A 57,671-nucleotide genomic window follows, 5' to 3' on the forward strand; every position below is an offset into this window, starting at 1 on the left:
ATATAAAAGACAATCAAGGTAAAGATGTAAAAGTTATAAATGCTGATAAAAAAGGTATTTTTAAAGATTCTTTTGAAGTTAAAGACGGTTTTTACCAAATGTTTGATGGTGTAGAATATGCACAATTATACCTAAAAGATGGTTTTGATTTAAAAATGACGATGGACGCAAAAATGTTTGACGAATCGATTGTTTTTAAAGGTAAAGGTGAAGCGGAAAATAATTTGCTTGCGCAAAACACAATAGGTTTGGAAACTTTTGAAGCTGCAAATTTTGAAAAATCTAAAGAAGATTTTTATGCAGCATTTGAAGCAATGAAAAAAAGTGAGTTTGAAAAGTTAGAAAAAGGCAACTTTGATGAAACTTTTAAAACTCAAATTAAGAAAAACATGACACAAGACTTTTTTGGATTGCAAGTTGCCTATAAAAACGCACAAGTAACCAAAGGTATTACAGGAAAAGCTTCTAAAGGTTTTGAATATGAAAATCATGCTGGTGGAAAAACAAAATTAGAAGATTTGCGTGGAAAGTATGTGTACATTGATGTTTGGGCTACTTGGTGCGGACCATGTCGTGCCGAAATTCCGTTTTTGAAAAAAGTAGAAGAAAGATACCACGGAAAGAAAATTGAATTTGTAAGTATTTCTGTTGATGTAGATAAAGATCATGAAAAATGGAAAAAATTCGTAACCGATAAACAACTTGGAGGAATTCAATTATTTGCTGATAAAAATTGGATGAGTGAATTTATCACTTCATTTGGTATCAATTCTATCCCGAGATTTATACTTCTTGATCCAGAAGGAAAAGTTGTGAATGCCAATGCAGAAAGACCTTCTGATGCTAATCTAGTTGCGACTTTAGACAAATTATTGAATTAAAGATCATACAATTCAACTTACATAAACCAGTTTCTACAGGTGTAGAAACTGGTTTTTTTATGCTTTAATGTTAAATTTTCATCCAATGTTACCAAATTGTTAAGTAAAAGTTTGCGTATTGTAAATTAATTATTACATTTGTTATGTAATTATTAATATTTAAAACCTACAACTATGAAAAAAATTGTTATGATGGCAGCGTTGTTAGTATCTTGCTTAACATTTGCACAAAATAAATCTCCTGAATTAGAAGAAGTAAACGGAATGGTAAAAGCTACTTACTACTATGAAAATGGTAAAGTACAACAAGAAGGTTTCTTTAAAGATGGAAAATTAGAAGGAAAATGGGTTTCTTATGATACCAACGGAAATAAAAAAGCTATTGCAGAATACAGTAATGGTGAAAAAACTGGAAAATGGTTTTTTTGGAACGATAATTCATTATCAGAAGTTGATTATTCCAACAGTGCTATTGCCTCTGTAAAAACTTGGAATAGTAGCGCTATAGCTGATAAAAATTAATTTATTTTTTACTTGATTTAAAAAGGTTCATTTCACGATGAACCTTTTTTTATTTAGCAACTTTACTCTTTTTTCTTCTTCCATACCAAATAACAAAACCCGTAACAGGTAATGCTGCAGCTATTAAACTAGCGCAAAAAGCAAGAATTTTTCCGGGTAAATTCAAAATTTGACCTGTATGAATACCGTAATCCATTTCAACGATTTTTAATCCTAACGATTTTGACTCAAACGATTGCTCTTTCAAAAGTGCTCCAGTAATTGGATGAAAATAAAAATTGTCCTGATGATCATATCGTAACGAATAGGGATATGCACCAGTTGTTATTGGTTCTTTTTTATCTTCTGGAGTAGTTATAAAATACATTTCTGATTCGGGATTATTCAAAAAAGTAGTTTTCATCGCCTTATCGATAGCTATAGTAGTTTCAGATTTATTGTAAGTAGTATCAACAACAGGCTTTCTTTGTTCAACTTCACGATTTCCACCTAGATTTGCAGTATAATAAATGCCATCGCCTACCCAATCGTAGGTAAAAACTAATCCTGTTATTGCCAAAATAATACCAGCAAATGCCACGTATATTCCGGTAACGCTATGCCAATCATAATTGACTCTTCTCCATTTTGCAGACCACTTTATTTTAAGTTTGTTTTTTAAATCTTTTTTCTTTTTTGGCCACCATTGTATAATTCCGCTAATTAATAATAGTACAAATACTATTGTAGCACCACCAATAATGTGCTTACCGATATAATCTGGAAGCAGTAAATACAAGTGAATGTATTCTACAATTATGAAAAAGTCTTCTGCTGGATTTTCCGTTTGAAGGTGTTTTCCGTTATATGGATTGAAGTAAACATAAAAATTTCCTTCTTTATTAAAAGTGTAAACAACGGCCGATCGATTTTTACCATGATAAGCGACCATTCCTGATTTGCTGTTAGGTATAATTTTCTTTGCTTTTTCTTGCAAAACCGAAGGCAATAGGAAAGGTTTGTTTTCTTGAGTAACAAAACGCCATTCCTTTCGGGTAAAATCCTTTATTTCGTCATGAAAACAAAAAATACAACCTGTACTACTTATAATAAATACAATTAGCCCAGAAATTAATCCGAGCCATTTGTGTAAAAAACGCATTTTCTTTCTAAAATCCATAACGTTACAAGTGATTTATCTACTCAAGAATAATTGGATATGTAGCACTATGAAAAATAAATTGATACTCTTTTCCGTTGTAGGTTCCGGGAACTTCTTCTTTAGTTGTTGCTTCTACAATATATTTTGTTACAAATGGTAAAGTAAATTTTACCAACCCATTTTCATCAGTTTTTAGCTTTTGATTGAACTGATTTTTAAGAAAAACAACTACTTCATTATCCTTTAATGGTTTGTTTTTGTAAAGCACTTTCAATACAACCTCAGCATTAATCTTCCAATTTTTCTTTGAAAGGTCAACAATTGAAATTCCTTCTGGATTAATTGAAGCCGTTTCGTTGTAAGCTGCTCCAACTTCAACTTTGGCTGTGGCGTGATAATGTGTTTTGAAAATTCCGAAATCATATTGCGTGTAATCAATCACATCAATTTCATTGTTATTCAGAACAATTGTATACGTGCCGTTAACTTTAGGTGTAAATGTTGTTTTGTAAAATGTGGCTTCTGGAGTAATAGCTAATTTGATTTTGTCACCATTCGGACTGATTGCCCAAAGCGTGAAGTTTTTAACTTTTTCAAATCCTTCTTCACCTACTTTGTCAATTGCGCCATAACTGTATTCTCCAAAGAATACTTTAACCTCTTGTTTCTGATTGATTTTCCCATTAGAATTAGTTTCAATCCATAAAAAATGAGCAAAGCTATTCATCGAAAAAAGTAAAAATAAAGCGATAAAATAAATAGTGTTTTTCATAACATAATGATTTAAAAATTCCGCTTGAAAAAGTAATCCAACGGAATTTGTTTTTTTATTAAAATTTATAAGCAAAACTTGCTGCTACACTTCTTGGTGTTTTTGGATGTATGGTCGACCAACCGTCGTAAGCTTCTTCGTTAAAAAGATTGTCTAATTTTAGAGTTACTGTATACTTTTCGGCACCATAAAATAAAGATGAGTTGACAATTGTATATTCAGGAATTCTAAATTGTCCCGAAACGGCACGATTCATAATTTTGTTTTCGCTTGCGTAATTTCCGCCAAAACCAATTCCGAAACCGTTTAATTTTCCTTGTGAAAATTTATAGCTCGCCCAAAGATTGGCTAAATTTTGTGGTCCAGCACTTTCTGGTCTGAATCCAACAAAATCTTGATCGCCTGCCAAAAGTTGGCTATCATTATAACTGTAACCCAACACAATGTTTAAACCTTTTATTGGATTGGCAGTAAATTCGGCTTCAAATCCTCTATTCTTTTGTGCACCATCTTGAAAATTGGTTTGTGTATTGGCAGTAAAGACGGTGTAAACAGCATTAGAAACTTCGATATTATAGTAACTTAACGTTGCGAATAATTTGTCTTTAAATAAATTTAGCTTAGTCCCGAATTCCAATTGATTGGCTTTCTCGGCAGAAAAAGTTCTTGGTCTAGAAGTTCCGTCGGCAAGCAAATCTCTACCAGGAGCAACATTTGAAAACCCGTTCATATAATTGGCAAAAATCGAAACCTTTTCTAAAATTGGCTGATAAACCAATCCAAATTTTGGTGAAAAGGCCGTTTGATTGTAATTATCAGCATTGGTTGTTACATCACCTTCATTCATAAATCGGTCCACGCGCAAACTTGCCATTGCGGAAAGTGCTGGATTAAAATTGATTACATCAGAAACATAGGCACTGTACACTTCTTGTTTGTTTTTGGTATTGTTATAGGCTGCATTTGCCAAAAGAGCATTAGAACCTGCAACGGTAAGATTTCCGCTATCGCTATCGGTAATATATGCATTTGGATCAGTAATTCCGAACACATTTTCATTGACGTTTTGCACACTTGCATTTCCAATATACACGACACCATTTCCAACATAAGCCGAACCATTATCGGTCACATTTCTGTTAAAATAATCCAGTCCTGCGACAATTCTATTTCTTAATCCAGCAATTTTAAAATCGCCAATGAAATTTTGTTGAATATCAGTAGTCAACGTACTAGAATTTTGATAGTTGAAAAAACGTCCTAGAACAATTCCTTCTGACAATGCAGCAGGATAAAACTGTGTTGTTTCGTACAAATAGGAATAAAATCCTTTAGATTTAGACGAGCTTCTAGAAACCACAGTTTGGGAAGTCCATTGGTCTGATAATTTATAGAACATTTGACCTTGTAAACTGTAGGATGGCGTTTCAATGCTTAACTGGTTGCTGGTGTACGAACGCTTGTTATTGTAATTCAATTCGTCAATATTGGTAACACGTAAAGGCGCACCACGATCTAAAAAAAGCATCGTTGGGTTCGTAGATTCAGAACTCATAATTTCGGTGTTAAACAAAAATGATAATTTATCAGATGCTTTTACAGATAATGACGGTGCGAAAAACAATGACTTTCTAAAACCAGCATCTTGAAAACTATCTTCGGTATGAAAGGCAGAATTTAATCGAAAATTGATTGATTTATCCTCATTTAATGGTGTGTTTACATCGGCAGTTATTCGATTTACACCGTAACTTGCAGTTGTGTAGGCGATTTCTCCACCAAAAGTTTCATAAGGTTTTTTAGTATTGATGTTGATCAATCCGCCATAGGAAATTAAACTACTTCCAAAAAGAGTTCCAGACGGACCTTTTATTACTTCAATTCGTTCAATGTTTGCTGGATCTAAACTTCCGTTGGTCAAACCCGGTAAACCATTTACCATAGTTGGCTGAACTGGAAATCCTCTTAACGAAAAATAGCCTGCGCCATCGCCACCACGACCTGTTGATGCCCAAAGTTGCGTTAATCCTGGTGCATTTTTTAATGCATCATCGAGATTTGTAACTACTTGCTCTTTTAACAATTCGGCCGAAATTGTTGTGTACACTTGAGGATTTTCAATATTTTTTAGAGGCATTCTTGAAACCGTTTGCGTTTCTTTTCGAGCAAAAACATTGGTCTTATTTCCGTTTACTATTACTTCTTTTAATTGTTCTGATGATTGCGTCATCAAAAAGTCTTCAACCAATTGACTTCCTTCGGTTAAGTTTACTGCTTTCTCTTTAGTAGCAAAGCCGACCGCTGAAACTTTAATGATGTAACTTCCTGGCTTGATATTGGTAATTTCGTAAACACCATTTGAATTCGTTATTGTTCCGATTTTAGTGTTTTTTAAAACTACAGATACAATATCAAGGCTATCGTTTGAAATCGTCTTGATTTTTCCAGAAATAGAACCAGTCTGTTGCGACCATGACCAACTTGAGAATAAAATTGTCAGCAATAAAAATAATTTTGTATTTGGATTCATTATTATTTAGAATTATTATTAATAGTGCAAATATAAAGTTCAAAACCTTACAATCCAAATTATTTTTATTAATTCTAAATAAAAACAACAAAGCCCGCTCAAATTAATGAACAGGCTTTGTTATTTAATGATGTGTAACTTTTAGTGTTTCGGTGTAAATCCGTCTTCACTTAGTTCTCTATGATCGTAATCGGCAATCATTTCAGCTTCATAATCTACTTTTTCACCTTTAGAAACTCGGTTGATGATTTTCTCCATAATTTGGTAAATCACAGGAACAACTACTAAAGTTAAGAATAAAGATGATAGTAGTCCGCCAATAATTACCCAAGCCAAACCATTTTTCCATTCTGCTCCAGCTCCAGAAGCTAGTGCAATTGGGAACATACCAAATACCATCGCAATTGTGGTCATCAAAATTGGACGTAACCTTGCATGATTTGCCTGAATTAACGCGGTACGAACAGTTTCACCAGCTTTACGTCTTTGATTGGTGTAATCTACAAGCATAATCGCGTTTTTACAAACCAAACCAATAAGCATGATGATACCCAAAATGGTAAATATATTCAGCGTATTATTTGTTAAAGCTAAGGCTAACATTGCTCCGATAAACGAAAGCGGAATAGCAAACAATACCACAAATGGATGCACAAAACTGTCGTATAACGAAACCATTACAAGGTAAACCAAGATAATTGCAGCTAATAATGCAACACCAAGAGTTCCAAATCCTTCCGATTGATTTTCTTGATCGCCACCCCAAATGTAATTTACACCCGTTGGTTTCTTCAATTTATCAATTTTTTCTTGCCATTGCGTTACAATAGTTCCAGAAGCAACACCCACATTTTGACCTTTTACAGTTACCGATGCCGATTTATCTCTACGTTCCAATTCACTTGGCCCAGAACCTTCGGTTACCGTTGCAAATTGATTTAGTTTTATTTGCTGACCTGCATCGTTTATAAAGATTAAGTTACTTACATCTGCTATACTTTTTCTATCAAATGCATTGTATTTAATATTGATGTCGTATTCGTATTCACCAGCTCTAAATCTTCCGTCGGTATTTCCGCTGAAAGCCGTTTGCATTGTAAGTCCAACAGTTTGCAAGCTTAATCCAAGAGCCGCCATTTTATCTCTATCTACTTTTACATTCACTTCTGGATTACCATCTTCTACCGATAATTCAATTTCGGTTGCACCTGGAATAGTACGTAATTCTTTTTCGGCTGCTTTCGCAAATTCCATCGCACTTTCCACATTTGGACCAGTTACAATTAATCCTAAAGTAGCATCTTCTGCTGTTCCTAAAATACCAACCGGAACCGTTTTCACTTTGGCACCAACCAATATTTTTTCTAATTTACGTTTGGTTTTTGCAGCGTAAACATTTGCCGGTTCATCACGCTCGTCCAAACCAACCATTTTAACATTTATTTCCGACTTGTAAGCGGTTGCTTGAGAAGCACCTAGACCTTCACTCGTTTGACCAATAGTTGTAATTTGACTAAAAACATAATCTTCTTTTTCTAAAAATGCTTCTGCTTTTTGAGTCATGAAATTGGTTTGTTCCAACGAAGCATCTTTTGGCATTTCTATTTGAACCAAGAACTCACCACTATCAGATGCTGCGAAGAATTCTCCACCAATAAATCCTCCTCCAAATAAGCTAAACATCGATCCAAAAAAGATTACCAATACTATTAAAAGTGTTTTAACATAATGATCCAAACACCATTCTAACAATCTTGAAACCCAATTTGTAAAACGAGTTAAATAACTTTCAAATCCAAGAATAACTTTTCCGAAAAGGTTTTTACCTTCAATGTGTTCTAGTTTTCCATATCTTGAAGACAACCACGGAATGATCGTAAACGATGCAACTAATGATAATAAAGTTGAGATAATTACGGTAACACAGAATTGTGTAATAATGTTAGAAACCAAACCGGTACTCATTGCAATCGGTAAAAATACGACTACAATTACTAAGGTAATCGATACTACGGTTCCACCAATTTCGGCAGTTCCATCATAGGCTGCACGAACCTTGTTTTTACCCATTTCCATGTGCCTGTAAATATTCTCAAGAACCACAATGGCATCATCCACAAGAATACCTACAACAAGCGATAATCCTAATAAACTCATTAAATTTAAGGTATAACCCATCAAATAAATTCCGATAAACGTTGCAATTAATGATGCAGGAATCGAAACCATTACAATTAATGAGTTTCTAATACTATGCAAGAAAAACAACATTACAAGTGCCACCAATAATACTGCAATAAGTAAATCGTGTACAACAGCATCGGCAGCTTCTAGTGTAAAAATGGTACTGTCTTTTGCAATTTGTAATTCTAAACCATTTGCTTTATAGTCGGTTTCCAACTTGGCAATTGTTTTTACTAATTCTTCGCTTACCGCAACCGCATTGGCATCCGATTGTTTTATAATTTGTAAAATGATCGCACTTTTTTGATTTACACGCGCTATTTTTTCAGTGATTTTTTGAGTATCTTGAACATCAGCAATATCACCCAAACGAACTTGAATTCCACCTCTTGACGATACAATAAGGTTTCTTAATTCGTCTACATTTTTATATTTTCCAGCTAAACGTATAAGTATTTTTTGTTCACGAGTTTGAATGTTTCCTGTTGGGAAATCCAAATTAGATGAGAGAATATTCTGCTGAACTTGAGGAATAGAAAGTCCGTAAGCTTGCATTTTTACAGCGTCAAGATTCACCTGAATTTCTCTTTCTTGTCCACCAATAATATTTACTTGCGCAACACCTTCTACACGAGAAATAACTGGCGCTAATTTTTTATCAATTAAATCGTAAAAAGCAACTTCATCCATTTTTCCGTTGGCACCAATAGTCATAATTGGCAAATCGCTCAAAGAGAATTTGGTTAATGACGGCGTCTCAACATCATCTGGTAAATCGCTAAGTACAGCATTTATTTTACGTTGCGCATCGTTCATCGAAACATTAACATCGGCCGAAGAAGTTAATGTAATAGAAACTGTCGAAAGACTTTCATACGATTTTGAGTCTATTTTTTTAATGTTTTCTAAGGATGCAATTGCGTCTTCAATTTTCTTGGTCACCGTGTTTTCAACCTCACTTGGCGAAGCACCAGGATAAATTGTAGCAATTGTAATTACGTTGGTTTCAAATTTCGGAATCAATTCGTAACCCAAATTGCTGTAACTGAACAGTCCACCAAGTGTTAGAATTGTAAACAATACAATCACTAACGACGGACGTTTTATGGATATTTCTGCTAATTTCATATGTAAATATTATTTGTTTTTTGGTGCATATGTATCGCTATTTTCATTGGTATTTGCATTCGCAAACTCGTGTATATGGCGATTTCATATGTTTTTTCTATATGACTTTAAGACTTTCGACTTTAAGACTTATTTAATAACTTCTACTTTGCTACCGTCTTGAAGATTGATTTGACCTGTAACAATTACAGTTTCACCATCGTTTAATCCGTTTAGAATTTCAACTTTATCACCAAGAATTCTTCCAGCGGTTACAGTTTTAAGTTTAGCAGTTCCGTTTTCAATTACAAAAATCTGGTTGCTGCTTACACTTCCAACGAAAGCATTTCTAGGAACAATTTTAAGTGATTGTTTTTGTTGGTTCGATGCAAATTCTGCAGTTCCATACATACCCGCTTTTAAATCTTTGGAAGCGTTGTTGGTAATTTCAATTTCTACTGGAAAGTTTAAAGATTCATCTGCCTTTGATGCTATAAAAGTAATTTTTCCTGAAAAAGTTTTATCTGGATAAACGCTTGCAGTAACTTTAATTGCACTTCCAACTTTCAAGCTTGCTACTTGACTTTCGTTAACAGTAACTTTTAATTTTAATTTAGAAACGTTTACGATGTCAAACAATTCTGTAGCAGGCATTCCAGTTATAATCGACCCAACTTCAATATATTTTTTATTAATAAATCCGCTTATTGGCGCTTTAATTCTGGTATCACCAACATTGATATTTGCTTGTGTTAACTGTGATTTAGCATTTACCATTGCTAGTTTTGCTTGATCCACTTGTTGTTTTGTAACACCGCCCGTTTTGTATGCATTTTCAAATCGGTTATAATCTGATACAGCATTTTGATACACTGCATTTGCATTTTGAGCATTTACATTTATAACATCGCTTCTAACGATAGCAAGTGTTTGTCCCACAGAAACAAAATCACCTTCTTTTACTAGAACACTTGTAATTTTTCCTGACTTTTCAGCAGCAAATTTTAATTCTTGAACTGGTTCGAAGTTTCCGTTTGAAATGAAATCTAACGATACATCTTCAGTTTTTACGGTATCAATTCTAACAGAAACTGTAGCATTTTTCTCGGCTACGATAGCCGTTTTAGCTTCATTTTTTTTCTTGTTATTGGTAAGTATATAAGCAATTACCCCAAGTGAAGCTGCAATTACTACTATTGTTATAATAATTTTTTTCATGATGATTATTTATTGGTTAATGTTTTAAGTTCTCCTTTTGATTTTATTAATTGAATTTCTGCTAATTTGTAATCTAATAATGCTGTTGTATAGTTATTTTGTGCTGCTACCAATTCGTTTTCTGCTTCAAGTAAATCGGTTAAGGATGCCAAACCTTGAATGTAATTGTTATTGGTATTGGTTAAAACTTCTTGTGCCAACTGCGCATTTTCTTTTTGATTGTTTATCGATATAATGCTGTTGTCTATTTGAGTTCTTGCATTTTCGTATTCTAAATCCAATGCTAATTTAGTTTCAGCTAAATCTACTTTTATAGATTCTAATTTGTTTTCTGCTTGACGAACTTTAGCACGAGTTCCAAATCCTGTGAAAATTGGAATGTTTAAGTTTAATCCAATAGCAGCAAAATCTGACCAATAAACACCATCTGAAGGTTTTTTAAACCAAGGCATTTCTGGACCTTGACCAATATAATTGTAGCTTCCTTGTAAAGATAGCGATGGATAATAAGCAGCTTGAACTGATTTTTTTTGGTATTGCAAAAGCTGTTCATTCTTTTTAAGTAACAAATACTCTGTTCTTGTAGTTGTGTTTGGAGTTTCAGAAAGTGCTGTTGGCGTCACTTCAAATTCAGTTTCAGGAATAGAAATTTTAGTTTCAATTGGCATTCCCATTAAAAATTTTAAAGAATTTTCTTGAAGTTGAACTGCGTTTATTGTTTGCTGACGTTGCGTGTTGATGTTAGAAATTCGAACCATAGTTCTATCCAAATCAATTTTTTTAGCCAGTCCATTATCATATTGCCCTTTAATGATGTCTTTTACCTTATTGGTGTTTTTCAAATTATTGTCCAATACATTTAAGTTTTGACGCGTTACATATACTTGATAGTAAGCATTTGCAACTTTTTCGATAATTTGTTCTTCGGTTAATTGCGCATTTATTTGATAAAATTCTCTAGTAGATTTTGCCGCTTTTAATCCAACAAAAACCGACTGATCGTACAATGCTTGGTTTAAGGTAATTCCAGCTCCTGAAGTCCATTTTTGTCCAAAAGCGGCCTGAATTGTTGTTCCTGGCGCTCCAAAGCCTGCACCATCAATTACGGTAGTTTGAATTATAGGATTGTAGTTTAAACTTCCGCTTGCCGATAGTTGTGGTAAGGCTCTTGAACGAATTTCGTCTATTTCATTTTCACCATTTGCGACTTGCAATTTTGCTTTTTTGGCATCGGCTTTATTCTCTAATGCAAATGTAATAGCGTCTTTTAAAGTAAGCGTTTTTACTTCTTGCGCGGTAGCACCAATTGCAAAAGTCAGGATTAATATTACTATTGTTTTTTTCATTTTATACAGTTGTTTTAAGTAAGTTTTTTTCTAATTCGACAATTCCTGCAGCGGTTGCAATTGCTCTAGTATGATACTCAAGCGCTTTTGCTTCAAGCTCATAAGCCTCTTTTTCTAATCGTGTGTTTTCATTAATTGAAAAAATTAAAGTATAATAAAATTTTACAGCTGCTTCAATATCGGTTTCTGGTCGATACAGTCCTTGAATAATGCCTTTTTCAATATTTTGCCGAAACATTTGACTGCAATCTTCAATTTCATTCGCCATCATTTTTTGATAAATTTCTGGATAATGTTTTTTTAATTGGTAAGCAGGAGATTGATCAAATGCTTGAAACATTTCTTTAAACATTTCTCTTAACTGAAAATTTTCTGCTATAGCATTATGCTTTTGAGAAACAACATGCTCCATTAAAGCATGAATTTTTTGATGAACAACCTCTGTTCCTTCTTCAATAAGCATTTCTTTATTGCTAAAATACTTGTAAATCGTTTTTTTTGAAATACACATTTCTCCTGCAATATCATCCATAGTTACACTTTTGAAACCCAATTTCAAAAACATTTCAGTCGCTTTCTTGATGATTTTCTCTTTCATATTATTGTAATTTTCTGATAATTTTTACAATTAAATTTCTTGGTAAAAATCGAACAGAAGTTGCTAAAACCGTATTCATAAATCCATGAATTGCAACGGTTTTTCCTTTTATCATGGCATCATAACCGTATTGCGCAACTTCTTTAGCTGTTGGCAATTTTTTATCTTTAAATAATTTAGCATCATCCATAGCTGCTGCCGATTGAAATCCGCTAGTTGTTGGTCCAGGGCAAAGTGCTGTTACGGTTATTCCAAATTCTTTTACTTCATTGGCAATGGCTTCAGAAAAACTTAGAACGTAGGCTTTTGTTGCAAAATAAACCGCCATTTTTGGTCCGGGTTGGAATGCTGCAGTTGAAGCTAAATTTAAAATTTTGCCATTTCTTCTCGAAATCATGTCTTTAAGAAAAAGCTTGGTTAACTGCGTTAATGCGGTAATATTCAGGTTAATCATTTCTTGCTCTTTCTCCCAATCTGTAGTGGCAAAAAAACCAAAGTCGCCAAATCCTGCATTATTGATAAGATAATCCACTTTAACCTGTAGCAATTTCACTTCATTATAAATTTCTAAAGCTGCATCTTTTACAGATAAATCTTTGCTTATTATCGATACGGAACTCTCATATTTCAACTCAATATCAGCCTTTATTTCTTGAAGTTTTTTCCAATTTCTAGCAACAAGAACCAAGTTATTTCCCTTTTCGGCGTTTATGTACGCCAATTCCAATCCTATGCCGTTAGAAGCGCCAGTAATAAGGGTTGTTACTTTCATATATGCAAATGTTAAAATTATGGTGCAAATGTATATCGGAAACTTTGAATACAAAAATAGTTTCCAAAGTATTTACATAAATTTAACATTTGGTTAAAATTCACTTTTGTAATCCTAAAGTAATACCGTAAATTAGCCAAAAATTACTTTATGCATTCCATTTATCAGTACCAAGAATTTATTTCCGATTATTTGCAATCGCAATACGAAACTAAAGAACCGAGAAATCTTTACGAACCTATACATTATATATTAGGACTTGGCGGAAAAAGAATGCGTCCTGTATTAACCTTAATGAGTGCAGAAGTCTTTGATGCCGATTATAAATTGGCACTTCCGGCAGCATTGGCCGTTGAAGTTTTTCATAACTTTTCTTTAGTTCATGATGATATCATGGATGACGCACCGCTACGAAGAGGAAACGAAACCGTACACGAGAAATGGGATATAAATACCGCAATTTTATCTGGCGATGCCATGCTGATTCTAGCTTATCAATACTTTGAAAAGTACACAACCGAAGTATTTAGAGATTTAGCCAAACTGTTTAGCAAAACCGCATTAGAAGTTTGCGAAGGCCAACAATGGGATGTAGATTTTGAAACACGCGACGATGTTACCATTCCAGAATATTTGAAAATGATTGAATACAAAACCGCAGTTTTGGTTGCAGCAGCGATGAAGATGGGCGCTATTGTAGCCGAAACTTCGAAAGAAAATGCCGAATTAATTTATGATTTTGGTTTGAATTTAGGCTTGGCTTTTCAATTACAAGACGATTATCTTGACGCTTTTGGAAATCCAGAAACTTTTGGAAAACAAGTTGGTGGTGATATTATTGAAAACAAAAAAACCTATTTGTACCTTAAAGCAATGGAGTTTTCTACTGCCGATGAAAAAGAGCAATTGTTGCATTTATTTTCGATTCAACCGGATGATAATTCGGATAAAATTGAATCAGTAAAAACTATTTTTAACAATTCTGGCGCTTCAAAAGCTACACAACAAGCCATTCAAGATTACACATTAAAAGCATTTGCAACGTTACAAAAAATAGGAATTGACAACGAAAAGAAAGATATTTTAAGGTCGTTTGGAGAAAATTTAATGGGCAGAAAGGTTTAGTGTAAAATACATTCATATTGATTAATTTTAACTAAATTTACTTTATGAGTGACACCAAATTAATTGACATTGCAAATGCCTTAGGAATATCGGTAACCACAGTTTCTAAAGCATTAAAAGGCTATAAAGACGTAGGAGAAGCTACAAGAGAACGTGTTCTTGAAATGGTTACGACTATGAATTACAAGCCCAATATTAATGCAATTGTGCTTAGAACCAATGAAACAAAAACCATTGGTGTTATTATTCCTGCTATGGTACACCACTTTTTTTCGAGTGTATTAAACGGAATAGTTGAAGAAGCAGAAAGACATGGTTACATGGTTATTATTCTTCAATCTAATGAAAAATATGAGTTGGAGAAAAAACAAATTCAGTTGTTGCAATTGAAACGAGTAGATGGAATTTTAATTTCGCTATCCAATGAAACTGACGATTTTTCACATATTTCAAACACCATAAAAAATGGAACTCCAATTGTATTGTTTGATAAAATTGCAAAAGTTGTAGATTGTTCTAAAGTAGTTATAAATGATAGAAAAGCCGCCTATGATGCTGTTTCGTTTTTAATACAAAAAGGATACAAAAAAATAGCACATTTTAGAGGGTCGCTGGTTCCACAAAATTCCATTGATCGATTTTTGGGATATAAAAAAGCATTAGAAGATCACAAAATCGCCTTCAATCCGAAACTGGTATACATGTGCAATCACAATACCGATTTTGAAGACGGCTATGAAAATGCGAAGTTGATGTTGCAAGAACATGATGATGTAGATGCTATTTTCGCTGTAACCGATTTGGTTGCCATTGGCGCGATAAATTATCTAAATGAAGTTAAAGTCAAAATTCCAGACCAGATTGGTATTTTTGGATTTAGTAATTGGTTTATGAGCAAAGTTATTTCGCCAAAACTAACAACCATAGATCAACCAGGTTATGAAATAGGATTAAAATCGGCAGCCATTCTAATTGATGAAATTCTTCAATTAAAACTCTGTAAACCTGTTAAACATCAAACTGTAGAATTGCCAACACTAATTGTAGAACGAGAATCAACATAATACAAATTGAAAACTAATATATTTATAACTCCAATAAATACCGAGCAATTACTTTCTGAAGCAGAAAAGGAAAATCTATACCTAAAACTTATTGAGCAAATTAACAAAGATTTCAATCTTGCCAACGAACCAATAGACTTCCATAGCAGTACCAAACCTGAGGAATTAAAAATACAACTTCAGGAAAAAATTTACAGATTAATTCAGTATAAATTTGCAGAATATTTAAACCTGCTCTACATCATTGATGTTCCAGAAGATCAGGTTAAAAAGCTGGATGGATCTGATATTTCTGAACTTGCAGCACAAGTAGCATTCTTAGTTTTAAAACGCGAATGGATGAAGGTTTGGTTTCGGAATAAATATTGATTTCATGTGTGGTTTATTTTATAATGTATAAGTTAAACTAAAAACCAACATCAATTTCATAAATCTAAAAAATTAATTCCAAATTTGTCTTTCATCAATTTAAAAATAAACCCTAACAAAAGGCATCAACGCATCACTATACACACTTTTATCTCTATCAAATAATAAATTATATCTTGCACCAATGGTTACATTTTCGGTTCTATAACCAGCGCCAACAAACAAACCAGTATTCCAAAAATTTCGTTTTATATCGTCTGGGATTGCTTCAAATGTTGTGTTTACACGAACTTGCTCTACTTCTAGTGAAAGCTGAATTTCTTCTATTGGATTGAACAATCCAATAACACTAGCGCCATAAATAAGATTAGAATAATCATTTTTTACTTTGATGTAGCTGGTTTGCAAACCTGCGCCTAAAGCAACATATTGATTAAAATTATAAATTGCACTTGGCGCGACAGTAATATCGGTATAACCACCACCAATACCAAGGCCAAGTCCGCCACCAAATTGTACTCTACTCCAAAAGGCATTTCTTGGTTGCGGTTCAATTATATCTTGTGCATGAGAAAAGGGAATTGCCATCAAAAACGAAATAAAAAAGAGTGATTTGGTTAAAATATTGAAATTAATAGTTTTCATACACTTGATATTATAATTATATGTTATAAAAGTATAAAAAACAGCCTTAATTTGTCGTAAATATTTTACTTTTGCATAAAATTTTTAACAAAACGAATATTTTACCAACTCTTATGGATAAGTTTTCCTTTTTAAATGCAGCACATACCGAATTTTTCGCTCAAACATACGATGAATATTTAGTTAACCCAGACGCAGTAGAACCAAGTTGGAGAGCTTTTTTTCAAGGTTTCGACTTTGGAATGACTACCTACAACGAAGAAAATGCTAGTGAGCAAATTGCCACATACACTGCCACTGCTGTAGAAAACGGTCAAGCATCACAAAAACTTCAAAAAGAATTTAATGTTCTTAAACTTATTGATGGTTATAGAACAAGAGGACATTTGTTTACAAAAACCAACCCAGTTCGCGATAGAAGAACGTATTCTCCAAATTTAGATTTAGTGAATTTTGGACTAGAATTTTCTGATTTAGAAACGGTTTTCGATGCAGCTAAAGTCTTAGGTCATAAACCATCAACGCTAAAAGAAATTATTACTCATCTTGAAAATGTATACTGCCAATCTATTGGTGTAGAATACATGTACATTCGTAAACCAGAAGTGGTACAATGGATTCAAGACCGACTAAATATTAACGACAATTTGCCAAACTTCAATGTTGAGCAAAAGAAAAATATACTAGAAAAATTAAACGAAGCAGTTTCTTTCGAGAACTTTTTACATACCAAATATGTAGGTCAAAAACGTTTCTCGCTAGAAGGTGGCGAATCTATCATTCCAGCTGTTGATGCTTTAATTGAAGCTGCTGCAGAAAAAGGTGTTGAACATTTTGTAATGGGAATGGCACACCGAGGAAGATTGAATATTTTAGCTAATATTTTCCACAAACCAACACAAGATATTTTCTCAGAGTTTGACGGAAAAGACTACGATAAAGAGTATTTTGACGGAGATGTGAAATACCATTTGGGTTTAACCTCTGAAAAAACTACCCGAACTGGTAAAAAAATCAACATTAATTTAGCGCCAAATCCATCCCATCTTGAAACGGTTGGAGCGGTTATTGAAGGTATCGCTCGTGCTAAACAAGATAAATATTTTCCAAATGATTTCTCTAAAGTATTGCCTATCGCCGTTCATGGTGATGCTGCAGTTGCCGGACAAGGAATTGTGTACGAAATTATTCAAATGTCGCAATTAGATGGCTATAAAACTGGTGGAACAATCCATTTAGTTATTAACAATCAAGTTGGTTTTACAACCAATTACCAAGATGCACGTTCGTCTACTTATTGTACCGATGTTGCCAAAGTAACTTTGTCTCCAGTTTTACACGTAAATGCTGATGATGCCGAAGCTGTAGTTCACGCCATGCTATTTGCACTTGATTACAGAATGACTTTCGGAAGTGATGTATTTATAGATTTATTAGGATACAGAAAATACGGCCATAACGAAGGTGACGAACCACGTTTCACACAGCCAGTTTTATATAAAATAATTGCAAAACATAGAAATCCTCGTGATATTTATGCTGAAAAATTAATTATTGACGGAATTGTAGATCAAGCTTACATTAACAAATTAGAATCTGATTACAAAGCCAACCTTGACTTAAACCTAGAAGAATCTCGTAAGAAAAACTTAACTATAATCAAACCATTTTTACAAGACGAATGGAAAGGTTTCGAGCAAGTTTCTGACGATGAAATGTTGAAAAAAGTCAATACTAAAGTAAGCAAAAAAGTATTGGACGAATTAATTGTAGAAGTTTCAACCTTACCATCAGACAAAAAATTCATCAACAAAATTTCCAAAATTGTTACCGATAGAAAAACAATGTACGACAACAATGTTATCGATTGGGGAACAGCAGAAACACTAGCTTACGGAAGTTTATTAATCGAGGGTTATGACGTAAGAGTTTCGGGACAAGATGTTGAAAGAGGAACATTCTCTCACCGTCATGCCGTTGTAAAAGTGGAAGATTCAGAAGAAGAAGTAATTCTTTTAGATAAAATAAAAAACAGCAAAGGTAAATTTCAAATTTACAACTCATTACTTTCTGAATATGCAGTTTTAGGATTCGATTACGGTTATGCATTAACCAATCCTAATTCTCTAACCATTTGGGAAGCACAATTCGGAGATTTCTCTAACGGATGTCAAATCATGATTGACCAATACATTTCTTGTGGTGAAGACAAATGGAACAACCAAAATGGTATTGTAATGTTGCTTCCACATGGGTATGAAGGTCAAGGTGCCGAACATTCCTCTGCAAGAATGGAACGTTATTTACAACTTTGCGCACGCCACAATATGTACGTTGCCGATTGTACGACGCCAGCGAATTTCTTTCACTTGTTGAGAAGACAAATGAAAACCAAATTCCGTAAACCGCTTGTAGTATTTTCACCAAAAAGTTTATTACGTCATCCGTTATGTGTATCTACGCAAGACGATTTGGCAACCGGTGAATTCCAAGAAACAATCGATGATACTACTGTAGACAAATCTAAAGTGAAAACTTTGGTTTTCGTAACAGGAAAATTCTATTATGATATTTTAGCCGAAAGAGAAAATAATGGTAGAAATGATGTAGCTTTGGTACGTATCGAGCAATTGTTTCCATTACCAGTAGCGCAATTAAAAGCAATTATTGCGAGTTATCCAAATGCCGATGATTACGTTTGGGCACAAGAAGAACCTAAAAACATGGGTGCTTACAGTTTTATGTTGATGAATTTCGATTTAGTAAAATGGAGATTAGCATCACTAAAAGCTTACGCAGCGCCAGCAGCAGGAAGTCACACTAGAGATAGAAGACGTCATGCCGATGCAATAAGAATGGTTTTCGATAAAGATTTATTTAGATAATTTTTTTTAGGAGCTATTCCCTGCTTTCCGCTATATCTTTTCCTTTTTAAAGAAAAAAGAAAAAGGATGTCGCTGCAAACGAAGTTCACTGAACTCCGATTTAAATAAATGCAATGTGAAGTAATCAGGGCTAGAACATACAAGTAACAACACGAACAATTTAAAATATAAAATTCATAATTTAAAATAATTACAATCATTTTAGAAATGAAAGTGCTTTCACTAGGCATTTGAAATTAAAAGGAGGACAGCCGGTGGCTGTCAGGTAAATTAAAAATAACATCAAAAATTACACATATGATATTAGAGATGAAAGTGCCATCACCTGGAGAGTCTATAAAAGAAGTAGAAATCGCAACTTGGTTAGTAAAAGATGGCGATTATGTTGAAAAAGATCAAGCAATTGCAGAAGTAGATTCTGACAAAGCAACATTAGAATTGCCTGCAGAAGTAAGCGGAATCATAACGCTAAAAGCAGAAGAAGGTGATGCCGTTGCAGTTGGTGCAGTTGTATGTTTAATAGATACCGACGGTGTAAAACCTGGTGCTGCAACAACAGAAACTCCAAAAGCAGAAGAAAAAAAGGTCGAAGCTCCAAAAGCTGAAGTAAAAGCTGAAGCTCCAAAAACTGCTCCAGTTGAAGAAAAAACATATGCAGCAAGCGCTCCATCGCCAGCAGCAAAAAAAATATTAGACGAAAAAAACATCAATCCTTCTGAAGTTTCTGGAACAGGAAAAGGTGGAAGAATTACTAAAGATGATGCTGTAAATGCAACGCCATCAATGGGAACTCCAACGGGTGGTTCACGCAGCACAGAACGCACAAAATTATCAATGTTGCGTCGTAAGGTAGCCGAAAGATTGGTAGCTGCCAAAAACGAAACAGCTATGTTAACAACGTTCAACGAAGTTAATATGACACCTATAAACTTAATTCGTAACGAGTACAAAGATGCATTTAAAGCTAAACATGGTGGCGTTGGTTTAGGATATATGTCGTTTTTTACTAAAGCGGTAACTAGAGCATTACAATTATTTCCAGATGTAAACTCGATGATGGATGGCGATCATAAAATTGCTTTCGATTTTTGCGATATTTCAATAGCGGTTTCAGGACCAAAAGGATTAATGGTTCCTGTAGTTCGTAATGCCGAAAATTTAACGTTCCGTGGCGTTGAAGCGGATATTAAAAGATTAGCATTAAAAGCGCGTGACGGACAAATTACGGTTGACGATATGACTGGTGGAACGTTTACAATCACTAATGGTGGCGTTTTTGGAAGCATGTTATCTACACCAATTATCAATCCTCCACAATCAGGAATTTTAGGAATGCACAATATTATTGAACGTCCAATTGCTGTAAATGGTAAAGTGGAAATTCACCCAATGATGTATGTGGCACTTTCTTACGATCACCGAATTATTGACGGTCGTGAATCAGTTGGTTTCCTAGTTGCTGTAAAAGAAGCGTTAGAAAATCCATTAGAATTGTTAATGAATGGCGATGCTAAAAAAGCATTGGAATTATAAAAACAGTGATTTCTTAAATAATAAAAACCGTCATGAATCAATATCATGACGGTTTTCTTTTATATGGTGGTTTATTTTATTGAAAAAGAACCTTCTGTAATTTCAATATTTGCTCCAGCATCAAATGGTTCTAATGTTCCAAAAAAAGTACCTTCTGCTTTTCCTCCACTGTTTTCAGTAACATTTGATGAAAACGAAATTGGATCATAACTACTGGTCAGATTTTCATAGCTAAAATTTGTAATTGCATTGGCTCCTGTATCCTCAGAATTAAGCGTAAAAGTAACATACTCGGTTGGTTCAGAAGGATTTCCAATATATCCAGTTACAAATAATAAACCTCCAGTTTCTGCAGATTCTACTTTGAAATTTTTATCAACGCCATCAACTTTAAAAGTTACTGATTTCGAAACGTTTTCATCCTCATTCGAACACGAATTAAAAGAAACTGCTAAGGCTAGCACTGCAAAGACAATGAGTATTTTTTTCATATAAATGTAAATTGTTTATTTGAGGTTAAATGTGTAAATGCTTTTTGTTTATTGATATTTATCGCACAATGCTTGTCTAACTTCTTGTGAACGACGATTTCATTATATATACAATGTTTTATTACAAATATAAAAATATAATCGAGTTATCAACATGAATTTACAACTGCAATCTAAAATACATAAAAACAATTCATTGATTCATAATTGAACATCTAAACATTTTAAACTTTGAAACAGTGCAGAAAAAGTTTTTTTGTAGCTTTACACCAAATCGATTTTTTTTATGAAGAAAAGCAAAAAGCAAGCGGCAATAGGTTTTATATTCATTACGATGTTGATAGACATCACAGGTTGGGGAATAATTATACCGGTAATTCCAAAACTAATAAAAGAACTTATCAACGGTGACATTAGCGAAGCTGCTAAAATTGGAGGTTGGTTAACTTTTGCCTACTCTATCACGCAATTTGTTTTTGCTCCTTTAATAGGAAGTTTAAGTGATAAATACGGACGCCGACCAATAATCCTAATTTCGCTTCTTGGCTTTTCATTAGATTATCTTTTTCTTTCAGTGGCACCAACAATAGAATGGCTTTTTGTGGGACGAATAATTGCTGGAGTAACAGGTGCAAGTATTACGACTGCTTCGGCTTATATTGCCGATGTAAGTACACCTGAAAATAGAGCCAAAAACTTTGGTTTAATTGGCGCCGCTTTTGGATTAGGATTTATTATCGGTCCGGTTATGGGCGGATTACTTGGTCAATACGGATCGAGAGTTCCTTTTTATGCTGCTGCCGTGTTGTGCATGATCAATTTCTTGTACGGTTATTTCGTTTTACCAGAATCTTTAACCAAAGAAAACCGTAGAGAATTCAATTGGAAACGTGCAAACCCAGTTGGTGCGTTATTAAGCTTAAAAAAACATCCCAAACTTATTGGATTAATTTCATCAATATTTATTCTTTATGTTGCTTCACATGCCGTGCAAAGCAATTGGAGTTTTTATACTATTTTCAGGTTTGGTTGGGATGAAAAAATGGTAGGAATATCACTCGGAATTGTCGGGTTATTGGTAGGAATAGTACAAGGCGGTTTAATTCGTGTAATCAACCCTGTCTTAGGAAATGAAAAAAGTATTTACCTTGGAATGGCTTTGTACACGGTCGCCATGTTTTTGTTTGCCTTCGCATCAGAAAGCTGGATGATGTTTGTATTTCTGATACCTTATTGTTTAGGCGGAATTGCTGGACCAGCTTTACAAGCAGTAGTTTCGGCAGAAGTTCCTGCTAACGAACAAGGAGAAATTCAAGGAACATTAACTAGTTTAATGAGTGCTTCTTCTATTATTGGTCCTCCATTAATGAGTACCGTTTTTTACTTTTTTACGCACAAAGAAGCGCCTTTTCAATTTCCGGGCGCGCCATTTATTGTTGGTGGAATATTGATGTTTGTGGCGACTTTAGTTGCCATACAATCGTTTAAGAGGAATAGAAAAAGAAATTAGATTTGATTACTATTTCAAAGTCAAATATACTTTTCACCTTTTAGGATTTTAAATTTAAATTCTACTTAAATTATGAAAATAAAAACTATTTTTTTGTTTGGTATAATTTTACTTTTTACAAGTACCAATGTTGCGCAAGTGAAAGTGGATCAAATTGCTCCAAATATTGCTATTTCAGATTACATTCTAAATTCAGAGAATAATAAAGATTTAAAAAATAAATATATTGTCTTAGAATTTTGGGCAACTTGGTGTAAACCATGTCTTGAGCAAGTCCCGCATATTAACGATTTACAAAGTAAATTCGAAGATTATAAAAATCTGAAATTTATTTCAATAACTTATGAAAAGCCAGAAAAAGTAGTAAGAACTTTAAATAGAGTTATCTTTAAAACTATGGTGGTAAGTGATCAGACTGGAAAAACATTTAAAGATTATATATCAGATAAAGATGGAAACTACAGCATTCCTAAAACCATATTAATTGACCAAAATGGAATTGTAAAATGGGTAGGAAAACCAAGTAATTTAACCGAGACAGTTATTGAAAAATTTATCAAAGGAGAAAGTATAACTACCGAAAAAATAGACGACGACGTTGTACTACCAGAAATTATTACTCCAAAACAAGAACGCGTAGTCGATGTTGCTTATAAACTGACCTATAACGAAGAAAATAAATATTCATTTATTTTATTAAACGGAAATAGTACTGAATTTAAAATGCATGAAAACACCTTAAAAACGCAAGGAGTATTCTTTGAATTAAACAAAAATTTACCTTCTTTATTAGCTGAATTATCAAATACTTTTGAATCTCATATTTCATTGCCACCAGATTTAGAGAACCAAAATTATTCTCTTTTTTATAAAAACAGTTTGTTTTCAGACGAAGAAAAGAAAGTTTTAGATATTAAATTTAATCTATTAAAGACATTAAATCTAGTTGAAACAGTTACAACCAAAAAGACAGCTATTTATAATTTAAAAGTAGTTGATAAAACAAAATTAGAAAACATTACCAATAGTCCTGAAAAACTAAAAAGTGACACTAATACTAATTTTATTTTATTTGACTCCAATATTTCCGAAATAGGTAGTAGAATAAGTAAGTATTACGATGTAATCATTAAAAATAAAATAACTTTAGATGGGATTTATGATCTTATATTAAGCAATATTTCTATTGAGGCTACAATTAAAGACTTGAATTATTATGGTTTAACTTTAGAAAAATCTGAAGCCGAGTCACAATTTTTTGAATACAATAAACAATAGATTATTATGAAATAATATCTTATTCGAACTATATACGATATAATTATAAAGTTGTTTTATAGTTCTATTGATTGTATTAAAATATTACTGACCTTAAAACATTATATAAACATGAGGATTTTCATAAATTCACTACTTTTTTTACTAATTCAAATTTCATTTTCACAAAATAATCTAAAAGTGAAAATAATCTTTAAAAATCCATCCTTAGAGGGAAAAAGTATCTCTATAAATTGTTTTGATGTTAACTATCTCGAAGGAGGTACTTCAAAAAATTACAATTCAAAAATTAAAAATGGATTAATCACTTATGAAGAAAATTTTAGTAACGAAATAGCAACTTTGCAAATTTATTTAACGGATGACCCAAGCCACTATTTTTATGTTCTTGCTGAATCAAATATGAGCGATGTAATTGTTGAACTTCCTCTTCCAGATGCTTCAATTTTTTCCAATATAATATATAGTAAAACTTCAAATAATACATTATACAACTTAATGCGTTTAAAAAGAGAATATTATTTTGACAAATTCTCTTATTTTACAGATGATACTAAAAAATACAAGACTTTATCAAAAGAAAGCAAAATGTCGCTTGTAAAAGAACAGTTAAAAATTATTAAAGATTTTGATAAAAACACCTATTACGCCTTATATTTTATGGCGTTTGAGTCTGGTGATCTTGATTATAATTATGAAATTATTAATGATATTTTTCAAAATCTACCAGCAAACATTAAAAATACTGAATTAGGATTACAATTTGAAACCGATTTAAATAATTTTAAAGAAAATGCTAACAAATCAGATGTAGGAGTTGCCGTTCCAACTTTTGAGGTACTCAACGATTCTAATCAAATATTTAACAACAATTCACTTAAGGATACTGTATATTTAATTGCTTTTTCAGCTACTTGGTGCAGCGCTTGTAAGATATATGAAAAAAATCTTGTTAAACTCTATAGTGAATTCAAAGATAAAGGATTTGAAGTAGTTTATTTTAATCAAGATGAAAATGTAAATAGATGGTTTAAGGAAATTAAAAAGAAAAATTTGAACTGGATTAACGTATCTGAACGTGTAAAATCTTCAAAAAGTTTAATTGCAAAAAAATTTAATATAAAAGCTTTACCCGAATATTTTCTAATAAATAAAAACGGACGAATTATTTACAATTCCATTGAATTAAAAGAAATTGATTTTAATGTTATAAAAAAACTTTTAGAAAAAAATCTTTAAAAAAAAATATTAAACCCAATAAAATTTAATTTGAAATCAAATAAATAAAATATTATAAAGACTTACTTTAAAAATCAAAGATGGATTGCGTAACAGAAAAAACTACTTCAAATACAAACAGTGATTAAAGTAATCAACAATTGCTTTTCCTTGAAGTAAAATATCGGCACCAATAATACCATCAACTGGTTTTGCCTTGTGTTGCGTAAGTGCCGAATTCACATGCGATAAATCGAAAATTACCAAAGTAAAATCGTTTTCTTTCCAACGATTTAACTCCAACTTATTTTCCTTAGAAATTTGCGTTAACATGCCGGTTGCTCCAGCGCCAGAAGCTTTAGTTTTCGATTTCTCTGGTTGCAAATTAAACTTTTCAATTCCTTCAAATCCCACACAACTATTACTTGCGCCAGTATCGAGAATAAAATTTCCTTTTACTCCGTTAAGTATGATTTTTATTAAAAGATGTTGTGTCTTGGAAACTTTAAAGTTAATTTTTTTATACTTATTTTTCTTTAGAATTTTTTGAAGCTCCTGCATTTCGTATTAGTTTGAAGGCCAAAAATAAAGCAATTAATCCAGCTAAAACGGAAACTACAACTAAATTATTTGAAGTCGACTTTGGTTCTAAACTTCCATAATATACAAACGACGCCCAATAATATGGCGATTTTTTAGAATTGGAAATGCTTTCGTCCGCAAGAAAATCCAGTTTTGCCTGATGATTGGACTCAAAATACGATCGCCCATGCTTTATATTAGTATAGAATTTCTGCATCAAAACAGAGGTAGTATAATCGTTAACTTTCCAAAGTGAAAATAATAAATTTTGTGCTCCAGCAAACTGAAAACCTCTTGCAACACTCATTGCACCTTCTGATTTATAGAGTTTTCCAATTCCGGTTTCACAAGCAGAAAGGACAACCAAATCTGGATTTATGGATAAATTATAAAGCTCCGAATACAGAATCTCCTCGTCGTAAAACCGAATACTTGCTAGATCCAAAACATCGCCAGAAGATGCGTGTGTAGAAAGATGCAAAATAGAAAAATTAGAAAGATTATGTTTGAAGTTTGCAAACGTTGCCTTGTCTTTTTCGAGATAATTTCCACTAAAATTCGACTTTAAATAATCCAACTCTTTTTTGGAAAAAGCCAATTCTAAATTAGTCTTTTCAAATATTGGAAATACACCCAAAACCGCTTCATTCTTGTGCTGAAAAGCATGAGAATTCAGATAAAACGCTGCCGAATTTTGGTAACCAATATTAAAATCAGTAAGTAAATAATTCATTTTGGCAAAATTAGTGGTCTTGGATTCTTCGGTAATTAAGGCTTCAAAAGGCAACATTGTTAAAACTCCATCTGGAATAATAATCAGGTTTTTGTGATTGGATTTTTTTGGAAGTTTCAATTTCTTATATACAAGATTTCCTAAAAGTTTATACTTAGAAATGTCGTTTATGATTTTATCTGAATCTGAAAAATACCCTATGAAATCAACAATTTTAGTTGCGCCAGTTCCTTGCAAAGTACTCTCATTTACAGTGATTCCTCTATCTTTTAAAGTAAAAATATAAATGTTTTCAGTTCCATAAAAATACGCGACCAAAACCGCATTGTCTTTTTCGAGTTTTGAATATAGATCGGTCAAATTGAACTCTTTTTTTGCTGCTTTTGAGTCATTCTGTGTTTTAGATTTCAGTAAAAGCATCAATTCGTTTTGCTTATTTATGGCTTCATTTATTTTGGAAATATTGGCAAATTCCAATTTTTGCTGTTCCTTTATAATGACAGTATTCCAGTTCTGAAGTTGCTCACGAATCAATTTTTCATCACCAGAAATATTTTTGGAAACCGAAATGTATTCTTGTAAAACAGCCGATTTTGTTTGTTCCTGAAGCACAAAAGCAGCTTCCAAATAACTCGCTTTTTTTTCTTTTTTGAAAAGATTATAATAAATAGAAATGCATTTTTCAGTTCGGTTTCGGTTTCTTATTTGTGAAATTATTTTGGAGCTTTCATGCCACAACATATACTGAAATAACGCCTCAATATGAAAAGCTAGTGTATAACTTTGCAACGCTTTCTTAGGTTGATTTTGTTTCAGAAAAAGTTCAGCTTGCAAATCTAACGCATCCAGCAAGGTAGTTTCTGCAAATAACGAATTTTTTGCTGGAAGCACATTTGTAGAAGAATAACTCGGAATTAATGTTTTAAAAATAACACTAATTCGTTCTTGAGATTGCACCAAGCTGTCTTGCTTAAGCAAAATCGTAGCTTCATCAAGATAGAATTGCGCTACCTTTCGAGGCTCTTGTTTTGGCGTTTTTAAAAATTCGATTCGTGCATTTTGCATGTTGTTTTTTGCCAATTCAAATTCTTGCGTAACCACATATCTTTTAGCTAAATTCCGATAGGCATTTGACAAAGATTCTGACTGATTTTTTTCTGATTTTAATAAGGCAATTGCTTTTTTATAAGCTGCTTCTCCTTTTTGATAAGCATCCGCTTTTACAAACATACCGTGCGTATTCAAAAAGTAATTATTCCCAAGATTATTGTATAAAATTCCTTTTTGAACTGAGGTCAGTTTTTCTGTTTTGATGGTTTGTTCCAACAAGTTTATAGCTTCCTTAATTTTCCCAGTATTCTGATAAACATTAGACAAATTGAGAATTGCTGCAAATTTCTGTTGCTGATTTCCTTCTGAATTGGCAATATAAAAATAGTGCTTTATAGTATTTTCGGCATTTTCATAATCACCAATGATCGTGTAAAGATTTCCCAATGGTTTCAGGCAAAACTCGGTAATATCATAGTTTGAAAGTTTGTTTTTTTGATAAATCAGCCATGCTTTTTCGTAAGAAGAAATAGCTTTTTTGGTTGCACCAAACTGATTTTGAAAATACGCTTTATTGCAATTTAAAATTACCAAAGCCAAATATTCTGGTTTGGTTTTGGGTATAAAATAGGTTTCCTGATTTTCTAATTTCTTTAAATTTTCTTGATTTGGATTGGCAACAAATGCATCAGTAGCATTGTATATTTTATTTTCTAAAACAGAATAACTTGGACTTTGCGAAAAAGCCAATTGCGTTAAAAAGAAAAACAATACTACTATTTTAATGAAAAAAAAATTTAACATAAAAGACACAAAAGTTATTTAGTTGTTTTATTCCTCAAGACTACTAAAGTGATGATTTACGAAAGATTTTTGCCCTGCGTGATATACATTTAAAGAATTAAAATTGTAAATAATCCCTTTAGGAACTTTAAGTAGTTTCATGTACGTTAAAAGTTGCGCTTCATAAATAGGTAGAAATTCTTTTACAGATTTTAATTCCACTACAATTGATTTTTCAATTAGTAAATCACATCTTAATTCAGTTTCTAAATTAACACCTTTAAAATATAATGGCACTTTTAATTCAGATTGAAACTCAATTCCTCTAAATTCAAGTTCACGCATCATACACTTATGGTAAATGCTTTCAAGAAGTCCTGGACCAATTTCTTTGTGAACTTCAATTGCAGCTCCATTTATTTTATAAGTAAGATCTTTTAAATAACTTTTTGTAAATTTCATTCTCTATTTTCAATTTTTTTAGATTCGATTTTGTGCCTTTTGAGTTAGAAACCTAAAATTTCCAAATAGCATAAAACTGCCAATAATTAAAATCTTTTTCAAAATTTTGATAATATCTAACTCCAAGACTTGGACCAATTCGTGCAAAACCAAAAGTGACGTCTGCAAAAACCGAAGTCTGCATTTTTTCGAACGATTTTAATTTGGTTTCCGAAGAATTATTCTCTTGTAAAGCCGTAATTTCATCTCCAACTCCAGGTGGATTTTCATTAAAGTTAGGTTGAAAATATCGAGTTACCGAATTATTTTGGGTAGTACTATTCAACAAAACCGAAAATTGTGGACCAACTCCGACTCCAATAAAATTGTTGATGTTGTAGCGCAATGAAATAGGAACAATATCGGCCATGTTTTTTATAACTTTTGACGACGTTGAAGTTTGCGTATACGCAACATCCAAAACAGTACCATTAGCCAACTGAATAGGCGGCGTAAATTGCCTTAACTGTAATGGTGTTGCGCTAGAGGAACTGCTTTCAAAATAGTTGTAGTACAATTCTGCCTGCCAATAAAAACGATAGGATTTAAACGGAGAAACGGTGATTCCAGTAAAATAACTTTTGCCATTTTCCTGATTTGAAAAGTAGTTGTAACCTGCTTTTGCTCCGATAGAAATTCCGGGTAAAAAACGTGTTACGGCATAATTTGTAATTACTGGTTCGTTCTTATCAAAAATAATTGCGGTTCTGCTTTTGGTTTTTACCTTATGAAAATCCTTAGCAAATTTCATAGAATATTTTACAAATCCTTTGGTTGAATCGCGATCGGTAACATTTTTTTGCTGACTTCCAGGAAGGTAAATATTCTTAAAAATAAAATGAATCTGGTTTTTTAAAACTATAGTATCCATGCAACTGTAAGTCACCTCTTCGCCTTTTGGACAGATGGGACATTTGGGATAATTATCGACAATTTTTAATGTTTTTTTGTCAAACATTTCTGGAATATCAGTTTCTAATTTTATCTTTCGAGCTGGACCTTCGCCATCGTTTTGAAAACGAGTTTTGAAGTTTAAGGTTTTAAACCGAACCAATCTATAATTCATGAATGTGGCGTTGCTGGACATTTTATTGGGATCGTGCGATGTTACAATTTCCATTTCCAAAGTTTTCTTTTTGTGGGATTTGTAATTTCGGTCAGGAACATAAACTCCGCGCATTTTTACAGTTGCGCTGGTGTCTTTCAGCATTTCTGGTGTAGTTTTGAAAGTGAAGAAAATGTTTCTGGTTTCACTCGGATTCATTCCGTCAAATTCAAATGACTTAACATCAGAAAATAAGGTTTTGCTTTCGGCTAACGTCATTTCAAGATTTTCATCATTGATAAAGAAAGGTTGTTTTGAAGGCTGAGTAACATTTGCGGAAGCGACATTCCAATCATTATTATTCAAATCATCATTCGAAACAATTCCGGTTTCCTGAAGTTCTTTCTCTCCAAAATGGGTTCGTGTTTCTAGCAATTCGAAATTTTTGTTTTTGAATTCTTTGTCGTTGTAAAAGAGATATAATTTTCCATTAGCAACATAATTCAGATTGTTTTGATAGGAAATTACTACAATCATTTCTTCTTCTGGAACGGGTTCGCGATTGGCGAAAAGATGCACAGAAGTGGTGTCGGCCAAGGAAGCAATTGCATCAAAATTAGTATCAGAAATTTCGTTTATCGCTACTGTTTTTGGCCGCGTAGCTGGTGGTTTTCCGTTGTCGTAATTGTTGGTAACCGATAAATTAACTTTGTAATTGCCTTTCTTTTTGTAGACCTTTTTAGGTTCGGCTTGCTTGCTGTAACTTCCGTCACCCATTTCCCAGAAATAACTATAACTTGGTTTTGGCGCGCCTGCAATCGGAATTAATGCTGGTGTTTGTGGTTTAAACGAAACTAAATTTCCATTTTGATTATATCCGATAGTGGCTTTTCTGGTAACGGTATCTTTGATTTTTGTTTGCGAAAAAGATAGAAAAGGAGCAAGAATCAAAAGTACTTGTAATAGTTTTTTCATATCTGCTTGGTTTAGTTGGTGTTATAAATATAAGAAAAACTGACGAATGAATCGTCAGTTTTGTTAAAATATAATTTATCTGTAATTATGGAAGTGCATTTATTGCTGCCACAAGTTGTGCTTCAGTACCTAATGTTGTTTCGGCATTTGTAAAAACATACACATCATTAGCGGCAATTGTTGCTGCTTTTATAGCATAGCGCCATTGTCCATTTTCTTCGGTTGCGAAAATTACATGACATTCTAAACCAATTGGAATTTGACCGTAATGCTCCGAAAACTGATTGGTTGTATCGTTGTATGTATCTAATTTTGCTAGTGTATTAGCTTCGCCATCATAGTGAAGATAAATAGCGCTGTTTCCAAAATTATATCCACTTGGCGCTTCTGCTAAAATAGTAGTTCTAGGTCTTGGATCACTATAAAAACGATCTACATTGGTCCAACCAAAATTATTGAAGAAAGCGTAATAAGGTGCGTTTACAGCTGTTCCTTCCACAAATATGTTATTTTGTCCGTTTGGTGTGTCGGCTTGTTGTTCCCAATCAAGATTTCCGTCAGCGTCAATAATACCATCCCAAAGACGCATTCCAGTATCGGCGCCACCAGTTAAAGCAGATGGAATTATAAGTTGAATTGAACACGTGATATCAAGTTGAACTCCATCTTGTGTTGCATTTACAAAAAACTCGCCACCCGAAACTATCAAGGTCATATCGCCATTTGGCATTTTTCCCATTGTGGTTTTATCTGTCACAAGCATTGTTCCACTGTCGAAAACTTCGGCATATTCTACTTGCACTTGTCCGGTTACTGGATTTCCGTTTTTAGTAAGACAACCGCCGTTGATTGTAAACTGAACTCCTTTTACAGATGTGAAAGTTGTTGCACCGTCTTCTACTGTTAAAGCAAAGTTTTGTGTGATTCCGTCCATTGCATTTTCTCGTATTGCTGCAAATTGTGCTGCACTTGGAACGTTGTTTGTTGTGTTGTTGTCATCATCTGAACAACTTGTTAAAGCAATTGAAGCTAAAACTAAAAGACCGATTTTTTTAAAATTTGATTTCATAATTTCTAAGTTTTAATGTTGTTACTATTTGTTTTATACGGTTATATCAATTGGCTTTAAAATTTGTTACCCCTATTTTAAAATTATTTTTAAAATTTATTTTTCGGCAATTTCAAAATTCCAATTTCAGAACGTTTATACCACTATATCAAATGCTTTATAAATTTGTTACCTATTTATCTGTATTTTTTTTACATTAGCTGTAAATAAAGTACTTATGAAAGCAATTCAAGTGCATCAAGATCAACTTTACATCGAAGGATTATTGCAAAATAACTCTAGCGTAGTTCAATCGATTTATAAAAAATTTGCTCCTAAAGTGATTTATTATATCAGAAACAATAGTGGCGATTATGACGATGCTCAAGATGTAATTCAGGAAGTGCTAGTAACAATTTACAATCAAGCAAAAACTAATGGACTGCAACTTACCTGTCCGTTTGACGCCTATTTCTTTTTATTATGTAAAAGACGTTGGTTGAATGAGCTGAAAAAAACATCCAATAAACAGGTAACAATTACAGATGATAATGTATCTATAGAGGAAAACGTTCAGGAAATGACGTTTCAAACCGAAGTATTTGAAGAAAAACGCTCGCTTTTTGACGAAATGTTTCAAAAACTTGGTGCGAAATGTCAGGAAGTACTCCAACTTAGTTTTGTTACAAAAACGATGGAGGAAGTAGCCGAAAAACTGAATGTTACTTATGGTTATGTGCGCAAGAAAAAATCCATTTGCACTGGCCAATTAACCGAAATGATTCAACAATCCAGTAGATTTAAATCTGTAAAATAACAGTCATGAACGAAGAACAATACATTGGCTTTGAAAGTTATATCAATAACGAAATGCCGCAAGAAGAAAAAATACTGTTCGAAGAACAACTTCAGAATGACGCACAATTCAGACAAAGTTTTGAACTGTATAAAGAAACTACGCAATTTCTAAACACTAAATTTTCAACTGAAACATCAAGCTTCAAAGAGAACTTAACAGCAATTTCAAAAAATTATTTTGAGAATCTATCTTCATCCGAAACGCAAAACACCTCCAAAGTCATTTCGTTCAAACCTTGGCACTACTCTGTTGCCGCTTCGGTTGCGTTATTTATTGGAATCTTCTTTTTTATGCAAAATGGAACACCAGAATATTCTGATTACAATCAACATGAAACAGCAGTTTTTGTAGAGCGAAGTACTGCAGATGTAAACTTGAAAAATGCGCAAGATTTCTTCAATGCCAAAGAATATGAAAAAGCTGTTCAAGCATTTGAAAAAATTGAGGATTTCACCAATACTGAATTGCACTATTTTTATGGAATTTCACTAATTGAAACAAACGATTATGTAAAAGGAGAACTTTTGCTGTCAAATATAAAATCAGGAAATTCAGCATATAAAGACAAGGCAACTTGGAATTTGGCTCTATCAAAATTGAAACAAAAACAATATAAAGAATGTAAAGAGTATCTCACTCAAATTCCATCAGATGCCGAAGATTTTGATAAAGCGCAGCAACTATTAAATGATTTGGATTAGACTTTAGCGCAAAAATCACGAAAGCTATGGATTAAGTTTTGTGACTTTTGTGCTACTTTTTTTTTGTCAAACACTATTTTGTTTCATTACTTTTGCAATTCGATAGCCGAAACTTGCAACACAAAATCGCAATCCGATAATGATTCTTACCGATACACACACGCATTTATATTCTTCCGAATTTGAAAATGACCGACCAGAAATGATTCAACGCGCACTAGATGCCGGAGTTTCACGATTTTTCATTCCGTCGATTGATTCCTCTTACACTGAAAAAATGTACGATTTGGAACAACAATTTCCAGAAAATATTTTTTTGATGATTGGTTTACATCCGTGTTATGTAAAAGAAAATTATTTGGATGAATTAGCGCATGTAGCAACCGAATTGGAGAAAAATAAATTTTATGCAATTGGCGAAATTGGCATCGATTTATATTGGGACAAAACTACGTTAGAGATTCAAAAAATTGCTTTTAAACGTCAAATTCAATTGGCAAAGAACCACAAACTGGCAATAAACATTCATTGTCGCGACGCTTTTGACGAAGTTTTCGAAGTTTTAGAATCTGAAAAAAGCGACGAATTATTTGGAATTTTTCATTGCTTTTCGGGAAATTTAGAACAAGCCCAGCAAGCAATTTCTCTGAATATGAAACTCGGAATTGGCGGAGTTGCCACTTTTAAAAACGGAAAGATTGACCAATTTCTTAATCAAATCGATTTGAAACATATTGTTTTAGAAACCGATTCGCCTTATTTAGCGCCAGCGCCACATCGCGGTAAGCGAAACGAAAGCAGTTACACACTTTTGGTTGCTCAGAAATTATCCGAAATATACCAACTTCCACTAGAAGAAATTGCTCAGATTACTACAGAAAACTCTAAAGCTATTTTTGGTATTTAACCAATTCTTAATCGTAAAATGCGTTTTTTTTTGTTTATTTGTGATGCTAAAAAAATAAAACTAAAATGCAGAAATTTGATGCTATTCGTCCGTTTTACGATACCGAAGTAAATGAAGCCATTTGTTCCTCGTTAAATCATCCAATGATGAAGGCCATAATGGAATTTACCTTTCCAGAACTTGACGAATCCGTATGGAAAGAACAGTTAAAAAGAACACATTCTATACGAGATTTTCAGTGTAATTTTATTTATCAGGCTGTTCGTAAAGTACTAGAAAAATCATCTGAAGGACTTACCACTTCGGGTTTTGAAAAATTACAAAAAAATACTTCGTACCTTTTCATTTCAAACCATCGGGATATTATATTAGATACTTCATTACTAAATACTTGCATTTTCGAACACGGATTAGTCATGACAGCTTCTGCAATTGGCGATAACTTGGTAAAACGTGATTTTATGAATACGTTAGCCAAACTCAATCGAAATTTTTTAGTTCAAAGAGGTTTATCGCCAAGAGAATTATTGCAAAGTTCGAAATTAATGTCCGAATACATTGGTCATTTGCTGTTGCGCGAAAACCGTTCGGTATGGATTGCACAGCGCGAAGGAAGAACTAAAGATGGAAATGATGCTACACATTCTGGCGTTTTGAAAATGCTTGGAATGGGTTCTGACGAGCAAAATGTTATGGAATACTTTAAGAAATTAAAAATTGTACCTGTTTCTATATCCTACGAATACGATCCTACAGATGCTTTAAAAATGCCGCAATTAATGGCGGAAGCAAAAGCTGAAAAATATATTAAGGAAAAAAACGAAGATTTTGTTACACTTTTAAGCGGAATTATCGGTCAGAAAAAACGCATTCACATTCACGTTGGCGATGTTTTAGACACCGAACTTGATGTGATTGCTGAAGAAAACGACAATACCAACAAACAAGTTCAAGCTCTTGCCCAAACTATTGACGATTCTATTTTACAGTCGTACAAATTATGGCCAACTAATTATATTGCCTACGATTTATTAAATAAAACCAATTCATACAGCAATCACTACACTGAAGACGAAAAATCATTATTTGAAAGAAGATTAGAATTAAAAATTGATTGTTCGAATCAAATTATGATGGAAGGATTTTTGAACATGTATGCCAATCCGGTGGTGAACAAATCTAAATACGAAAATGCAATCTAAACCCAACATACTTCTTATTTATACCGGTGGAACTATTGGTATGATGAAAGACTTTGAAACTGGCGCTTTAAAAGCATTTAATTTTAGTAAATTATTACAAAAAATCCCTGAACTGAAACAACTCGATTGTCAAATTGAGACCATATCTTTTGAAAAACCCATAGATTCATCCAACATGAATCCTGAAAAATGGGTGAAAATTGCTACAATAATCGAAGAAAACTATGCATTGTTTGACGGATTTGTAGTACTTCATGGTTCAGATACGATGTCCTATTCAGCATCGGCATTAAGTTTTATGCTAGAAAATTTAGGGAAGCCTGTAATTTTCACAGGTTCACAATTGCCTATCGGTGATTTACGAACTGATGCGAAAGAAAATTTGATTACCGCAATTCAAATTGCCTCACTTAGAGTCAAAAACAAATCGGTGGTGAACGAAGTATGCTTGTATTTTGAATACAAATTGTACCGCGGTAACCGAACCACTAAGATTAATGCCGAACATTTCAAGGCTTTTTCGTCTCCTAATTTTTCTGCTATTGCCGAATCTGGTGTACATTTAAACATAAATCAACACGCTGTTTTACCCAAAAACGGAACCAAAAAACTAGTTGTTCATAAAAATTTAGACGACCATGTTGTAATTGTAAAAATGTTTCCGGGAATAAATGAAGAAGTATTGAATGCCCTAATTTCAATTCCGAATCTAAAAGGAATTATTTTGGAAACCTATGGTTCTGGCAATGCGCCAACCGAAGAGTGGTTCATACAGATTTTGAAAAAAGCAATTAAAAGCGGACTACATATTATCAATGTAACACAATGTTCTGGTGGTAGTGTAAGTATGGGTCAATATGAAACGAGTACCATGCTCAAAAAAATTGGCGTAATATCTGGAAAAGATATTACAACAGAAGCTGCAATTACAAAACTGATGTATCTTTTAGGGCAAAATGTTTCCCACTCGGTATTCAAAACTATTTTTGAAACATCATTGCGTGGAGAAATGGAATAAAATTTTGATTATTGCTAATTTTTAGTGTTCTTTGCAATCCCAAAAAGAGAGGTGTCCGAGTGGTTGAAGGAGCAAGCCTGGAAAGTTTGTATATGGGTAACTGTATCGTGGGTTCGAATCCCATCCTCTCTGCAACTATTTTACTTATCTGTAAAAACTTGCTGTAAAACTCCTGCAAGTCTTATCCCAGCAAGGTGAATTTGATTTTTGATAATAGGTAGATTTTCGTTTACATAATCTTCAGAAATTTTATTATTCTTGACATCATAAATGGTTTCCAACTGCATTCTTGAAGCAACCGACCACTTCACAACATCTACTTTTTGTATAGCATCAATTTCAATTTTCGAATATTGACGTTCCTTCAAACATTGCTTCAATTTTAATTTTTTAAATTCAATAATTCCCGAGTCGTATAACGAATGTAAATTGGTTCCTTTTCCGTTAAAATTTACTTGAAAATTATTACCGCCTTTATCGCTTCCATAACCAATATGCAAAGGTTGATGTAAATCGCCAATTAAATGAAATAGATAACATAAATTAGTCTTCACTTCTTCTTTAGACAACTTTTTGTACTCTCTCAATTTAACAATGCAACCGTTTAATGCCGATAAGATATTGTCGCAGCAATGCTCTTTTACCTCTTCATTTTTTTCGAAATTCACATAATGCAAAGGCTTTAAGTTATCGTATTTCTTGTCTTTTTTTATGTCGTCCATCCAATTGGCTGCTTCTTGAATTGTCATACCGTCAAGATATTCTTTTACAATTTTCTTAGTGTTTTTATCTAAATATTTAAAGGCAACTTCTGCTACCAACGAATGCCCTTTTTTACCCCAAGAATTCGAATTATTTGGAAAAAGAAATAGCAAAACAACAAACAATAAACACGTAAACGATTTCATAATATAATTTTCGGCAAAAGTAGCACAAATAAAAAGGTATAATGGAATTGAAAGATTAATTTTAAATCAATTTTAGATACAAATTGAGTACCTTTAATAAAAAGTTAAATTCTACTTATAATTTGGAAAGTAGACAAAAACTATCCATATTTGTATATACAAGTTTTAAAATGAAATCAATAGTTGCCAAATACATTTGTTGTTACTGCTCTCAAAATGAGGAGCTTTTTGTTATGGATTGATTATAAATAATATAATTACTAATTGACAAAACTCTTCAATCACCTGAAGAGTTTTGTTTTATAATACCATTTCGATGTCTGAAAATAAAACCATTTATCAATCTAATTTTCTTGAAAAAAGAATTTTGATGAGCAAAAAAAAAGCCAAATATTGGGTTAATGAAACCTCGAATTGGCTATTTTGCTCCACAAAAGAATATATAGATTACACCTATTTTCAAAAAAAGGAAAATGAATTACGTCTTTTATTAATTGAATTATTGGAAGAAGAATCGTTTTCAAACGAAAATGCAGTTGCAATTTCAACTACTTTTTTCGACTCCGCTAGTACGATTTACCAAGCACTTTTACAAGATTTAAGTGCCATTTTAGAATTTGATCCAGCAGCCAAATCGAGAAATGAAGTGTTAATAGCTTATCCGGGATTTTTTGCCATAACAGTGCACCGAATTGCCTTTGAACTATGGAAAAATAAAAGCACAATTTTATCTAGATTGATCGCTGAATACGCACACAGCAAAACTGGAATCGATATTCATCCAGCAGCCAAAATCGGCGAACGCTTTTTTATTGATCACGGTACTGGAATTGTAATTGGAGAAACTGCAATAATTGGAAAAAACGTAAAAATATATCAAGGTGTAACCCTTGGAGCATTGACGGTCAGTAAAGATAAATCAAATGAAAAGCGTCATCCTACAATTGAAGACAACGTAATTATTTATGCCAACGCAACAATTTTAGGTGGCAAAACTACTATAGGAAAAGATGCGGTTATTGGTGGAAATGTATGGATTACAAACTCTATACCTGCTCAATCTTTGGTTTTTCATAAAAGTGAAATAATAGTAAAAAGCAAACAATCATTTCCTGAAGCACTAAATTTTAGTATCTAAAAAATAAAAAACTATGAAAGCGAACAACATTTTAGAAACTATTGGCAATACTCCAGTAGTACAATTAAGCCGACTTTTTGAAAACAAAAATGTCTGGATTAAATTAGAACGCACCAATCCTGGTAACAGTATTAAAGACCGAATTGCACTGGCAATGATTGAAGATGCGGAACAAAAAGGATTGTTGCAACCCAACAGCATTATTATCGAACCTACATCTGGAAATACTGGAATTGGTTTAGCGCTAGTTGCGGCAGTAAAAGGATACAAAGTAATTCTAGTAATGCCCGAGTCGATGAGTGTAGAACGCCGTAAACTAATGGAAATATATGGCGCAGAATTTGAACTTACACCTCGTGAAAAAGGAATGAAAGGCGCTATTGAACGTGCAGCCGAACTGGTTCAAGAAACACCAAATGCTTGGTCGCCACAACAATTTAATAATCCAGCAAACATAGAAATCCATAAAACTACAACGGCTTTAGAAATTTTGGCCGACTTTCCAGAAGGGTTAGATTATATTATTACTGGAGTTGGTACCGGCGGACATATCACCGGTGTTGCCGAAGTTTTGAAAGAGAAATTTCCGAATTTAAAAGTTATTGCAGTCGAGCCAGAACTTTCTCCTGTTTTAAGTGGTGGAAGTCCAGCACCACATCCGCTGCAAGGAATTGGTGCCGGATTTGTACCTCAAAATTACCATGCCAATGCTATTGATGAAGTGATTCAAGTAAGCAAAGACGAAGCGTACGAATTTACTAGAGCAATTGCCCGAAAAGAAGGAATATTGGTAGGCGTTTCATCTGGTGCTTCGTTGGCTGCAGTTTCTAAAAAACTACTTGAAATTCCAAATGATGCAAGAGTTTTGACCTTTAATTATGATACAGGCGAACGCTACTTATCAATTGAAGGATTGTTTTAAGATCCCATTTATAGTACTATAAAAAATGCCTCATTTCTTTTGAGGTATTTTTTTTTGATATTTTAAAGTGAACTATATGCGAAGTTACTAGGAGTTTTTTTCGTAATTTTAGACCATAAAATAAAGGTATGCGATTTTTTTTAAAATTATTTTTACTCTTTTCTGTAGCTCAAGTTTTCGCTCAAGAATCTGTTATTGATACTACTAAAACTGTAGTTGATTCGCTGTATCGCGAAGACCAATTTTACTTCAATTTTACGTACAACAGCTTAGCCAAAACTCCCGACGGACTCAGACAAAATAAGTTTTCGCCTGGTATAGCATTTGGTTTTCTGAGAGATATGCCTTTGAACAAAAAAAGAACATTTGCAGTAGCATTGGGCTTGGGTTATTCATCTAGTTCCTACAATCATAACTTGTATCAGTACAAAGAACAAGATGGAAACGGAAATGAAACTAGAGTTTACGAAGTTTTATCGAGCGATATTTTTTATGATAAAAGCAAACAAGTTTTACATTACATCGACGTGCCATTCGAGATTAGATGGCGCAATTCCACCTACGACAGTCATAAATTTTGGCGTATTTATACCGGTTTTAAAGTAAGCTATTTATTCGCAGATAAATATAAATTTGTCAACGATGTACAAACGATTATTATCAAAAACAATCCTGATTTGAATAAATTTCAGTACGGTTGCTACTTAACTGCTGGTTGGAATACTTGGAACTTTTATGCCTATTACGGATTGAATCCACTATTTAAATCGGCAAAAATTGGCAACGACAATCTTAACATGAATACGTTAAATATAGGTTTGCAATTTTATATTTTATAGCCAGAAATACCAAAGCCCAATTTGAGGTAACATACCAACAAGATATCCTACTAGCAATTCTTTGGGCGTGTGCGCTTGCATTGCCAATCGGGAGGAAGCGACAAAGCCTGTAATGATGAATAAAAAGCAAATATATCCTACTTCATTTTGCCGATAATGCAACGAAAGTGCTACAACAAAAAAAGTCAAGGCGCTTAAAGCAATCATATGAATACTTGCTTTGAACTTTAAGAAAACCAGCAACAAGGCAAGCATTGTGCTGCAAATTCCAGAAAAAAAGAAGAAATAAAGCTCCGGAAACCTATCGATAGTGACGCTTTTTTCGATTAAAACATAGGTCAAAACTATTTGAACCAATAACGGAATTTTACGTTGCGAAGTTTCAGAAAGCATGATTGTATCTACTTTTCCAAAGGTTCTAAGCAAATAAAAAAACGACATTGGCAGAAAAAAAGTAATGATGATTACTTGAAATAAAAGCAGAAAATACTGCTCTTTAGTATAATATCCTTGATTGAAATAGATATAAAATAGTGTTCCAAGAAGCGGAATAAAAATAGGATGAAATAGGTAAGAAAAAAAAGGAAGGATTTTTTTCAAAATGGTACTGTTTTAATTTTTGCTAAATCAACTGGAAATAAATGGCAAAAAATCTATATTTTTTTTCTCATTCGTGCCACAGGAATATCAAGTTGTTCACGATATTTTGCAATAGTTCGTCGAGCAATTGGATAGCCTTTTTCTTTTAAAATTTCGGCCAGCTGATCGTCTGGAAGCGGTTTGCTTTTGTCTTCATCTTCAATAGTGTTTTGAAGAATTTTTTTAATTTCTAAAGTAGAAACATCTTCTCCTTGATCGTTTTTCATGGCTTCAGAGAAAAATTCTTTGATCAATTTAGTTCCATAAGGCGTATCGACATATTTGCTGTTGGCTACCCGAGAAACGGTTGAAATATCCAAGCCAACCATATCGGCAATATCTTTAAGAATCATCGGTTTCATTGAGGTTTCTTCTCCGTCAAGGAAATATTCTTGTTGAAAATGCATGATGGCATTCATGGTTACAAAAAGCGTTTCCTGACGTTGTTTTATGGCGTCGATAAACCATTTGGCCGAATCCAATTTTTGTTTGATAAACTGAACTGCTTCCTTTTGTGAACCCGATTTGTCTCTCGAATCTTTATAGGTTTGCATCATTTCTTGGTAATCTTTCGATACGTGAAGTGATGGTGCGTTTCTTCCGTTTAAAGTTAATTCGAGTTCGCCATCGTTGATTCTGATTGCAAAATCTGGAATGATGTTTTCGGTAACTTTATTGTTTCCTGTAAAAGAACCGCCTGGCTTCGGATTTAATTTTTCTATTTCGTGAATTGCTTTTTTGAGTTGCTCTTGCGAAATACTGTATTTTTGAAGCAATTTATCGTAATGTTTCTTGGTAAAGGCTTCAAATTGATTTTCGACAATATCTAAAGCTAAGTCTACATATTCTGTTGGTGTTTTATGTTTTAACTGCAACATCAAGCATTCCTGTAAATCGCGCGCACCAACTCCTGAAGGTTCTAATTCATGAATTACATGCAACATTCTTTCCACATTTTTCTCATCGGTGTAAATGCCTTGAGTGAATGCCATATCGTCTACAATATCCTGAATTGTTCTTCGGATGTAACCCATATCATCAATACTACCAACCAAGAATTCTGCAATTTCTCTATCAGAATCACTCAGAATAAACGTATTCAATTGATTGATTAAATCTTGATGAAAACTTACTGGCGATGCATACGGATTTTCGCGGTCGTCATCGTCGTCGCTAAAATTGTTGGCTTGCAGTTTGTAATCTGGAATTTCGTCGTTGCTTAAATATTCGTCAACGTTAATGTCGTCGGCTTCAATATTGTCGCTTCCTTCATAATCATCGTATTCGTCGTTGTTATCGAATTCGTCTTTTTCAAAAACCTCTTCCTCATCTTTTCCCGATTCTAACGCCGGATTCTCGTTCATTTCCTCCAATAATCGCTGCTCAAAAGCCAACGTAGGCAATTGAATCAACTTCATCAACTGAATTTGTTGAGGAGATAATTTTTGAGATAATTTGAATTGTAAGTTTTGTTTTAACATTTTTTATAGTTTAAAAGTTTATGGGTTTAAAAGTTTAAAAGCCTAGCAAACTAAACTTTTAAACAATTAAACTTTTAACCTTTTTTTTTAGAATTCTGCGTTTAAAGGTGTTCTTGGATAAGGAATTACATCTCTAATATTGGTCATTCCAGTTACAAATAATACCAATCGTTCAAATCCTAATCCGAAACCTGAATGCACCGCGCTACCGAATCTTCTGGTGTCTAAATACCACCAAAGCTCTTCTTCGTCGATTCCTAAAACTTTCATTTTTTCTAGCAAAACATCGTAACGCTCTTCTCTTTGACTTCCACCAACGATTTCTCCGATTCCTGGGAAAAGAATATCCATGGCGCGAACTGTTTTTCCGTCTTCGTTTAAACGCATGTAAAACGCTTTGATATTAGCTGGATAATCAAACAAAATTACCGGACATTTAAAATGTTTTTCAACCAAATAACGTTCGTGTTCGCTTTGCAAATCGGCACCCCATTCGTTGATGATGTAATTGAATTTTTTCTTTTTATTTGGAGTAGATTCTCTTAATATTTCTATAGCTTCAGTATAAGAAACTCGTTTGAAATTGTTTTCTAAAACGAAATTTAATTTTTCTAACAAAGCCATTTCACTACGCTCGGCTTGTGGTTTCGATTTTTCTTCGTCTAGTAAACGACCTTCTAAAAACTTTAAATCTTCGGGACATTTATCCATCGTATATTTAATTACGTATTGAATAAAATCTTCTGCCAAATCCATGTTATCGTCCAAATCATTGAAAGCAACTTCTGGTTCAATCATCCAAAACTCGGCAAGGTGACGCGAAGTATTAGAATTTTCTGCTCTAAAAGTTGGTCCGAAAGTGTAAATCTGACCTAAAGCCATTGCAAAAGTTTCGCCTTCTAATTGACCAGAAACCGTAAGATTGGTTTCTTTTCCGAAGAAATCTTCTTTATAATTTACTTTTCCGTCTTCGGTTCTTGGTGTATTGTCAAATGGCAAAGCGGTAACTTTGAACATTTCTCCAGCGCCTTCAGCATCAGAACCTGTGATGATTGGCGTGTTTACGTACACAAATCCTTTTTCTTGAAAATACGTGTGCACGGCGTGAGCCAAAACCGAACGAACTCTCATGATAGCACCAAACATATTGGTTCTTGCACGCAAATGGGCGTTCTCACGAAGAAAATCTAAACTTGGTTTGTTCTTTGGTTGTATTGGGAATTTCTCGGCATCGCAATCGCCAAGAATTTCTAATTTAGCAACTTGAATTTCGTATTTCTGTCCTGCGCCTTGACTTTCTACCAATGCTCCAGTAACCGAAATTGCAGCTCCAGTAGTAATTCTTTTTAAGGTTTCTTCGGGTGTGTTTTCAAAATCGACTACACACTGAATATTATTAATTGTTGAGCCATCGTTCAAGGCTATAAATTGATTGTTTCTAAAAGTTCTAACCCAACCTTTGGCATTTACTTCACTTATCGTAGAGGTGCTGTTTAATAACGCTTTAACTTTTGTATGTTTCATTTTAACTATTGGATATTAAATTTTTAACTATTTAGATAGGAATCTAACTGCAAATATAAATTTTTCTACTCATTTTTAGCCCTGATAGCAGTGAAAATCCTTTCTTTATAAATTGTATTTTTTCTTGCTTTTTTAAAGCGACCAACGGAAGCTCTTAAAATGGCGTAGAAAAAAGCAATTTGGAAAGAAAGATTGAAACGGATAGCAGGAATAGCTTCTAAAAATACTTATTTTTTTCGTTCTAATGCATCTAAATCTTCGTCGGAATGTTCTAGAATATCGATTGTAGGTTCCAGAAATTCTTGCTCGTTGGCCAATGTTTTATTGAGCGTTAACACTAACGAAGGCAGCAAAACCAAGTTGGACAGCATACCGAAACACAAGGTGATGGAAACTAATCCGCCGAGTGCAACCGTGCCTCCAAAACTAGAAAGCATGAAAACGGAAAAGCCAAAAAATAGTACGAGCGATGTGTAAAACATGCTGATTCCGGCGTCGTTGAAGGTTGCAAATACTGATTTTTTTATTTTCCAATCGTTTCGTGCCAATTCCAAACGGTATTGCGCTAAGAATCGTAAAGTATCATCGACAGACAAGCCAAATGCGATTCCGAAAACCAATAAAGTTGAGGGTTTTAAAGGAATTCCTAAAAAGCCCATGATTCCGGCAGTCATGATTAGAGGTAATAAATTGGGGATTATGGCTACCAAAACCATCTTGAACGAACGGAACATGATGGCTACCAATCCGCCAGTTAAAGCGAAAGCAAAAAGTAACGATGATAGTAAATTGTCTAGTAAATATTTGGTTCCTTTTTGGAAAACTGATGCTTTTCCTGTAATTACGACATCATACTTTGGTTCGGGAAAAAGCTTGTTTACTTTTCGACGCAATTGCGCTTCTACCTCTTCCATTTTTTCGCCGTTTTCGTCTTTGATAAACGTGGTCATTCTGGCAATACTTCCGTCGTTACTAAGGTAACTTTTGAGCTGATTGTCTTTGGAATTTTTTAAAGAATTCTTAATATATGGAAGCAAAAATGTTTCTTCTTGCGACGACGGGATTTCGTAAAACTCAGGATTTCCGTTATAATAGGCTTGCTTGAAACTTTTGGCAACATTTACAATTGAAAGTGGTTTTGAAAGTTCTGGAATTTCGGTTATGGTTTCTTCCAACTCTTCCATTCTGCGTAAATTGGTGAGTTTCATGGCACCATTTTTCTTTTTGGTGTCAATCATAATCTCCAAAGGCATTACCCCATTAAATTCTTTTTCGAAGAAACGAATGTCGTCGAAAAACTCGGTTTTCTTTGGCATGTCTTCAATGATACTTCCCGACATTTTGATTTCGTAAATTCCGATAATTCCGAACACTAAAAGCACTACAGCGGTAACATAAACTCCTACTCTATTGAACTTTACTGTTCTGATAATCCATTTAAAAAATGTGGTTAACGATTCGCGTTCTAAATGTCCGAGATGCCTTGCATTTGGTGGCGGAATGTAACTGAAAAATATTGGAATAATTAGTAAACTCAACAAGTAAATCGCTAAAATATTGAGCGTTGTAACGACTCCAAATTCTTTTAGAAGTACATTATTGGTAATTATAAAAGTAGCAAAACCTACCGCAGTTGTAATGTTGGTCATTAACGTTGCCGTTCCGGTTTTGGTAATGACGCGTTGTAACGATTTGGCTTTATTGGAATGTTTGTGGTATTCTTGATGGTATTTATTGATGAAGAAAATACAGTTTGGAATTCCGATTACGATGACCAATGTTGGAACCAATGCGGTTAGTACTGTAATTTCGTAACCCATTGCGCCCATGATTCCGAACGACCACATTACACCAATTATTACGACAATCATGGATACCATTGTGGCTCTAAACGAACGGAAAAAGTAGAAAAATATAAGTGATGTAATTAATAATGCTGCGCCAATAAACAATCCGATTTCGTCGATAATTGTTTTGGCGTTTAATGTTCGAATGTAAGGCATTCCGGAAACGTGCGGTTTGATGCCGGTTTCTTTATAAAATTTATCAATTTCGGGAATGAATTTATTTAGGATATACTCTTTTCTGGCGGTGGTATTTACAATTTTTTTATCGATGTAAATTGCCGAACGTACTGCTTGTGTTTGTTTATTGAAAAGTAATCCTTCGTAGAATGGAAAATTGGTAAAGAAATCATTTTTGAGACTTGTCAGGTACTTTTGATCATTAATTTTTTCAGGATTAACAAACGGTTTTAATTGGAAATTTTCTAATGAATCGTTTTTAACCAACTTCTGAAGATTGTCTACCGATATCACTAAACTTACTTCTTTGTCGGATTTGATGTTTTTCATCATTTGGCTCCAAGCCGCAAAAACTTTTGGTGTAAATAGTTTGGCATCTTTGGTAGCGATAACAATCAAATTTCCTTCTTCACCAAAATTATTTAGAAATTTATCGTAATCCACATTTACTTTATCATCTGCCGGAATAAGATTGGCTTCGGTTTTGGTAAACCTAACATTTTTCCATTGTAAGGCAAAAACTAGGGTAATAGCAAGAACTCCTAACAACAATACAACTCTGTTTCTAAGTATAACTCGCGCTACAAATTCCCAGAAACCAATACCTAACATCTTTTTCATATACCTAAAATGGGTTGCAAAGGTAATGAAATAGTACAAAAGTAAAATAGTAAACCGATATCTTTTAACTTCAACTTAATTTACAAGTAACATTCTAAACTTCACATTAAAATTAATTTGATTTATAAGTTTTTAAATAAGTTTTTATCATATTTGTACAACTTTATCCATACGCATAAACCGAATATGAAAAAACTTAAAAATTCACTATTTTATATCGCAGTAACTGGCGGTTTTACTGCATTAATTTTCTGGATTGTATCTAAAGGTAAACTTTTGCAAACTAGCGATGTTGTAGCTCCAATTTCAAATTCGAACTATTTTAATCAATTTACCGAATCGCTGAAGCACAATTTACAACATCCGTTGGCGATACTTTTACTGCAAATAATTACGATAATCATTGTAGCTCGAATTTTTGGATGGTTGTTCAGAAAAATTGGTCAACCGTCGGTAATTGGAGAAATTATTGCTGGTATTTTTCTTGGACCATCGTTGGTTGGACAGTATTTTCCTGAATATTCGGGTTTGCTTTTTCCGACAGAATCGCTTGGTAATTTGCAATTCTTAAGTCAGATTGGATTAATCCTTTTCATGTTTGTAATTGGAATGGAATTGGATTTGAAAGTTTTAAAAAACAAAGCCAATGATGCCGTAGTCATCAGTCATGCTAGTATTATATTTCCGTTTGCGTTAGGAATTGGTTTGGCGTATTTTGTTTACAACGAATTTGCACCAGAAGGAATCGAGTTTTTATCGTTCAGTTTGTTTATGGGAATTGCCATGAGTATTACGGCTTTTCCAGTTTTGGCACGAATTGTTCAAGAACGTGGTATTAATAAAACCAAACTTGGCGCCATTGTCATTACATGCGCTGCTGCCGATGATATTACAGCTTGGTGTATTTTGGCTGCCGTAATTGCTATTGTTAAAGCTGGTACATTTACAAGTTCGTTATATGTAATTTTATTAGCATTTGTATACGTTTTAGCCATGCTTTTTATCGTGAAACCGTTCTTGAAAAAAGTAGGTGACTTGTATGCAACACGTGATAATTTAAGCAAGCCTGTTGTCGCTATCTTTTTATTGACCTTAATTATTTCGTCTTATTTATCAGAAATTATCGGAATTCATGCACTTTTCGGCGCTTTTTTAACTGGTGCTATTATGCCTGATATTAATAAAATCAGAACCATAATTATTGAAAAAGTTGAAGATGTAGCCTTGATATTATTGCTTCCATTATTCTTCGTTTTCACTGGTTTACGAACAGAAATCGGACTAATAAACGATCCGTATTTATGGAAAATCACCGGATTGATAATTCTAGTAGCTGTTGTTGGTAAATTCTTTGGAAGCGCCTTGGCTGCCAAGTTTGTTGGGCAAAATTGGCGCGATAGTTTAACCATTGGAGCTTTGATGAACACTAGAGGTTTGATGGAATTGGTTGTGTTAAATATTGGATACGATTTGGGAGTTTTGTCGAGAGAAATTTTTACCATGATGGTCATTATGGCATTGGTTACCACCTTCATGACTGGACCAGCAATCGATTTGATAAACTATATTTTCAAGCGAAAAGAAGTGATAATTCCGAAAGAAATTAGCAACAGTACTTTCAAAATATTAATCTCTTTTGGAAACAATGAAAAAGGAAAATCGTTGTTGCGAATGGCCAACAGTTTTGTAAAAAAACAAAAAGACAACACCAACATTACCGCCTTGCACCTTTCGTTATCGGATGAAATGCATGCTTACAATCTTGAGGAATACGAGCAAGAAACCTTTGAACCTTTAGTAAAAGAATCAGAAGTATTAAACCAAGAAATTACAAAAATATTCAAAGCTACTGTGGATATCGAAACGGATATTGCCGATATAGCGACCAAAGGAAACTTCGATTTAGTATTGGTAGGATTAGGAAAATCAATATTTGAAGGTACGCTTTTGGGAAAAGTATTGGGTTTTACCACCCGAATTATCAATCCCGATCGATTGCTTGATAAGTTTACAGGTAAAGAAGGTTTGTTTCAAAACTCACCATTTGACGACAGAACGCGATTGATCATTTCTAAAAGCAAAATGCCTTTAGGAATTCTTATCGACAAAGATTTAAACGAAATTGCTAATGTTTTTGTACCCATATTTGCTGTTGAAGATGCATTTTTGATTGATTATGCCGAAAAATTAATTTACAACAACCAATCTAAAGTTACCGTACTCGAAATTGACGAGCAAGTACAACGAAATGAAAGTATCGACAATGCCATTCAAACCTTAGAACATACCTATCCTGGCAACATATCGGTTTTAACCGAAAATAAAATGAAAGCAGGATTTCTTGCGAAACAAGATTTGATGATGATTTCGTTGGATAGTTGGAAAAAATTGGTTGATTCACAGAGTATTTGGCTGAGTACGATTCCGTCGGTTTTGATTATTAAACCGTAGTGTATTTAGATATTTAAAACCCCAAATTCAAAACATAACTCAGTTTAATAGAAATATTATCTACAAAATTAGGCAATCCGTTTGGTCCGTAGCGCACGAAACCGGTAAGTCCTAAGCCTTTGAAGATATTGTTCAACTCGCAACCGCTTTCAAAAAAACCGTTTTCTAAGGTTTTATATTCAAATCCGAGATGTTGTTCCGGTTTATCCATAGTTCCGAAAGCCATTCGAGTTACTACAGAAATGGATGGTTTAATTTTGTACGCCAATTTGATTTTGTTAAACGTATGTCTCACTTGAAAACTAACATATCTACTAGAGAAAAACTCGTTGAAAAACATGGTTTCAAATCCGTTCTTACTGGCAAAAGTAATTCGTTTAAACAGGGTTTCGCGGTTCAAATTATTCGGCGCAATACTATACAAATGAGTTAACGGAACATCGCCAGAAGCCAAACCGCCTTGCAACAAAAAGGAAGTATTTTGCCCAGACAAATACGGAATTTCATGAAGCACGCGAACATCAACTTTAGAAAAACTAAAATCATTCCCAGTAAATTCGGGTAATGCTTGTGTAAACTGAAAAGAGAATTTTGGAAATTTTTTATCAATTTCTATCCTACCTGAAGTAGTTTGCATGTAGCTGCTAAACGGATTCCATTGTACAGAAAATTGCGCTGTTGTAATATTGTATTTGGTAAATTCCTCACCATCAAGCGTATAAATGTAATTAAAAAGCGGCTCAACTTCGCTTCTTTTTACACCAAAATAAGCGTTGGTTTTTGCAAAATAATTACTTTCAATATAAGCCGAAGCCATTTTATTGCTGTAAAAAGTCGAAATATTTATCGGTCGTGGATCATAGATTTTGAAGCGTCTTGGCTCGGTAGCAAACTGAATTTGACCAATCTCGTTCAAATCTTCGCTATAGGAAACACTTGCCCAAGTATTGGTTTCTTTGTCCAGCAAATAGGAAGGCGCAATACCAAATTTAATTTTATCGTCCTTCAAACCATAAGCGGCATAAAAATTAACTTTATAAACTTCTGATAATTTCGCATTGGTTACACCTCCAATTCCCAATCGGAAACCTTCGTAATTATTGTATTTTATCAAACTCTTCAAATCGATATCAACAATTCCGATAGGCAAATAACCGTTGAAAATTTTCTTGCCTAAGAATATTTTTCGCTCAATATTTTCTGCTTCAGACAAACTGTCCAGTTTGGTGTAGGTTCTTATTCTTCTTACATCAACAGTGTCTTTCTGAAATCCTACCCAATATTTATCTGGCTTCACCTCAACAGCTTGCCGTGCATCAATTTTGATTGCAGGTTTTTCAAAAGCTACGGGTGTATTGATTTTGATATCATAAGGTGTCGATTCTAATTTTAAATAAATCTGATCGGAAGCATCTTTTTTTAATTTATCTAAATTGGTATTGAATTTTATCGTACCACCAAAAACTTTTACATCTTCTGAATTATTGCCTTTTACGACTGTAAACCGTCTTTTTTCGGGAAACCAAATTTGCTCGTCTTTTAGATATTTAAACGTATACGTAGCATTAACATTGATAATTCCGTAAATTCTAAAGAACGCTTTGGCAATTCCGAAATTGGCCGCATCAACATAAAGTAAACCACGTAATCTATTGGATTTTAAATTTTTAGGCTGGAAATAAATGCGATACACACTACGACCTTCTTCTTTTACAGTATCAATTAATTTGAAGGTAAACAGCTTGCGACCGTAGGACGAAATTGGGTTGTGAACCGGAATTTCTAAAATATTTAACTTGTTATCATACAACGAATAGGAAACCAAATTCAATCCCAAAAACTCATACAAAGGTGTTTTAAAACCTGCCATTCGTGCGGCAAGAATCGTTTCTTTTATACCAGTTTCATTAAACTGAATCAAATTGACTTTTTCAGTTTGGTAAACATGTTGCTTTTCTAATAGTTTTTTAAACTTATAATTGGTAGAATCCAAATATTTAAAATCTTTACCAAATAATCTTTTTTCGACAATAGTATCTATTTTTCCTGAAATTGAATCGGTATTAGCGGTAACTAAAAGGTGTTCATAATTTTTATATTCAAAGGTTTTAAACGCTTTTTCTGGCTGATTTTTACCTTTGTTTTCAGCCACTTTTTTAATAATTCCGTTGACCAAATTTTCTGAATAAATTTCTTGATCTTTCAACGAATTATCGGTTGTCATTTTCACCGAAATTGTTGTTGCACCAACCGTCAAATAATAACTTTTATCGTAATATCCCTTGTAAGAAAATAGAATTGGTTTTTTATCGTCTTTAACTAATAAGCTGAATTTTCCTTCCCAATCGGAAGCAATGGTTTTATTGTTATACGTTATTTTGGCAAAAGCAATAGGCACATTGGTATCAAAATCAAGTATTTGACCTTGCATCAACCGTTGTGAAAATCCAAATTGACTCAGAATAAGAAACAGAAAAATCCAAAATATTCGCATTAAAATTTGGTTTAGAGTTTTACAAAAATAGCAATAAAAAAACCGTTTCATTACATTTTATTAGAAAACGAAAAGAAACGGTGAATAGATATAAAATAGTTTTAAAAAAACGAAAATAGCTTATTCCCGTCGTCCTAAAACTTGCATTGCCCAATACAATAACGAAGCCAAAGCTCCAATTGCGGCTACAACATAGGTTCTTGCAGCCCATTTTAACGCATCTTCAGCACCAGCATATTCTTGTTGGCTGAGCATGTTTTTGTTTTTCAACCACGCCAACGCTCTGTTACTGGCGTCATATTCTACTGGTAAAGTAATGAAACTGAAAAGAGTTGCCACAGCCATTAATACCAATCCGGCAACGGCAATGTAAAATCCGAATGAAAATCCTTTGGATGCGATTCCTAAGATTAATCCACCAAAAATTAACCATTGCGACATGGTAGACGAAATATTTACGATTGGCACCAATTGCGAACGCAACGTCAACATCGAATAGGCTTGTGCATGTTGTACTGCATGACCACATTCGTGCGCTGCAACAGCTGCTGCTGCGGCATTTCGTTGGTTGTAAACTCCTTCGCTCAGGTTTACGGTTTTGTCTGACGGATTGTAATGATCGGTTAATTGACCTGGAGTTGAAATAACTCGCACATCATAAATTCCGTTATCGGCTAGCATTTTTTCGGCTATTTCGGCACCTGACATTCCGTTGCGCAAACCTATTCTAGAATATTGATCGAATTTACTTTTTAGTCTGGAGCTTACCAGAAAACTGAATAAAGCAATAATTCCTATTAGTATGAAATACATGATTTTGTGTTTTAATTGTTTGATACATACACATCAATTTGTATTCCAAATCATAAAAATGTCAGTTTGGCATTAGTTAAAAATTATTTAAAAAAAATAACCGCAAATTCACAGATTTTAATTTGCGAATTTGCGGTTATAAATAGTGTAAAGAAATTTATCCAACCAGATTTATGATTTTTCCTGGAACAATAATGACTTTATTAGGAGTTTTTCCTTCCAATTGTTTGATGGTTCTTTCGTCTTTCATGACAATTTCTTCGATTTGTTCTTTGGTTAAATCTAGTGGAAGATTCATGGTAAAACGCATTTTCCCGTTAAACGAAACTGGATATTCTTTCTCCGATTCTACCAAATATTTTTCTTCGTATTTTGGAAAAGCAACCGTTGAAATTGAACCTTCGTTTCCTAAAGCATTCCATAATTCTTCTGCGATATGCGGCGCATAAGGCGAAATTACAATGGCTAAAGGTTCTAATATTTTACGATGATGGCATTTGGCTGCCGACAGTTCGTTGACACAAATCATGAATTGCGAAACGGATGTATTGAATGAAAATCCTTCTATGTCTTCGGTAACTTTCTTGATGGTTTTGTGTAACGATTTGTACATTTCTGGCGATGGTTCGTCGTTGGTTACAATAAAACCATTATCGTCAAAATACAAACGCCATAGTTTTTTTAGGAAACCAAAAACACCAGTAATTCCTGCCGTATTCCAAGGTTTGGATTGCTCTAACGGACCTAAAAACATCTCGTACAAACGTAACGTATCAGCGCCATAATCTTCACTGATCTGATCTGGATTGACTACGTTGTATTTGGATTTTGACATTTTTTCCACTTCGCGTAAAACTTTAAACTTACCATCATTTTCATAAAAAAAGTTACCATTAGAAAATTCATCTCTCCAGTTCATTAACTTATCGATGTCTAATTCATTTTCATTTTTTAATGTTGAAACATCTACATGAATTGCTCTAAAGGTTATCTTATCTGCATCTTCTTTAGTCAAACCATTTTTTATAAATAATTCATCTTTTTTCAAATACCAATCACTAGTAATATTATCTTGATGTAAAAGTCCTTCCGATAAGTAAATAATTGGAGCATTTTTGTTTTCATGTATAGATTGATAAACAAAAGCACTCATTCCCAAAATCATCCCTTGATTAATCAATTTCTTGAAAGGTTCTTCAGTTGGTGCGTAACCTTTGTCTTTTAGAAATTTATTCCAAAAACGGGAATACAATAAATGTCCGGTTGCGTGTTCGCTTCCTCCAATATATAAATCGACACTTTCCCAATAGTTCAGCGCTTCTTTGCTGGCAAATTCGGTTTCATTATGCGCATCCATATAACGCATCCAATACCAAGAACTTCCAGCCCAACCTGGCATGGTGTTTAATTCTAAAGGTAAAACAGTTTCATGATCAATCAATTCATTGCTAACTACTTTACAATGAACACTATCCCAAGCCCAATGCGTTGCGTTTCCAAGTGGCGGTTGTCCGTCTTCGGTTGGCAAATATTTTTCAACTTCTGGCAATACGATTGGTAAGTGTTGCGCAGCAATCATTTGTGGTAATCCGTTTACGTAATATACTGGAAATGGTTCACCCCAATAACGTTGACGAGAAAAAACCGCATCGCGCAAACGGTAATTGGTTTTTCCTTTTCCTTGTCCGATGGCTTCTAATTTTTCGATTGCTTTTTTAGTCGCTTCTTTATAATTCAATCCGTTTAAGAAATCGGAATTGGCAATTTCTACATTGTCTTTAGAGCCATACGCAGCTTCAGAAATATCTACATTTGCAAAAATATTTTTGATTTCCGGCATTCCGTTTTGACCTTTAAAGAAATTAGCAAAAGCATAATCGCGTTCGTCGCCACAAGGTACAGCCATAACTGCGCCTGTTCCATAACCTGCCAAAACATAATCGCCAATCCAAACCGGAATTGGTTCTTTGGTAAACGGATGTTCTACATAAGCTCCAGTAAAAACTCCTGAAATGGTTTTTACATCGGCCATTCGTTCACGTTCACTTCGTTTTGCTGTCGATTCTACATAAGCATCGATTGCGGCTTTTTGATCTGGTGTTGTAATTTGTGAAACCAGTTCGTGTTCTGGTGCCAAAGTCATAAAGGTTACTCCGAAAATAGTATCTGGTCTTGTTGTAAATACTGAAATACTGCCTTCTGAATTCTGCAATTTAAAATCTACCGAAGCTCCAACCGATTTTCCAATCCAGTTTCGCTGCGATTCTTTTATAGATTCACTCCAATCGATATCGTTTAATCCTTGCAAAAGTCGCTCCGCATAAGCAGAAATTCGCATCGACCATTGCGTCATTTTTTTACGAATTACAGGATGTCCGCCACGTTCTGAAACGCCGTTTACAATTTCGTCGTTGGCCAAAACAGTTCCTAAGGCTGGACACCAATTGACTTCTGTTTCTGCCAAATAGGTTAATCGGTATTGTAATAGTATTTTTTGTTGTTCTTCTGATGAAAAAGCAGTCCATTCTGAAGCAGAAAATGGTACAATGTTATCATCACAAACCGCGTTTACGGTAGCATCTCCTTCATTTTCAAAAATGGTTATTAATGTTGCAATGTCTTCCGCTTTATCAGAATTTTTATTGTACCATGAATTGTACAATTGGATAAAAATCCATTGCGTGTGTTTGTAATAATCTTTGTCTGAAGTACGCACTTCACGAGACCAATCGAAAGAAAAACCAATTTTGTCTAATTGCTCGCGGTAACGTGCAATATTTTCTTTAGTTGTTGTGTCTGGATGTTGCCCAGTTTGTATGGCATATTGCTCGGCTGGAAGTCCAAACGAGTCATAACCTTGCGGATGCAAAACGTTGAAACCTTGGTGGCGTTTGAATCGTGCATAAATATCGGAAGCAATGTAACCCAACGGATGACCAACGTGCAAACCTGCGCCTGATGGATACGGAAACATATCGAGAACGTAATATTTTGGTTTATCAGAGTTGTTGCTTGCAGCAAATGTTTGATTTTCTGCCCAGTATTTTTGCCACTTGGCATCGATTTCGTTTGGATTGTATTTCATTTATTCTGAATTTAGTTCAGAATCTTTTTTTTTAAGATTCCGTTTTATTTTTTTTTCGAGTCATGCTGTTGCAAACTCTGGTCATTTTTTTTGTTTCTGAGTCGCTAAGTTTCGTAGCTTCTGAGTTTCTGAGCTTTTTAAAATGTAATTTTTGTCAACTATGTAACTTAGTTACTCAGAAACTTAGTTACTTAGCCACTATTTCAAATTGTAACGGAAAGCTAGAACATGATTGGCCGAAAATGCCGAAACCATTTGCTTCTAAAAAATTACAAGGCAAATTTACATTTATTGTACTAAACACAAAACTTTAAACGTTATAAAGTAGGTATAAAGAAATTGTTTATTATTTTTACGGCTTAAATTACTTTTTATGGCATCTTCATTTGATAGATTTCAGAAACGCAGATTGATTTCTTCTTATTTTTCGGTGGTTTTGAGTGTGTTTTTAGTATTGTTTTTACTGGGAATGCTAGGCTTGTTTATTATCAATTCCAAACGCTTGTCGGATAATTTTAAGGAAGATATTGTCATGACTGTTTTCTTTAAAAATGAAGCTACTGATACTGTTTTCAAAGCGTTTGATGCCGAAATGAAAGCCGCAGCATTTGCCAAAGATTTTAAATATGTGTCTAAAGATGATGCTGCCAAACAACACAAAGAGGTTATTGGTGAAGATTTCATGCAGTTTTTAGGTACAAATCCGTTATACAATTCGTACGATATTCATTTAAAATCTAGTTATGTTACCAATCCAGGTTTCTCGCAAGTAGAAGCCAAGATTAGAAAAAACCCAATGGTTTCGGATGTAGTATACGACAAACAATTGATTACTTTGGTGAACGATAATATTCAGAAAATAAGTATGTGGGTTTTAATTGTGAGTGGAATTTTCGCTTTTATTTCGGTTTTGCTTATCAATAGTTCACTTCGATTATCCATTTATGCCAACCGATTTATCATCAAAACAATGCAAATGGTTGGTGCAACGAAAGCATTTATTAGAAAACCATTTGTAACTCGAAGCATCATTCTAGGTTTTGTAGGTTCCGTATTGGCAATATTGGCTTTGATTGGCGTATTATTGTATGTTAATACCAATTATCCTACACTAGATATTTTTAAAGATATTGAACTTACCATTGCAGTATTGATTAGCGTTTTGGCTTTGGGAATTTTAATAACTTGGATCAGTACGCACTTTGCCACACAACGTTTCTTGAATCTTAGAACAGACGATCTTTATTAATTAAGAATTAAAAATTAAGAATTAATTAAGTCCAACAAATGATTTTCGGTTGAGATGCTGAAATTGATTCAGTTCACATGAAATCGCAATTAATAAGAAGTTTGTGCAAGCAAACCGAAATGAATAAAAAGCGATAATCTAGATCACCGATAAAAAACAAATTTTACCTATATGAAAAACAACGAACAAAAACCTGAGTTTCTTTTTGATAAAGTAAACTATAAATTTTTACTTATCGGAATTGCTGTAATTGCAGTTGGTTTTATGCTTATGGCCGGAGGCGGAAGTACCGATCCTAAGGTTTTTAACGAAGCCGAATTGTTTAGTTTTAGAAGAATACGATTGGCGCCAACACTAGTGATTATTGGTTTTGGAATTACAATTTATTCAATATTTAAAAAGAGTAAATAGTTATTAGTACTTAGTGATTAGCTAATAAATCACACAGAACTAGTCACTTTTCACTTCTTACTATTCACAAACAAATGGATTATTTACAAGCTATTATTCTTGCAATTATTGAAGGAATAACCGAATTTCTTCCAGTTTCTTCAACTGGACACATGATTATTGCAAGTTCTTTTTTTGGAATTGCTCAAGACGATTTTACCAAACTTTTTACAATTGTCATCCAATTAGGAACCATACTTTCGGTGGTGGTTCTATATTTTAAACGCTTTTTTCAAAGCTTCGATTTTTATTTCAAATTAGTAGTAGCGTTTATTCCTGCAGTAGTTTTTGGATTGCTTTTCAGCAAAAAAATAGATGCGCTATTGGAAAACCCTGTTACAGTTGCTGTTTCACTATTAATTGGCGGAATTATTCTCCTAAAAGTTGATGATTGGTTTTCAAAAGATACAGAAGTTACCGAAAGTCATGAAATATCGTAT

The 57,671-nt window shown here is 33.6% G+C and carries 45 protein-coding genes and 1 tRNA gene (2 of these 46 only partly in view); 23 read left to right on the forward strand and 23 right to left on the reverse strand.

Features of this window, described 5'->3' with window-relative positions:
• Positions 1-881, forward strand: the 3' portion of a protein-coding gene (locus ACZ098_RS05505; RefSeq protein WP_487310741.1) for a TlpA family protein disulfide reductase. It extends 112 nt beyond the left edge of the window; the window shows 881 of its 993 coding nt (coding positions 113-993); its start codon lies off the left edge, out of view; it ends in the stop codon at positions 879-881.
• Positions 882-1,055: 174 nt separating this feature from the next.
• Positions 1,056-1,403 (forward strand): toxin-antitoxin system YwqK family antitoxin, encoded by a 348-nt coding sequence (locus tag ACZ098_RS05510; protein ID WP_487310742.1) that lies wholly within the window; start codon positions 1,056-1,058, stop codon positions 1,401-1,403.
• A gap of 49 nt (positions 1,404-1,452) precedes the next feature.
• On the opposite strand, the gene ACZ098_RS05515 is transcribed toward ACZ098_RS05510, so the two are convergent.
• The 8 genes from ACZ098_RS05515 to ACZ098_RS05550 all read right to left on the reverse strand — a co-directional run bounded on the left by ACZ098_RS05515 (position 1,453) and on the right by ACZ098_RS05550 (position 13,071).
• Positions 1,453-2,562 carry a PepSY-associated TM helix domain-containing protein gene (locus tag ACZ098_RS05515; RefSeq protein ID WP_487310743.1) on the reverse strand — a complete coding sequence of 370 codons (1,110 nt, stop codon included), beginning with the start codon at positions 2,560-2,562 and terminating at the stop codon, positions 1,453-1,455.
• Between the two features lie 19 nt (positions 2,563-2,581).
• Complete coding sequence (locus ACZ098_RS05520; RefSeq protein WP_487310744.1) at positions 2,582-3,316, reverse strand: DUF4198 domain-containing protein; 735 nt, start codon at positions 3,314-3,316, stop codon at positions 2,582-2,584.
• A 58-nt stretch (positions 3,317-3,374) separates the two neighbouring features.
• The gene (locus ACZ098_RS05525) at positions 3,375-5,846 is read right to left on the reverse strand and encodes a TonB-dependent siderophore receptor (protein ID WP_487310745.1); all 2,472 of its coding nucleotides are present in this window, start codon (positions 5,844-5,846) and stop codon (positions 3,375-3,377) included.
• Between the two features lie 141 nt (positions 5,847-5,987).
• Positions 5,988-9,158: an efflux RND transporter permease subunit gene (locus ACZ098_RS05530; RefSeq protein WP_487310746.1), complete on the reverse strand. Its 3,171-nt coding sequence runs from the start codon at positions 9,156-9,158 to the stop codon at positions 5,988-5,990.
• Between the two features lie 129 nt (positions 9,159-9,287).
• Positions 9,288-10,355 (reverse strand): efflux RND transporter periplasmic adaptor subunit, encoded by a 1,068-nt coding sequence (locus tag ACZ098_RS05535; protein WP_487310747.1) that lies wholly within the window; start codon positions 10,353-10,355, stop codon positions 9,288-9,290.
• 5 nt (positions 10,356-10,360) lie between these two features.
• Positions 10,361-11,701, reverse strand: a complete 1,341-nt coding sequence (locus ACZ098_RS05540) for a TolC family protein (protein WP_487310748.1) — start codon at positions 11,699-11,701, stop codon at positions 10,361-10,363.
• 1 nt (position 11,702) lies between these two features.
• The gene (locus tag ACZ098_RS05545) at positions 11,703-12,299 is read right to left on the reverse strand and encodes a TetR/AcrR family transcriptional regulator (RefSeq protein ID WP_487310749.1); all 597 of its coding nucleotides are present in this window, start codon (positions 12,297-12,299) and stop codon (positions 11,703-11,705) included.
• Position 12,300: 1 nt separating this feature from the next.
• Complete coding sequence (locus tag ACZ098_RS05550; RefSeq protein ID WP_487310750.1) at positions 12,301-13,071, reverse strand: SDR family NAD(P)-dependent oxidoreductase; 771 nt, start codon at positions 13,069-13,071, stop codon at positions 12,301-12,303.
• Positions 13,072-13,221: 150 nt separating this feature from the next.
• On the opposite strand from ACZ098_RS05550, the gene ACZ098_RS05555 reads away from it, so the two are divergent.
• Genes ACZ098_RS05555 through ACZ098_RS05565 form a run of 3 tightly spaced genes read left to right on the forward strand, consistent with a single transcriptional unit; the run spans position 13,222 to position 15,629 of the window.
• Positions 13,222-14,196, forward strand: a complete 975-nt coding sequence (locus ACZ098_RS05555; protein ID WP_487310751.1) for a polyprenyl synthetase family protein — start codon at positions 13,222-13,224, stop codon at positions 14,194-14,196.
• A 44-nt stretch (positions 14,197-14,240) separates the two neighbouring features.
• On the forward strand, positions 14,241-15,260 hold the full coding sequence (locus ACZ098_RS05560) for a LacI family DNA-binding transcriptional regulator (protein ID WP_487310752.1): 1,020 nt from the start codon (positions 14,241-14,243) through the stop codon (positions 15,258-15,260).
• A gap of 18 nt (positions 15,261-15,278) precedes the next feature.
• Entirely contained in the window at positions 15,279-15,629 is a 351-nt protein-coding gene (locus tag ACZ098_RS05565) for a hypothetical protein (protein ID WP_487311208.1), read from the forward strand.
• A gap of 99 nt (positions 15,630-15,728) precedes the next feature.
• Here the strand turns inward: ACZ098_RS05565 and ACZ098_RS05570 are convergent, their stop codons facing one another.
• Positions 15,729-16,274 carry a hypothetical protein gene (locus ACZ098_RS05570; protein ID WP_487310753.1) on the reverse strand — a complete coding sequence of 182 codons (546 nt, stop codon included), beginning with the start codon at positions 16,272-16,274 and terminating at the stop codon, positions 15,729-15,731.
• Between the two features lie 113 nt (positions 16,275-16,387).
• Here ACZ098_RS05570 and ACZ098_RS05575 point away from each other — a divergent pair, with 113 nt between their 5' ends.
• Positions 16,388-19,159, forward strand: a complete 2,772-nt coding sequence (locus ACZ098_RS05575; protein WP_487310754.1) for a 2-oxoglutarate dehydrogenase E1 component — start codon at positions 16,388-16,390, stop codon at positions 19,157-19,159.
• A gap of 297 nt (positions 19,160-19,456) precedes the next feature.
• Complete coding sequence (gene odhB / locus ACZ098_RS05580; RefSeq protein ID WP_487310755.1) at positions 19,457-20,692, forward strand: 2-oxoglutarate dehydrogenase complex dihydrolipoyllysine-residue succinyltransferase; 1,236 nt, start codon at positions 19,457-19,459, stop codon at positions 20,690-20,692.
• A 71-nt stretch (positions 20,693-20,763) separates the two neighbouring features.
• On the opposite strand, the gene ACZ098_RS05585 is transcribed toward odhB, so the two are convergent.
• Complete coding sequence (locus ACZ098_RS05585; RefSeq protein ID WP_487310756.1) at positions 20,764-21,183, reverse strand: hypothetical protein; 420 nt, start codon at positions 21,181-21,183, stop codon at positions 20,764-20,766.
• A 286-nt stretch (positions 21,184-21,469) separates the two neighbouring features.
• Here ACZ098_RS05585 and ACZ098_RS05590 point away from each other — a divergent pair, with 286 nt between their 5' ends.
• From ACZ098_RS05590 to ACZ098_RS05600, 3 genes are all read left to right on the forward strand, one after another.
• Entirely contained in the window at positions 21,470-22,693 is a 1,224-nt protein-coding gene (locus ACZ098_RS05590) for a TCR/Tet family MFS transporter (RefSeq protein ID WP_487310757.1), read from the forward strand.
• A 72-nt stretch (positions 22,694-22,765) separates the two neighbouring features.
• On the forward strand, positions 22,766-23,971 hold the full coding sequence (locus ACZ098_RS05595) for a TlpA family protein disulfide reductase (RefSeq protein ID WP_487310758.1): 1,206 nt from the start codon (positions 22,766-22,768) through the stop codon (positions 23,969-23,971).
• Between the two features lie 180 nt (positions 23,972-24,151).
• A complete protein-coding gene (locus ACZ098_RS05600; RefSeq protein ID WP_487310759.1) occupies positions 24,152-25,210 on the forward strand; it encodes a TlpA family protein disulfide reductase in 1,059 nt (352 codons plus the stop codon).
• Between the two features lie 102 nt (positions 25,211-25,312).
• Here ACZ098_RS05600 and ACZ098_RS05605 read toward each other — a convergent pair whose 3' ends face one another.
• The 5 genes from ACZ098_RS05605 to ACZ098_RS05625 all read right to left on the reverse strand — a co-directional run bounded on the left by ACZ098_RS05605 (position 25,313) and on the right by ACZ098_RS05625 (position 31,927).
• Complete coding sequence (locus ACZ098_RS05605; RefSeq protein ID WP_487310760.1) at positions 25,313-25,750, reverse strand: retropepsin-like aspartic protease; 438 nt, start codon at positions 25,748-25,750, stop codon at positions 25,313-25,315.
• Entirely contained in the window at positions 25,716-28,358 is a 2,643-nt protein-coding gene (locus ACZ098_RS05610; protein WP_487310761.1) for a CHAT domain-containing protein, read from the reverse strand. The genes ACZ098_RS05605 and ACZ098_RS05610 overlap by 35 nt, the downstream gene beginning before the upstream one ends.
• Before the next feature lie 27 nt (positions 28,359-28,385).
• Positions 28,386-28,799, reverse strand: coding sequence for a GxxExxY protein (locus ACZ098_RS05615; protein WP_487310762.1), 414 nt, complete (start codon positions 28,797-28,799; stop codon positions 28,386-28,388).
• A gap of 52 nt (positions 28,800-28,851) precedes the next feature.
• Entirely contained in the window at positions 28,852-30,858 is a 2,007-nt protein-coding gene (locus ACZ098_RS05620) for a DUF7849 domain-containing protein (protein ID WP_487310763.1), read from the reverse strand.
• An 85-nt stretch (positions 30,859-30,943) separates the two neighbouring features.
• Positions 30,944-31,927 (reverse strand): hypothetical protein, encoded by a 984-nt coding sequence (locus tag ACZ098_RS05625; RefSeq protein ID WP_487310764.1) that lies wholly within the window; start codon positions 31,925-31,927, stop codon positions 30,944-30,946.
• A gap of 217 nt (positions 31,928-32,144) precedes the next feature.
• Here ACZ098_RS05625 and ACZ098_RS05630 point away from each other — a divergent pair, with 217 nt between their 5' ends.
• From ACZ098_RS05630 to ACZ098_RS05655, 6 genes are all read left to right on the forward strand, one after another.
• A complete protein-coding gene (locus ACZ098_RS05630; protein WP_487310765.1) occupies positions 32,145-32,723 on the forward strand; it encodes an RNA polymerase sigma factor in 579 nt (192 codons plus the stop codon).
• Between the two features lie 5 nt (positions 32,724-32,728).
• Complete coding sequence (locus ACZ098_RS05635; protein WP_487310766.1) at positions 32,729-33,466, forward strand: tetratricopeptide repeat protein; 738 nt, start codon at positions 32,729-32,731, stop codon at positions 33,464-33,466.
• A 139-nt stretch (positions 33,467-33,605) separates the two neighbouring features.
• On the forward strand, positions 33,606-34,373 hold the full coding sequence (locus ACZ098_RS05640) for a TatD family hydrolase (protein WP_487310767.1): 768 nt from the start codon (positions 33,606-33,608) through the stop codon (positions 34,371-34,373).
• Between the two features lie 65 nt (positions 34,374-34,438).
• On the forward strand, positions 34,439-35,575 hold the full coding sequence (locus tag ACZ098_RS05645) for a 1-acyl-sn-glycerol-3-phosphate acyltransferase (RefSeq protein ID WP_487310768.1): 1,137 nt from the start codon (positions 34,439-34,441) through the stop codon (positions 35,573-35,575).
• Positions 35,565-36,593 (forward strand): asparaginase, encoded by a 1,029-nt coding sequence (locus ACZ098_RS05650; RefSeq protein ID WP_487310769.1) that lies wholly within the window; start codon positions 35,565-35,567, stop codon positions 36,591-36,593. The genes ACZ098_RS05645 and ACZ098_RS05650 overlap by 11 nt, the downstream gene beginning before the upstream one ends.
• 45 nt (positions 36,594-36,638) lie before the next feature.
• Positions 36,639-36,725 (forward strand) — tRNA-Ser (locus tag ACZ098_RS05655).
• Positions 36,726-36,733: 8 nt separating this feature from the next.
• On the opposite strand, the gene ACZ098_RS05660 is transcribed toward ACZ098_RS05655, so the two are convergent.
• Positions 36,734-37,501 carry a S1/P1 nuclease gene (locus ACZ098_RS05660; RefSeq protein WP_487310770.1) on the reverse strand — a complete coding sequence of 256 codons (768 nt, stop codon included), beginning with the start codon at positions 37,499-37,501 and terminating at the stop codon, positions 36,734-36,736.
• A 370-nt stretch (positions 37,502-37,871) separates the two neighbouring features.
• Here ACZ098_RS05660 and epsC point away from each other — a divergent pair, with 370 nt between their 5' ends.
• The 3 genes from epsC to ACZ098_RS05675 all read left to right on the forward strand — a co-directional run bounded on the left by epsC (position 37,872) and on the right by ACZ098_RS05675 (position 40,400).
• Positions 37,872-38,639, forward strand: coding sequence for a serine O-acetyltransferase EpsC (gene epsC / locus ACZ098_RS05665; RefSeq protein ID WP_487310771.1), 768 nt, complete (start codon positions 37,872-37,874; stop codon positions 38,637-38,639).
• Between the two features lie 13 nt (positions 38,640-38,652).
• Positions 38,653-39,561 carry a cysteine synthase A gene (gene cysK / locus ACZ098_RS05670; RefSeq protein WP_487310772.1) on the forward strand — a complete coding sequence of 303 codons (909 nt, stop codon included), beginning with the start codon at positions 38,653-38,655 and terminating at the stop codon, positions 39,559-39,561.
• 128 nt (positions 39,562-39,689) lie between these two features.
• Positions 39,690-40,400, forward strand: a complete 711-nt coding sequence (locus tag ACZ098_RS05675; RefSeq protein WP_487310773.1) for a porin family protein — start codon at positions 39,690-39,692, stop codon at positions 40,398-40,400.
• On the opposite strand, the gene ACZ098_RS05680 is transcribed toward ACZ098_RS05675, so the two are convergent.
• The 4 genes from ACZ098_RS05680 to ACZ098_RS05695 form a co-directional block, all read right to left on the reverse strand.
• Positions 40,395-41,000, reverse strand: coding sequence for a hypothetical protein (locus ACZ098_RS05680; RefSeq protein ID WP_487310774.1), 606 nt, complete (start codon positions 40,998-41,000; stop codon positions 40,395-40,397). The two genes, ACZ098_RS05675 and ACZ098_RS05680, sit on opposite strands and share 6 nt — an antisense overlap.
• Before the next feature lie 53 nt (positions 41,001-41,053).
• Positions 41,054-42,520 carry an RNA polymerase factor sigma-54 gene (gene rpoN / locus ACZ098_RS05685; protein WP_487310775.1) on the reverse strand — a complete coding sequence of 489 codons (1,467 nt, stop codon included), beginning with the start codon at positions 42,518-42,520 and terminating at the stop codon, positions 41,054-41,056.
• 87 nt (positions 42,521-42,607) lie between these two features.
• Positions 42,608-44,044, reverse strand: a complete 1,437-nt coding sequence (gene asnS, locus ACZ098_RS05690; RefSeq protein WP_487310776.1) for an asparagine--tRNA ligase — start codon at positions 44,042-44,044, stop codon at positions 42,608-42,610.
• Between the two features lie 227 nt (positions 44,045-44,271).
• Positions 44,272-46,689, reverse strand: a complete 2,418-nt coding sequence (locus ACZ098_RS05695) for an efflux RND transporter permease subunit (RefSeq protein ID WP_487310777.1) — start codon at positions 46,687-46,689, stop codon at positions 44,272-44,274.
• Positions 46,690-46,875: 186 nt separating this feature from the next.
• Between ACZ098_RS05695 and ACZ098_RS05700 the strand changes: the two genes are divergently transcribed.
• Entirely contained in the window at positions 46,876-49,140 is a 2,265-nt protein-coding gene (locus ACZ098_RS05700; protein ID WP_487310778.1) for a cation:proton antiporter domain-containing protein, read from the forward strand.
• 13 nt (positions 49,141-49,153) lie between these two features.
• Here ACZ098_RS05700 and ACZ098_RS05705 read toward each other — a convergent pair whose 3' ends face one another.
• The 3 genes from ACZ098_RS05705 to ACZ098_RS05715 all read right to left on the reverse strand — a co-directional run bounded on the left by ACZ098_RS05705 (position 49,154) and on the right by ACZ098_RS05715 (position 55,532).
• Positions 49,154-51,634 (reverse strand): DUF5686 family protein, encoded by a 2,481-nt coding sequence (locus tag ACZ098_RS05705; RefSeq protein WP_487310779.1) that lies wholly within the window; start codon positions 51,632-51,634, stop codon positions 49,154-49,156.
• A 120-nt stretch (positions 51,635-51,754) separates the two neighbouring features.
• Positions 51,755-52,447, reverse strand: a complete 693-nt coding sequence (locus tag ACZ098_RS05710) for a zinc metallopeptidase (protein ID WP_487310780.1) — start codon at positions 52,445-52,447, stop codon at positions 51,755-51,757.
• A gap of 157 nt (positions 52,448-52,604) precedes the next feature.
• Entirely contained in the window at positions 52,605-55,532 is a 2,928-nt protein-coding gene (locus tag ACZ098_RS05715; protein WP_487310781.1) for a leucine--tRNA ligase, read from the reverse strand.
• Between the two features lie 373 nt (positions 55,533-55,905).
• Between ACZ098_RS05715 and ACZ098_RS05720 the strand changes: the two genes are divergently transcribed.
• The 3 genes from ACZ098_RS05720 to ACZ098_RS05730 form a co-directional block, all read left to right on the forward strand.
• A complete protein-coding gene (locus ACZ098_RS05720) occupies positions 55,906-56,781 on the forward strand; it encodes a cell division protein FtsX (RefSeq protein ID WP_487310782.1) in 876 nt (291 codons plus the stop codon).
• Between the two features lie 171 nt (positions 56,782-56,952).
• Positions 56,953-57,192: a DUF3098 domain-containing protein gene (locus tag ACZ098_RS05725; protein ID WP_487310783.1), complete on the forward strand. Its 240-nt coding sequence runs from the start codon at positions 56,953-56,955 to the stop codon at positions 57,190-57,192.
• A gap of 74 nt (positions 57,193-57,266) precedes the next feature.
• A protein-coding gene (locus ACZ098_RS05730; RefSeq protein WP_487310784.1) for an undecaprenyl-diphosphate phosphatase crosses the window boundary here: on the forward strand, positions 57,267-57,671 show its 5' portion. Its footprint extends 393 nt past the window's final position; the window shows 405 of its 798 coding nt (coding positions 1-405); the start codon lies at positions 57,267-57,269; its stop codon lies off the right edge, out of view.

Source organism: Flavobacterium sp. SP2 (assembly GCF_057626655.1).

What these genes read in the sequence shown, in the direction of transcription:
- ACZ098_RS05510 (WP_487310742.1), top strand. Translation starts at nt 1,056, where the DNA reads ATGAAAAAAATTGTTATGATGGCAGCGTTGTTAGTATCTTGCTTAACA.
- ACZ098_RS05515 (WP_487310743.1), bottom strand. Translation starts at nt 2,562, where the DNA reads ATGGATTTTAGAAAGAAAATGCGTTTTTTACACAAATGGCTCGGATTA.
- ACZ098_RS05520 (WP_487310744.1), bottom strand. Translation starts at nt 3,316, where the DNA reads ATGAAAAACACTATTTATTTTATCGCTTTATTTTTACTTTTTTCGATG.
- ACZ098_RS05525 (WP_487310745.1), bottom strand. Translation starts at nt 5,846, where the DNA reads ATGAATCCAAATACAAAATTATTTTTATTGCTGACAATTTTATTCTCA.
- ACZ098_RS05530 (WP_487310746.1), bottom strand. Translation starts at nt 9,158, where the DNA reads ATGAAATTAGCAGAAATATCCATAAAACGTCCGTCGTTAGTGATTGTA.
- ACZ098_RS05535 (WP_487310747.1), bottom strand. Translation starts at nt 10,355, where the DNA reads ATGAAAAAAATTATTATAACAATAGTAGTAATTGCAGCTTCACTTGGG.
- ACZ098_RS05540 (WP_487310748.1), bottom strand. Translation starts at nt 11,701, where the DNA reads ATGAAAAAAACAATAGTAATATTAATCCTGACTTTTGCAATTGGTGCT.
- ACZ098_RS05545 (WP_487310749.1), bottom strand. Translation starts at nt 12,299, where the DNA reads ATGAAAGAGAAAATCATCAAGAAAGCGACTGAAATGTTTTTGAAATTG.
- ACZ098_RS05550 (WP_487310750.1), bottom strand. Translation starts at nt 13,071, where the DNA reads ATGAAAGTAACAACCCTTATTACTGGCGCTTCTAACGGCATAGGATTG.
- ACZ098_RS05555 (WP_487310751.1), top strand. Translation starts at nt 13,222, where the DNA reads ATGCATTCCATTTATCAGTACCAAGAATTTATTTCCGATTATTTGCAA.
- ACZ098_RS05560 (WP_487310752.1), top strand. Translation starts at nt 14,241, where the DNA reads ATGAGTGACACCAAATTAATTGACATTGCAAATGCCTTAGGAATATCG.
- ACZ098_RS05570 (WP_487310753.1), bottom strand. Translation starts at nt 16,274, where the DNA reads ATGAAAACTATTAATTTCAATATTTTAACCAAATCACTCTTTTTTATT.
- ACZ098_RS05575 (WP_487310754.1), top strand. Translation starts at nt 16,388, where the DNA reads ATGGATAAGTTTTCCTTTTTAAATGCAGCACATACCGAATTTTTCGCT.
- odhB (WP_487310755.1), top strand. Translation starts at nt 19,457, where the DNA reads ATGATATTAGAGATGAAAGTGCCATCACCTGGAGAGTCTATAAAAGAA.
- ACZ098_RS05585 (WP_487310756.1), bottom strand. Translation starts at nt 21,183, where the DNA reads ATGAAAAAAATACTCATTGTCTTTGCAGTGCTAGCCTTAGCAGTTTCT.
- ACZ098_RS05590 (WP_487310757.1), top strand. Translation starts at nt 21,470, where the DNA reads ATGAAGAAAAGCAAAAAGCAAGCGGCAATAGGTTTTATATTCATTACG.
- ACZ098_RS05595 (WP_487310758.1), top strand. Translation starts at nt 22,766, where the DNA reads ATGAAAATAAAAACTATTTTTTTGTTTGGTATAATTTTACTTTTTACA.
- ACZ098_RS05605 (WP_487310760.1), bottom strand. Translation starts at nt 25,750, where the DNA reads ATGCAGGAGCTTCAAAAAATTCTAAAGAAAAATAAGTATAAAAAAATT.
- ACZ098_RS05610 (WP_487310761.1), bottom strand. Translation starts at nt 28,358, where the DNA reads ATGTTAAATTTTTTTTTCATTAAAATAGTAGTATTGTTTTTCTTTTTA.
- ACZ098_RS05615 (WP_487310762.1), bottom strand. Translation starts at nt 28,799, where the DNA reads ATGAAATTTACAAAAAGTTATTTAAAAGATCTTACTTATAAAATAAAT.
- ACZ098_RS05620 (WP_487310763.1), bottom strand. Translation starts at nt 30,858, where the DNA reads ATGAAAAAACTATTACAAGTACTTTTGATTCTTGCTCCTTTTCTATCT.
- ACZ098_RS05625 (WP_487310764.1), bottom strand. Translation starts at nt 31,927, where the DNA reads ATGAAATCAAATTTTAAAAAAATCGGTCTTTTAGTTTTAGCTTCAATT.
- ACZ098_RS05630 (WP_487310765.1), top strand. Translation starts at nt 32,145, where the DNA reads ATGAAAGCAATTCAAGTGCATCAAGATCAACTTTACATCGAAGGATTA.
- ACZ098_RS05635 (WP_487310766.1), top strand. Translation starts at nt 32,729, where the DNA reads ATGAACGAAGAACAATACATTGGCTTTGAAAGTTATATCAATAACGAA.
- ACZ098_RS05640 (WP_487310767.1), top strand. Translation starts at nt 33,606, where the DNA reads ATGATTCTTACCGATACACACACGCATTTATATTCTTCCGAATTTGAA.
- ACZ098_RS05645 (WP_487310768.1), top strand. Translation starts at nt 34,439, where the DNA reads ATGCAGAAATTTGATGCTATTCGTCCGTTTTACGATACCGAAGTAAAT.
- ACZ098_RS05650 (WP_487310769.1), top strand. Translation starts at nt 35,565, where the DNA reads ATGCAATCTAAACCCAACATACTTCTTATTTATACCGGTGGAACTATT.
- ACZ098_RS05660 (WP_487310770.1), bottom strand. Translation starts at nt 37,501, where the DNA reads ATGAAATCGTTTACGTGTTTATTGTTTGTTGTTTTGCTATTTCTTTTT.
- epsC (WP_487310771.1), top strand. Translation starts at nt 37,872, where the DNA reads ATGAGCAAAAAAAAAGCCAAATATTGGGTTAATGAAACCTCGAATTGG.
- cysK (WP_487310772.1), top strand. Translation starts at nt 38,653, where the DNA reads ATGAAAGCGAACAACATTTTAGAAACTATTGGCAATACTCCAGTAGTA.
- ACZ098_RS05675 (WP_487310773.1), top strand. Translation starts at nt 39,690, where the DNA reads ATGCGATTTTTTTTAAAATTATTTTTACTCTTTTCTGTAGCTCAAGTT.
- rpoN (WP_487310775.1), bottom strand. Translation starts at nt 42,520, where the DNA reads ATGTTAAAACAAAACTTACAATTCAAATTATCTCAAAAATTATCTCCT.
- asnS (WP_487310776.1), bottom strand. Translation starts at nt 44,044, where the DNA reads ATGAAACATACAAAAGTTAAAGCGTTATTAAACAGCACCTCTACGATA.
- ACZ098_RS05695 (WP_487310777.1), bottom strand. Translation starts at nt 46,689, where the DNA reads ATGAAAAAGATGTTAGGTATTGGTTTCTGGGAATTTGTAGCGCGAGTT.
- ACZ098_RS05700 (WP_487310778.1), top strand. Translation starts at nt 46,876, where the DNA reads ATGAAAAAACTTAAAAATTCACTATTTTATATCGCAGTAACTGGCGGT.
- ACZ098_RS05705 (WP_487310779.1), bottom strand. Translation starts at nt 51,634, where the DNA reads ATGCGAATATTTTGGATTTTTCTGTTTCTTATTCTGAGTCAATTTGGA.
- ACZ098_RS05710 (WP_487310780.1), bottom strand. Translation starts at nt 52,447, where the DNA reads ATGTATTTCATACTAATAGGAATTATTGCTTTATTCAGTTTTCTGGTA.
- ACZ098_RS05715 (WP_487310781.1), bottom strand. Translation starts at nt 55,532, where the DNA reads ATGAAATACAATCCAAACGAAATCGATGCCAAGTGGCAAAAATACTGG.
- ACZ098_RS05720 (WP_487310782.1), top strand. Translation starts at nt 55,906, where the DNA reads ATGGCATCTTCATTTGATAGATTTCAGAAACGCAGATTGATTTCTTCT.
- ACZ098_RS05725 (WP_487310783.1), top strand. Translation starts at nt 56,953, where the DNA reads ATGAAAAACAACGAACAAAAACCTGAGTTTCTTTTTGATAAAGTAAAC.